The sequence below is a fragment of the Paenibacillus sp. SAFN-117 genome (assembly GCF_051966115.1).
Classification (GTDB): Bacteria; Bacillota; Bacilli; order Paenibacillales; family NBRC-103111; genus Paenibacillus_L; species Paenibacillus_L residui.
Genome location: NZ_JBQCLK010000030.1, coordinates 1 through 57671, shown reverse-complemented (window position 1 = coordinate 57671; position 57671 = coordinate 1). Strand labels below are relative to the sequence as shown.

At 50.9% G+C, this 57671-nt stretch carries 52 protein-coding genes (1 of these 52 running past the window's edge); 37 read left to right on the top strand and 15 right to left on the bottom strand.

Annotated elements, in window-relative coordinates:
• Window positions 1–3 carry the end of a DUF1499 domain-containing protein gene (locus ACTHRH_RS18635; RefSeq protein WP_144937657.1) on the top strand. Its footprint begins 384 nt before the window's first position, so the window shows 3 of its 387 coding nt (coding positions 385–387); its start codon lies off the left edge, out of view; the stop codon is at window positions 1–3.
• Between the two features lie 97 nt (window positions 4–100).
• Here ACTHRH_RS18635 and tpx read toward each other — a convergent pair whose 3' ends face one another.
• Window positions 101–619: a thiol peroxidase gene (tpx, locus tag ACTHRH_RS18630; protein ID WP_144937660.1), complete on the bottom strand. Its 519-nt coding sequence runs from the start codon at window positions 617–619 to the stop codon at window positions 101–103.
• A gap of 169 nt (window positions 620–788) precedes the next feature.
• Between tpx and ACTHRH_RS18625 the strand changes: the two genes are divergently transcribed.
• Window positions 789–1688, top strand: coding sequence for a LysR family transcriptional regulator (locus tag ACTHRH_RS18625; RefSeq protein WP_144937772.1), 900 nt, complete (start codon window positions 789–791; stop codon window positions 1686–1688).
• Between the two features lie 292 nt (window positions 1689–1980).
• Here the strand turns inward: ACTHRH_RS18625 and ACTHRH_RS18620 are convergent, their stop codons facing one another.
• The gene (locus ACTHRH_RS18620; protein ID WP_144937663.1) at window positions 1981–3015 is read right to left on the bottom strand and encodes a LacI family DNA-binding transcriptional regulator; all 1035 of its coding nucleotides are present in this window, start codon (window positions 3013–3015) and stop codon (window positions 1981–1983) included.
• A 442-nt stretch (window positions 3016–3457) separates the two neighbouring features.
• On the opposite strand from ACTHRH_RS18620, the gene ACTHRH_RS18615 reads away from it, so the two are divergent.
• From ACTHRH_RS18615 to ACTHRH_RS18595, 5 genes are all read left to right on the top strand, one after another.
• Window positions 3458–4786 (top strand): ABC transporter substrate-binding protein, encoded by a 1329-nt coding sequence (locus ACTHRH_RS18615; RefSeq protein WP_379288470.1) that lies wholly within the window; start codon window positions 3458–3460, stop codon window positions 4784–4786.
• 111 nt (window positions 4787–4897) lie between these two features.
• The gene (locus tag ACTHRH_RS18610; RefSeq protein WP_144937669.1) at window positions 4898–5887 is read left to right on the top strand and encodes a carbohydrate ABC transporter permease; all 990 of its coding nucleotides are present in this window, start codon (window positions 4898–4900) and stop codon (window positions 5885–5887) included.
• An 11-nt stretch (window positions 5888–5898) separates the two neighbouring features.
• A complete protein-coding gene (locus tag ACTHRH_RS18605) occupies window positions 5899–6777 on the top strand; it encodes a carbohydrate ABC transporter permease (protein ID WP_144937672.1) in 879 nt (292 codons plus the stop codon).
• 63 nt (window positions 6778–6840) lie between these two features.
• On the top strand, window positions 6841–7917 hold the full coding sequence (locus ACTHRH_RS18600) for a glycoside hydrolase family 130 protein (protein ID WP_144937775.1): 1077 nt from the start codon (window positions 6841–6843) through the stop codon (window positions 7915–7917).
• Window positions 7918–7943: 26 nt separating this feature from the next.
• Window positions 7944–8906 (top strand): MTP-1 family protein, encoded by a 963-nt coding sequence (locus tag ACTHRH_RS18595; RefSeq protein WP_144937675.1) that lies wholly within the window; start codon window positions 7944–7946, stop codon window positions 8904–8906.
• A 102-nt stretch (window positions 8907–9008) separates the two neighbouring features.
• Here the strand turns inward: ACTHRH_RS18595 and ACTHRH_RS18590 are convergent, their stop codons facing one another.
• From ACTHRH_RS18590 to ACTHRH_RS18580, 3 genes are all read right to left on the bottom strand, one after another.
• Window positions 9009–9698 (bottom strand): zinc metallopeptidase, encoded by a 690-nt coding sequence (locus tag ACTHRH_RS18590; protein ID WP_144937678.1) that lies wholly within the window; start codon window positions 9696–9698, stop codon window positions 9009–9011.
• A 117-nt stretch (window positions 9699–9815) separates the two neighbouring features.
• Window positions 9816–10277: a MerR family transcriptional regulator gene (locus ACTHRH_RS18585; RefSeq protein ID WP_379288704.1), complete on the bottom strand. Its 462-nt coding sequence runs from the start codon at window positions 10275–10277 to the stop codon at window positions 9816–9818.
• A gap of 129 nt (window positions 10278–10406) precedes the next feature.
• Window positions 10407–11699: an MFS transporter gene (locus ACTHRH_RS18580; protein WP_379288466.1), complete on the bottom strand. Its 1293-nt coding sequence runs from the start codon at window positions 11697–11699 to the stop codon at window positions 10407–10409.
• 172 nt (window positions 11700–11871) lie between these two features.
• On the opposite strand from ACTHRH_RS18580, the gene ACTHRH_RS18575 reads away from it, so the two are divergent.
• A complete protein-coding gene (locus tag ACTHRH_RS18575) occupies window positions 11872–12405 on the top strand; it encodes a TlpA family protein disulfide reductase (RefSeq protein WP_144937686.1) in 534 nt (177 codons plus the stop codon).
• A 187-nt stretch (window positions 12406–12592) separates the two neighbouring features.
• Here the strand turns inward: ACTHRH_RS18575 and cimA are convergent, their stop codons facing one another.
• Complete coding sequence (gene cimA / locus ACTHRH_RS18570; protein WP_144937689.1) at window positions 12593–14209, bottom strand: citramalate synthase; 1617 nt, start codon at window positions 14207–14209, stop codon at window positions 12593–12595.
• Window positions 14210–14540: 331 nt separating this feature from the next.
• Here cimA and queF point away from each other — a divergent pair, with 331 nt between their 5' ends.
• The 4 genes from queF to ACTHRH_RS18550 all read left to right on the top strand — a co-directional run bounded on the left by queF (window position 14541) and on the right by ACTHRH_RS18550 (window position 18364).
• Window positions 14541–14900: a preQ(1) synthase gene (queF, locus tag ACTHRH_RS18565; RefSeq protein ID WP_144937692.1), complete on the top strand. Its 360-nt coding sequence runs from the start codon at window positions 14541–14543 to the stop codon at window positions 14898–14900.
• On the top strand, window positions 14884–16173 hold the full coding sequence (locus ACTHRH_RS18560) for a DNA polymerase IV (RefSeq protein ID WP_144937695.1): 1290 nt from the start codon (window positions 14884–14886) through the stop codon (window positions 16171–16173). Before queF ends, ACTHRH_RS18560 begins: the two co-directional genes overlap by 17 nt.
• Window positions 16174–16400: 227 nt before the next feature.
• Window positions 16401–16637 (top strand): ferredoxin, encoded by a 237-nt coding sequence (locus ACTHRH_RS18555; protein ID WP_144937698.1) that lies wholly within the window; start codon window positions 16401–16403, stop codon window positions 16635–16637.
• A gap of 236 nt (window positions 16638–16873) precedes the next feature.
• A complete protein-coding gene (locus tag ACTHRH_RS18550; protein ID WP_379288463.1) occupies window positions 16874–18364 on the top strand; it encodes a L,D-transpeptidase in 1491 nt (496 codons plus the stop codon).
• Window positions 18365–18412: 48 nt separating this feature from the next.
• Here the strand turns inward: ACTHRH_RS18550 and ACTHRH_RS18545 are convergent, their stop codons facing one another.
• Window positions 18413–18547, bottom strand: coding sequence for a hypothetical protein (locus ACTHRH_RS18545; protein WP_260982093.1), 135 nt, complete (start codon window positions 18545–18547; stop codon window positions 18413–18415).
• A gap of 264 nt (window positions 18548–18811) precedes the next feature.
• Between ACTHRH_RS18545 and ACTHRH_RS18540 the strand changes: the two genes are divergently transcribed.
• The 3 genes from ACTHRH_RS18540 to ACTHRH_RS18530 all read left to right on the top strand — a co-directional run bounded on the left by ACTHRH_RS18540 (window position 18812) and on the right by ACTHRH_RS18530 (window position 21541).
• Window positions 18812–19909: a quinone-dependent dihydroorotate dehydrogenase gene (locus tag ACTHRH_RS18540; RefSeq protein WP_379288702.1), complete on the top strand. Its 1098-nt coding sequence runs from the start codon at window positions 18812–18814 to the stop codon at window positions 19907–19909.
• A 21-nt stretch (window positions 19910–19930) separates the two neighbouring features.
• Entirely contained in the window at window positions 19931–20737 is an 807-nt protein-coding gene (locus ACTHRH_RS18535) for a GTP pyrophosphokinase (RefSeq protein WP_144937704.1), read from the top strand.
• Between the two features lie 384 nt (window positions 20738–21121).
• On the top strand, window positions 21122–21541 hold the full coding sequence (locus ACTHRH_RS18530) for a DUF309 domain-containing protein (RefSeq protein ID WP_440416965.1): 420 nt from the start codon (window positions 21122–21124) through the stop codon (window positions 21539–21541).
• Between the two features lie 137 nt (window positions 21542–21678).
• Here ACTHRH_RS18530 and ACTHRH_RS18525 read toward each other — a convergent pair whose 3' ends face one another.
• Window positions 21679–22158, bottom strand: coding sequence for a thioredoxin family protein (locus ACTHRH_RS18525; RefSeq protein WP_144937710.1), 480 nt, complete (start codon window positions 22156–22158; stop codon window positions 21679–21681).
• Between the two features lie 109 nt (window positions 22159–22267).
• Here ACTHRH_RS18525 and ACTHRH_RS18520 point away from each other — a divergent pair, with 109 nt between their 5' ends.
• From ACTHRH_RS18520 to ACTHRH_RS18505, 4 genes are all read left to right on the top strand, one after another.
• Window positions 22268–23905 carry an RsmF rRNA methyltransferase first C-terminal domain-containing protein gene (locus tag ACTHRH_RS18520; RefSeq protein ID WP_379288459.1) on the top strand — a complete coding sequence of 546 codons (1638 nt, stop codon included), beginning with the start codon at window positions 22268–22270 and terminating at the stop codon, window positions 23903–23905.
• Window position 23906: 1 nt separating this feature from the next.
• A complete protein-coding gene (locus ACTHRH_RS18515; protein WP_440416962.1) occupies window positions 23907–24647 on the top strand; it encodes a pseudouridine synthase in 741 nt (246 codons plus the stop codon).
• Between the two features lie 55 nt (window positions 24648–24702).
• Window positions 24703–25491 carry a Cof-type HAD-IIB family hydrolase gene (locus tag ACTHRH_RS18510; RefSeq protein WP_379288455.1) on the top strand — a complete coding sequence of 263 codons (789 nt, stop codon included), beginning with the start codon at window positions 24703–24705 and terminating at the stop codon, window positions 25489–25491.
• Between the two features lie 130 nt (window positions 25492–25621).
• The gene (locus tag ACTHRH_RS18505; RefSeq protein WP_379288453.1) at window positions 25622–26629 is read left to right on the top strand and encodes a hypothetical protein; all 1008 of its coding nucleotides are present in this window, start codon (window positions 25622–25624) and stop codon (window positions 26627–26629) included.
• A 57-nt stretch (window positions 26630–26686) separates the two neighbouring features.
• On the opposite strand, the gene ACTHRH_RS18500 is transcribed toward ACTHRH_RS18505, so the two are convergent.
• On the bottom strand, window positions 26687–28009 hold the full coding sequence (locus ACTHRH_RS18500) for a hemolysin family protein (protein ID WP_379288700.1): 1323 nt from the start codon (window positions 28007–28009) through the stop codon (window positions 26687–26689).
• A gap of 355 nt (window positions 28010–28364) precedes the next feature.
• Window positions 28365–29177, bottom strand: coding sequence for an undecaprenyl-diphosphate phosphatase (locus ACTHRH_RS18495; protein WP_379288451.1), 813 nt, complete (start codon window positions 29175–29177; stop codon window positions 28365–28367).
• Between the two features lie 484 nt (window positions 29178–29661).
• On the opposite strand from ACTHRH_RS18495, the gene ACTHRH_RS18490 reads away from it, so the two are divergent.
• On the top strand, window positions 29662–30435 hold the full coding sequence (locus tag ACTHRH_RS18490; protein WP_440416959.1) for a DUF6081 family protein: 774 nt from the start codon (window positions 29662–29664) through the stop codon (window positions 30433–30435).
• A gap of 112 nt (window positions 30436–30547) precedes the next feature.
• Here ACTHRH_RS18490 and ACTHRH_RS18485 read toward each other — a convergent pair whose 3' ends face one another.
• On the bottom strand, window positions 30548–31123 hold the full coding sequence (locus ACTHRH_RS18485; RefSeq protein ID WP_440416957.1) for a DUF4269 domain-containing protein: 576 nt from the start codon (window positions 31121–31123) through the stop codon (window positions 30548–30550).
• Window positions 31124–31258: 135 nt separating this feature from the next.
• Entirely contained in the window at window positions 31259–32650 is a 1392-nt protein-coding gene (locus tag ACTHRH_RS18480; protein ID WP_440416955.1) for an RsmB/NOP family class I SAM-dependent RNA methyltransferase, read from the bottom strand.
• A 413-nt stretch (window positions 32651–33063) separates the two neighbouring features.
• Here ACTHRH_RS18480 and queD point away from each other — a divergent pair, with 413 nt between their 5' ends.
• The 4 genes from queD to ACTHRH_RS18460 all read left to right on the top strand — a co-directional run bounded on the left by queD (window position 33064) and on the right by ACTHRH_RS18460 (window position 35947).
• Window positions 33064–33537, top strand: coding sequence for a 6-carboxytetrahydropterin synthase QueD (queD, locus tag ACTHRH_RS18475; RefSeq protein ID WP_440416953.1), 474 nt, complete (start codon window positions 33064–33066; stop codon window positions 33535–33537).
• Window positions 33534–34217 (top strand): 7-carboxy-7-deazaguanine synthase QueE, encoded by a 684-nt coding sequence (locus ACTHRH_RS18470; protein WP_379288442.1) that lies wholly within the window; start codon window positions 33534–33536, stop codon window positions 34215–34217. The genes queD and ACTHRH_RS18470 overlap by 4 nt, the downstream gene beginning before the upstream one ends.
• A 110-nt stretch (window positions 34218–34327) precedes the next feature.
• Entirely contained in the window at window positions 34328–35074 is a 747-nt protein-coding gene (queC, locus tag ACTHRH_RS18465; RefSeq protein ID WP_440416950.1) for a 7-cyano-7-deazaguanine synthase QueC, read from the top strand.
• Between the two features lie 42 nt (window positions 35075–35116).
• A complete protein-coding gene (locus ACTHRH_RS18460) occupies window positions 35117–35947 on the top strand; it encodes a metallophosphoesterase (RefSeq protein WP_440416991.1) in 831 nt (276 codons plus the stop codon).
• A 124-nt stretch (window positions 35948–36071) separates the two neighbouring features.
• Here ACTHRH_RS18460 and ACTHRH_RS18455 read toward each other — a convergent pair whose 3' ends face one another.
• Both ACTHRH_RS18455 and ACTHRH_RS18450 read right to left on the bottom strand, forming a co-directional pair.
• A complete protein-coding gene (locus ACTHRH_RS18455; RefSeq protein ID WP_379288438.1) occupies window positions 36072–36740 on the bottom strand; it encodes a GNAT family N-acetyltransferase in 669 nt (222 codons plus the stop codon).
• Between the two features lie 36 nt (window positions 36741–36776).
• Entirely contained in the window at window positions 36777–37388 is a 612-nt protein-coding gene (locus ACTHRH_RS18450; RefSeq protein WP_440416948.1) for a 2'-5' RNA ligase family protein, read from the bottom strand.
• A 172-nt stretch (window positions 37389–37560) separates the two neighbouring features.
• Here ACTHRH_RS18450 and ACTHRH_RS18445 point away from each other — a divergent pair, with 172 nt between their 5' ends.
• The 5 genes from ACTHRH_RS18445 (at window position 37561) to ACTHRH_RS18425 (ending at window position 41419) form a co-directional block, all read left to right on the top strand.
• Window positions 37561–38007 carry a hypothetical protein gene (locus ACTHRH_RS18445; RefSeq protein WP_144937755.1) on the top strand — a complete coding sequence of 149 codons (447 nt, stop codon included), beginning with the start codon at window positions 37561–37563 and terminating at the stop codon, window positions 38005–38007.
• Window positions 38008–38024: 17 nt separating this feature from the next.
• Complete coding sequence (locus tag ACTHRH_RS18440; protein ID WP_379288435.1) at window positions 38025–38729, top strand: AIM24 family protein; 705 nt, start codon at window positions 38025–38027, stop codon at window positions 38727–38729.
• Between the two features lie 20 nt (window positions 38730–38749).
• A complete protein-coding gene (locus tag ACTHRH_RS18435) occupies window positions 38750–39307 on the top strand; it encodes an HAD-IIIA family hydrolase (protein ID WP_440416946.1) in 558 nt (185 codons plus the stop codon).
• Window positions 39308–40046: 739 nt separating this feature from the next.
• Complete coding sequence (locus ACTHRH_RS18430; RefSeq protein WP_144937763.1) at window positions 40047–40682, top strand: DUF4004 family protein; 636 nt, start codon at window positions 40047–40049, stop codon at window positions 40680–40682.
• A gap of 5 nt (window positions 40683–40687) precedes the next feature.
• Window positions 40688–41419, top strand: coding sequence for a hypothetical protein (locus ACTHRH_RS18425; RefSeq protein WP_379288430.1), 732 nt, complete (start codon window positions 40688–40690; stop codon window positions 41417–41419).
• Window positions 41420–42499: 1080 nt separating this feature from the next.
• Here the strand turns inward: ACTHRH_RS18425 and ACTHRH_RS18420 are convergent.
• A complete protein-coding gene (locus ACTHRH_RS18420) occupies window positions 42500–42952 on the bottom strand; it encodes a helix-turn-helix domain-containing protein (protein ID WP_440416943.1) in 453 nt (150 codons plus the stop codon).
• A 186-nt stretch (window positions 42953–43138) separates the two neighbouring features.
• On the opposite strand from ACTHRH_RS18420, the gene ACTHRH_RS18415 reads away from it, so the two are divergent.
• The 8 genes from ACTHRH_RS18415 to ACTHRH_RS18380 all read left to right on the top strand — a co-directional run bounded on the left by ACTHRH_RS18415 (window position 43139) and on the right by ACTHRH_RS18380 (window position 57411).
• The gene (locus ACTHRH_RS18415; protein ID WP_144935191.1) at window positions 43139–43345 is read left to right on the top strand and encodes a helix-turn-helix domain-containing protein; all 207 of its coding nucleotides are present in this window, start codon (window positions 43139–43141) and stop codon (window positions 43343–43345) included.
• A gap of 386 nt (window positions 43346–43731) precedes the next feature.
• Complete coding sequence (locus ACTHRH_RS18410; protein WP_440416941.1) at window positions 43732–50628, top strand: SpoIID/LytB domain-containing protein; 6897 nt, start codon at window positions 43732–43734, stop codon at window positions 50626–50628.
• Between the two features lie 331 nt (window positions 50629–50959).
• On the top strand, window positions 50960–51868 hold the full coding sequence (locus ACTHRH_RS18405) for a GMC family oxidoreductase N-terminal domain-containing protein (protein WP_440416939.1): 909 nt from the start codon (window positions 50960–50962) through the stop codon (window positions 51866–51868).
• A 20-nt stretch (window positions 51869–51888) separates the two neighbouring features.
• The gene (locus ACTHRH_RS18400; RefSeq protein ID WP_440416937.1) at window positions 51889–52641 is read left to right on the top strand and encodes a GMC family oxidoreductase; all 753 of its coding nucleotides are present in this window, start codon (window positions 51889–51891) and stop codon (window positions 52639–52641) included.
• An 11-nt stretch (window positions 52642–52652) separates the two neighbouring features.
• The gene (locus tag ACTHRH_RS18395) at window positions 52653–53375 is read left to right on the top strand and encodes a YheC/YheD family protein (RefSeq protein ID WP_144935197.1); all 723 of its coding nucleotides are present in this window, start codon (window positions 52653–52655) and stop codon (window positions 53373–53375) included.
• Window positions 53376–54261: 886 nt separating this feature from the next.
• Window positions 54262–55401, top strand: a complete 1140-nt coding sequence (locus ACTHRH_RS18390) for a glycosyltransferase family 4 protein (RefSeq protein WP_440416934.1) — start codon at window positions 54262–54264, stop codon at window positions 55399–55401.
• A gap of 215 nt (window positions 55402–55616) precedes the next feature.
• Window positions 55617–56312, top strand: coding sequence for a response regulator transcription factor (locus ACTHRH_RS18385; protein ID WP_144935202.1), 696 nt, complete (start codon window positions 55617–55619; stop codon window positions 56310–56312).
• Window positions 56302–57411 carry a sensor histidine kinase gene (locus tag ACTHRH_RS18380; RefSeq protein ID WP_144935204.1) on the top strand — a complete coding sequence of 370 codons (1110 nt, stop codon included), beginning with the start codon at window positions 56302–56304 and terminating at the stop codon, window positions 57409–57411. Before ACTHRH_RS18385 ends, ACTHRH_RS18380 begins: the two co-directional genes overlap by 11 nt.
• Window positions 57412–57671 lie beyond the last annotated feature (260 nt).

Genomic DNA, 57671 nt, shown 5'->3' with positions numbered 1-57671 from the left:
TGAGCCGGCCGCCGGCCGGCTGGACCCCAGCGGCATCTGAGTATACGAAAAGCGGGGGAAAATTCGTTTTCCCCCGCTTTTCGTATGGAATTTATCGCAATCAGACCAGTTTCTTGACGGCTTCGATAGCCGCTTCATAGTTAGGATGCTCGGTCATCTCACTCAGGTATTCAACATATTGGATCTTGTTGTCCGCATCGAGAACGAAGATAGAGCGCATCAATAATTGAAGCTCTTTGATCAGCACGCCGTAGGCTTCGCCAAATGAGCGTGTTTTATAGTCGGATAAGGTGACCACTTTATCCACACCGGCCGCGCCGCACCAACGGGCTTGAGCCATCGGCAGGTCTACGCTGACTGTAAGGATGACGACGTTGTCTCCCAATTTGCCGGCCTCTTCATTGAATCTGCGGGTTTGCGCATCACAGACGCCGGTGTCCAGAGAAGGAACGACACTGATCAGCTTGATTTTGCCCGCATAGTCGGACAAGGAAGCCGTATCAACAAGACTTTGGTTAAGAGTGAAATCAGGAGCCTGATCTCCCACCTTTAATTCGCTGCCGATCAGAGTAATCGGATTGCCTTTCAAAGTTGCGGCATTGGCGCGTTCTTGAGCCATAATGAACAATTCCTCCTTTAGGGAAACCTAAAATTTGGCTTTTGCTTCATCCTATTATAATATGAGTAATTGATACTTGTCCAATAACGAACATGTAAAGACGCTTAATAGCGGGCTTGTGCTGACGGCGGGAACGGCTGGGTCCGGGGAAAGGGTAGGGAATGGAAAAGTGGAGCTTAGACAATTGCATTATTTTGTTAAGGTAGCCAAGAAGCAGCATGTGACGCAGGCATCGGAAGAGCTGCATGTTGCGCAATCGGCAGTAAGCAGACAAATTCGTCAGCTGGAGCAGGAGCTGGGGGTCACTCTCTTTGTGCAAAAAGGGAGGAACCTGCAAATAACTCCGGTCGGCAAGCTGTTTCTGTCCCGGATTGAAGAAATATTAAACGAACTGGACCGGGCAGTGGTGGAGGTCAAGGAATTTCTGGATCCTACACGCGGCGAGATCAGAATCGGCTTCCCGCACAGCTTGGGTATAGCCTTGCTGCCAACCGTCATAGCCAAGTTCCGACAGCACTACCCTGATGTTAAATTCAAGCTGAGACAGGGAACTTTCTTCAGCCTCATTCGTGATGTGATCGAAGGCGAAATCGATCTTTCGTTCATCTCCCCGTTCCCCGAATCTCATAACTATGTATCGGGAGAAATTCTGCTGACGGAAGAATTGTTCGGAATTCTTCCGGATACCCATCCTCTGGCGGGGGAGGCTACGATCCGGCTGGATCAATTGAAGGACGAACCGTTCGTTATGTTCAGCGATGCCTACTCGCTTAGAACGATCGTTCTGCAAGCCTGCAAGAAGGCGGGCTTCGTCCCCCAAATCGGCTTCGAGGGGGAGGAGACGGATACGATTCGCGGGCTGGTCGCTGCCGGCCTGGGGGTCAGCTTGATGCCCGAGATGGCTCTGATGGAAACTTCCAAGCTGCAGCCGGCCAGGGTTCGTGTCATTGAGCCGACGGTTACCCGGACGATCGGCCTGATCCGCCGCAAAAGCGAGAAGCTGTCTCCCGTCGTGCAGGCCTTCCGAGAATTCTTGCTGGACTACTTCGGCCATGATCGGAACCAGTAAAGGACATGAGCACAGCGCTGTCCGTAAGTCATTGAAGATTATGGGACCGCCCTGTTTCGCCAATTGAAAAGCAAAAAAAAGCCGTCTCTTATGTAAATTGGAAGGATCACCAACCATTTACAAAAAAAGGAGACGGTTTCTTTGTATACACCATAATTTTTGCCAAATGATGAGCGTGAAGAGGACATTCCGGAGAATCACCTCATGCATGTGATTGAACGATACTGTAAATCGCTAGGAAGACCGAATAGCTATGTGGCGGCCTGTCCAGGCTCTCAGCAAACATAGAGCATTATTTCTTAAGCTGCATGACGCCGCTGCTGCGCTTCCCGGTAGATTTGCGGGTAATCAGGTGAGTAGGCAGCAATATTTCCACATGAACTTCTTCCGGATGCTGAATGCGCCACATCAACTGGGAGAAGGCTTTATGGGCAAAACGGCTGAGATCGATGTCGATCGTTGTAATCTTAGGAACGGACATTTGGGAGAAATCGCTGTTGTCGAAGCCGCAGACGGAAATGTCTTCGGGGATCCGGAAGCCTGCTTTTCCCAAGGAGGAGCAGACGAAGAAACCGTACCCATCGTTCAGACAAAACCAGGCGTTCGGCTGCCGATCGAGGGAGGTGACCAGTTCGTCAATAAGCTCCCCGTCCTCCTGCACATCGATAAACATGCGCTCCGCTTGGGGCTCGATGCCGTGCTCCCTCAGAGCCAGCATATATCCTTCCCACCGTTCCTGGTAACTGGGCGAAAAATTGACATTCCCGATGATGGCGATATCCTGATGGCCGAGGTCCAGGAGATGCTTGACAGCGGTGTAAGCGCCGAACCGGTTGTTAGTGAGAACCGCATCCGCTTGAATCAGCGGGTGATGATGATCGATGAGCACGGTCGGTATCCCCTGGTCGATCACCTTATTGATATAATCCGTACTAATATGCGACAGAATGAGGATGCCGTCCACATTATAGTTATCGATAAAGGAGGGCAGGACTAAGCTGTCCCTTGCAGCCGGTGTAATCGATTGGATCAACAGATTGATACCGTGTCGTTGTGCTTCGCTTTCGATGGCAAGGTAAATCTGTCCGAAGAAGTTTTGCATCGAAAATGCGAATTCCGAGGCAATAAGCCCGATAGTCTTAACCTGCTGTCGGTCTGACGGCCTCGTTTTTTTCTTATAGCGGTAACCCATTTCCTCGGCGGTTTTAATAATTTTCTGCCGTGTTTCCTCACTTACCCCGTCCTTGCCTGAGAGCGCTTGGGAGACCGAGTTTTTGGATATGTTCATGCGATCGGCAATATCCTGCATAACGACTTTTTTACGCATAATTAAAAACCTCTCTCTGCAACCTAACCCTTCATTTGCTTGTAACGTTACAAAATACACTATACAGGAGAATCGCTGTATTGTAAATCGAAAACGCTTTTTTGCAGAAAAAAGTACGGACAAATTTACAAAATATTAATTGACAGCGTTGCCAGTTAAGGTGATAATGATTTTGTAATGGACAAATCAACATTACAAACTGGATTACTATTTTACGTGTAATGTTGAGTTTCGATTCTTTGCCACTTAGCAGTGGGAAGTCGACTATCTTTAAAGAAGGTGGAGATGGCGGACAGATAACAATAGTCACGTAGAACATTGGAAGGAGCCTTGAATAAGCCGTCGTTGGTCTTATAAGGTTCAACAAGGCAGCCGGGTGGCTGTTTGGGATGATGTTTTTGAATGGCTGTTAGGTAAATTGATTTTACAGGGGGCGAGTCAATTGAAACCATTTTCCTTATTTAAGTCTGTTTGTGCAATTATTCTTACTCTCGCGATAACCGCATGTTCTTCCGGAAGCGGCAGCGGTAATGGAGACAGCGGCGGCGGAGGCCAATCGTCCGGAGAAGGTAGCGGCAAGGTTACAATCCGGCTGGCTACATGGGCGGGGGCGGATGAAGCTAAAGAACTGCAGCAGATACTCGACAAGCTGAACAATCAATCATCTACATATCAAATTATTCAAGATTCCAATCCTGCAGAATATGATACCCGTCTTCTGACCCAGCTTACTGGGCAATCCGGGCCCGATCTGTTCTGGATAAGCGCGCAGCGGGCCGCACAGTTCTCTTCTCAGAATGTGATGCTGGATATAACGGAGCGTCTTAAAGGGTCGGATCATCCCGCGGCCAATACAGAGGATTATTATGAAGCTTCACTGCAGCCTTTCACATATAAGGACAAGATCTACGGGCTTCCTTGGCTGCAGCAGCCTATTATGCTGTATGTGAACAAAGCTCTGTTCGATGAAGCGGGCATCGACTATCCCGACGAGTCTTGGAACTGGGATGACTTTATCCATGCAGCCAAAAAATTGACCAAGGATACAAGCGGAGCAACAGCGGATGATCCTGCGTTCAACGCTAATGCGGTAGCTCAATGGGGATTCACGGTCAATGGCTGGCCGCCGGTCCAAATGTTCATTTGGCAGAATGGCGGGGAGGTAATTACGGAGGATTTCCGGGAATCTCCGATCGATTCTCCCGAGTCGCTGGAAGCTTTCCGATTCTATGCTGATTTGATTAACGGCCCGCTGACTCCTTCCCAGCAGGTTATTCGCGACCGCGGTTTCGATCAGATGTTCAGAAGCGGTCAGGTAGCAATGTTTATGGGAGGTGCAGCCGACGATCTGGATTCAACGATAGATCATGTGCAGGCCTATCGGGTGCCGGCGGGGCCGGGAGGAATTAAAGCGACATTCGGCGATATTCTGGGCATGGGGATCAATGCCAAGACGAAAAATCCGGATGCAGCTTTCGAAGCCTTGGTCGATCTTACCGATGCGATTCATCATTGGAAAATCATGCCGCCGCGAACCTCGCTTGCCGATCTGAAGAAGCTGCAGGAAATGCATCCTAAGAAGTCTCACTCGTTAAAGGCGATAATTGCATCGATGGAGCATGCAAGGCCTTATCGGTACTTTGCGAATTATCCGGATTGGGACAATATATTCTGGAATCAGTTGATGGATCCGATAGTCAATGCGGGCACGGATCCGGAGGAGCTCATTCCGCAGGTGAAGAAGCTGCTGGATGGCGTGTTAAACAAATAGCCGAGGTTCATAAATGGAAAGGGTGGGAGGCAGTTATCGTTTCTGCCTCCTATTCTTGCTAGACAACAAATGGCCAACACATGACTTTGACGATCGAAAGGAGGCGGCGCTATGGAAAACTACACGGCAACGTTGATGCGCTGGCTGCTTGTTCCAGTGTGCTTGTTTGCTATTGCCGGCGCCCTCTATTTTATCTTTCTGAAGCTGGGCTGGAGGAAGCGGCAGGCTATGGGCGTAGCGCTCGTTTCCCCTTGGATGGTCGGCTTTCTGATTTTTACCGCCTATCCTTTGCTTAATTCCCTGTATTTAAGCTTTACCGACTCCAGCTTATTTGGGAAGGCCAATTGGGTAGGGCTGGATAATTATATTTACTTGTTCACGAAGGATATCGAGTTCTGGCCTTCGATCCGGATTACTTTGCTGTACGCCGCTTTATCGCTGCCGATCGGGGTAGTCGGTGCGCTGCTGGTAGCGATGCTGTTGAACAACAAGATCAAGGGGATCGGTACGTTCCGAACGATTTATTTCCTGCCGGCCGTCCTGCCCGAAGTGGCTGTCGCGCTGCTCTGGAGATGGATGTTTAACAGTGAATCGGGCATTATCAATTACTCCCTTTCGCCGTTCTTTGCGCTATTCGGGATGGACAAACCCAATTGGTTCGGGGACCCGAATTACGTTCTTGGCGCCTTCATCATTATGAGCGTGTGGGGGATTTTCGGGACGAATACCGTTGTCTTCCTGGCCGGTCTGCAGGGAGTTCCGAGATCCTTGTATGAGGCGGCGGAAATCGATGGAGCGAACGCGTTGGCGAAGTTCCGGCACATTACCGTTCCGCAAATTTCGCCTGTCATTTTGCTTCAGGTGGTTATGGGGATGATTGGCGCGCTGCAGATTTTCACGATTGCGATGTTTGTCCGGCCAACCTCGGCCGCAGGCAAATTCATGAACCAGCTTGTGTATGAGCGGGGCTTCGCTGCTCTGCACATGGGCGAAGCTTCAGCAATCGCCTGGGTGCTGTTCATTATCATCCTCGTGCTTACGCTTCTGGTCTTTCGCTCAACCCCGGCCTGGGTTCACTATGAATCCGATATGCGGAAATAGGAGGTGATGTCGTGTTGAATGGAGCTTATGCCGTAACCGGGTCCTTGTCCAGAAAAAGCCTAAACCGAATAAAACGGACGCTCATTTATGCAGTCGTTACCTTATTGGCAGCGGTCATTCTCGTTCCTTTCTTCTGGATGCTGTCCACCGCGCTGCAGGCAGATGGAGATATTTTCGCTTGGCCGCCGCAGTGGTTTCCCGATCCGCCGCAATGGCACAATTTTATTGATGCGTGGACTGCCATGCCGTTCAACCGTTACTTAGTGAATACGTTGTTTATCGTCACGCTTGGAATCATCGGGGAAATGGCGAGCGCCACTATCGTGGCTTACGGCTTTGCCCGGTTCCGTTTTCCGGGGAGCGACTTCATCTTTCTAGTGCTGCTTGCCACCATGATGCTTCCTTTTCACGTGACGCTCATTCCGACGTTTCTAATTTGGCAGAAGCTAGGGCTAACCGGACAGTTCGATCCTCTCGTACTGCGCTCCTGGACCGCTTGGGGTCCGTTCTATATCTTTCTCTTGCGGCAATTTTTTCTGACGCTGCCGCGCGAGCTTGATGATGCGGCGGAGATAGACGGAGCCAATACGTTCCAAACGTTTTATCACGTCATGCTGCCGCAGATCGTTCCCGCATTACTGGCTGTGGCGATCTTTGCTTTTCGCGGGTATTGGAACGACTTCCTCGGTCCGCTGATCTATTTAACCAATATGGAGCTCTACACTTTAAATGTCGGAATGTATTTCTTTATGGGCGGAGTCAATGAAGCGCCTCAGTGGAATTATTTGATGGCCATGTCGACGCTCGTGGCCCTGCCGGTTATTGTGCTGTTTTTTGCCGCTCAGCGTTATTTCATAGAAGGTATTACTTTTACCGGAATTAAAGATTAACACAATAGATAGAGAAACCCGATGATAAGGAGGATACTTGTGGTAGAACCATGCCAAACAACAATGCAGCGCTGTCGGCTCAATCCTTTGATTACTCCGGGCGATATTGTGCCTTCGTTTCCTGAATGGGAGGTGCTTGGCGCCTTTAATGCAGGAGTTGCGCAGATTAATGATGAAATCATTCTATTGCTGCGTGTAGCGGAATCCCCCCGGCAGATGGATCCGAATCACTTATTGGTTCCCGTGCTGGACACGGATGTCTGCGATGGCGGTAAGGGCACACGAATGAAGACGGTAAAGCTCGACAGAAACGATCCGAATCTCGACTTTAGCGATCCTCGCGTTGTTCGTGACCGGGACGGCCGCACCCTGTATTTGACGTCCATATCGCATCTGCGGGTTGCCCGCAGCCGCGACGGCGAGCGTTTTACGATAGAGGAAAGCCCTAGTATAATGCCGGAAGGCCGGGCAGAGTGCTGGGGTATCGAGGATCCGCGCATTACTTTCCTCGATAACCATTATTACATTACTTACAGCGCGGTATCCGATAAGGGCGTCGGCGTCGGGCTGCTATCCACCCGGGACTTCGTCCGATTCCAACGGGAAGGGCTGATTTTGGCGCCGACTAACAAAGACGCCGTCATCTTTCCCGAGCGGATTGAAGGGCGTTATTACATGCTGCACCGCCCGGTTCCGGAAGGAATCGGGGCGCCTGAAATGTGGCTTGCCACTTCTTCGGATCTGAAGCATTGGGGGGATCATCAGTTTTTAATGGGATTAAGGGACGGATTGTGGGACGATCAGCGCATCGGGGCAGGCTGTGTTCCTATCAAAACCGATGACGGCTGGCTTGTCCTCTATCACGGGGCCGACCGGGCTAACCGGTATTGCATGGGGGCCGCTCTGTTGGATCTTCGGCAGCCGGGCCGGGTCATCGCCCGTCTGAAAGAACCTGTTTTATTTCCCGAGGCACCATATGAAATCAGTGGTTTCTTTAACCAGGTCGTATTTGCGTGCGGTGCTGTGGTGCGTGATAATCGAGTTACGATGTACTATGGCGTTTGTGACGAATCGATGGCCAGTGTAACTTTTGAACTGCAGCCGTTAATAAACCGATTAAAGGATCAAAGCGATCAATAATAGACTTGAAAGGAAAATCGGAGACAATGGGTGAATTAAAAAACAGCGGATTAAAATCGTGTTCTGTTCTGCTTGAAGCCTTCAGAAAAGGGGAAAGCAAGCCCTATAACGCTGAAAAGCTGCTTTTTGGCGGGGTAGGCGACCGGGACGTCTACAATATATCCGCTCCTTTTGAGGACGATGGAGAAATGGTCATAGCGGGAAGGGTGGAAGAGCGGAATAGCGAGGCTTCCGAAATTTACTTTTTTGTAATGCGCGATGGCCGCTGGGTACCGCGGGAGGGGGCTCCCGGCTTTGAGCTCCAGGACCCGTTCTTCACAAAAATTTCCGGGGAGCTGATTTTCGGCGGTGTAGAGACGTTTCCACATCCGCAGCGTGAAGGGGAGTTAAGCTGGCGGACCGTATTTTACAGAGGGAAGAAAGTGGCCGATTTGAAGCCGTTCTTTAGCGGTCCCGACCAGATGAAAGATTTGCGCTTAGTGCAGCTGCAGGATGGTAAGATCGGTATCTTCACCCGCCCACAGGGAGACAAAGGAGGGAGAGGCAAAATAGGCTTCACGAAGATCAATTCCCTCGATGAGCTGTCTCAAGAAGTGGTTTTGCAGGCTCCTCTTCTGCAAGGGCAATTTTCTGATGAAGAATGGGGGGGAGGCAACGAGGTTCACCTGCTCTCCAACGGTTTATTAGGCATACTGGGCCATATTGCACAGTTTGACGAACGGGGGGACCGTCATTATTATCCGATGATATTCGTGTTTGACCCGCACACCGAAACACATTCCGATATGGAAATTATCGCAGAGCGTGCCAACTTCGTAGAGGGCCCTGCCAAGCGCCCCGACCTGGTCGATGTTGTTTTTAGCGGCGGGCTGATTCGTCATTCGGACGGCACAGCGGATTTATATGCAGGCATCAGTGACGCGGAAGCACAGAAGGTGACGATCAAGGATCCGTTTGCCGGATATGAACGCCAGACAAAGTCTAAATGACCTATGTTCAAATGATAAAAAAGAAAGAGCGAGAGTTAGTGGACAACCACTAGCCTCGCTCTTTATTATAGAATCTTTTAACCGCTATGCCGGTTAAGGCGGTTATTCATTGCGGCTGTTAAAAATGGCGATGTATTTAAGCAGCTCGAGGACGGAGATCAATGCGGCGGCGACGTAGGTCAGCGCAGCGGCATTCAGTACCTTGGCGACTCCCGTTTCTTCCTCGTTCGTGATGAACCCTTCGGCCACCATCAAGCTGCGTGCCCGGCTGCTGGCGTTGAATTCAACCGGCAGAGTAACAAGCTGGAACAGGACAGCTGCCGAGAAGAAAATAATCCCGACAAGCAGCAGGAAATTAAATTGTTGAAAGATTATTCCGGCAATGATCAACAGCGGTGCAATCCCGGAGCTAAAGTTGACGGCCGGGAACATCCGGTGGCGCGCTACCAGCATCGGGTATGCTTCTTTATGCTGGATAGCATGACCAACCTCGTGGCATGCGACCGAAACGGCGGATATGGAATTTTCGTAATAAACCGGTTCGGAAAGGCGAACCACACGATTAATCGGATCGTAATGGTCGGTTAATGCTCCACGAACGGGTTCGATCGGCACATCATGCAGCCCGTTGGCATCCAGCATTCTCCGGGCAGCCTCATAACCGGTCAGGCCATACGTTGTCGGTACTTCGGACCACTTCCTGAAGGTGCCCTTAACCCGGAAGGAAGCCCAGATGGACAGACCGAAGGCAGCCAAAATCAAAAGGTCCCATGGGTAGTAGAAGAAGAACATACACAATCCCCCTGTTTATAGGATATAACGAAAAAAGATGAACCGATAAGTTCATAACGTTCGAAAAAGCTTGGCCTGGCAGCTCATACTAAGGCTTCAGTATGTCTGGAACAGCCGTTATAGAAGAGGGCCTTTGCCGAGTAAGAGCAGGAGAGCTTCGATGACGGCGGCGCTCTGCGGAGTCAGAAGTTTGTACAAATTCTTGGCCTGGTTCGGCTTGAGCTGGTCAATCAGAGGACTGAGCTCCTTGACTTCCTTCTCCAATTGCTGCATCTGCAGCTGCAGAGCGGCCAGCCTGTCATTCACTTGCTCGTCATTGCTGACCTTATTGATCAAATCAAGACTGCTCTTGATCTCTTCCAAGGTGAATTTCTCTCTCTTCATACTTTCAATACGTTTCAAACGGTTTAAGGTTTCATAGCTGTAATAACGATAATTGCTGTTCGACCGCTTCTCCGGAGAGATGAGCCCAAGCTTGGTATAATAATCAATTGTTCTTTGGCTGACATTCGCCATTCTAGCGATTTCTCCTATGCGAAATAGCTTGTTATCCCCATCCGGTTTTCCCCCTTTTCTAATATCTTCTATGCTTCATGATACATGAATATGAACCATACAGTCAAACGTTATGCTTTTGAATAAAGTGTGAATTATTTGGGGGTATACCCGCCGTTTTCCGTATTATTTATCCTGGTGGGACTACGGCGGTTAGCTCACCTTGGCGTCGGGCTTGATCAGGAAGAAAACGAGCCCCAGCGCCACTAATGATAAGGCGGACACCGTAATAAATACAATGGAATGGGATTTCTCCATCATCCATCCAAACAGGGGGGGACCGAAGGCAACGCCTAGAAAGCGCAGGCTATTGTACATGGATGTGATCATTCCGCGTTCCGACTTGGATACGGCGCCAGTTATCATTGTATTCAGACAGGGAAGAAGCAGGCCTGTGCCGATGCTGCTTAATGTAAGCAATCCGATGAAAATGTAGATATTGTTAAACAGAAATATCGTGAGCGCCAATGAAACCGTCATTAAGACGAGTCCGATATTCATCAGCCATCTCATCAATATGCCGTTCTTCTTAATAACACTCCCGGTCGTATACGAGGTAATCACCATGCCTAACAGCGGAATGGCCAGCACGAGACCTTTCACCACCCCGTCGATGGAATAGGGGGGTTCTTCCAGTATGTTAGATAAATAAAACAGAACTCCGAACAGGATAAAAAGCGCCAGGGAGCCCGCGAAGAAGGCGGTGACCAGCCAACTGGCCTTTTCTTTCATAATGCCGCCTATTTTCTGCGCATAGGCTTTGAATTTTAACGGTTCCTTCTCCCTCGCCGGTTCCTTGATCAACCAGATGACCGAAACGAGGGAAATGAAACAGAACACCGGAAAGGCGAAGAAGGCGGCGTACCATATGATTAAGGCCAGAAGAGAACCGATGATTGGACTTACCACTTTGCCTATGCCGTTGGAAGCTTCCGTCAAGCCAAGTACCTTGCTCTCGGTTGCGCCGTCATAGAGGTCGCCGACCAACGCCATTGCAATGGAGGCGGTGCCCGCTGCGCCGATTCCCTGCAGTGCCCGGGAAACGATAATAACCCAATAGGATTCCCAGACTGCTCCGAAGCCTGCGAGAATCCCCGCAGCTCCGTACAAGGTCAAGGAGGGGATAATTACGGCTTTGCGGCTGAAGCGGTCCGATAAATAACCGGAGAAGGGAATGACCAGACCGGCCGAAACGGAGAACAACGTAATGACCAAGCTGCTTTGGAACTGCGATATCCCAAGCTCCCGCTCCATATCGGGCAGGATGGGAACAAGCATGGAATTTCCCAGAACCAAGACAAGGGGGATGGAAGCAATGGCGAAAAATTCCCAAAAGCTCCCTTTGGATTTGCCGCCGTTCTTTTTACGTTTTTTGGGACGGGAAACAGGTTCTTCTATGTCGCTTTCGAAGGTGATATCCAAAGTGTTCGGCTTAGTTTTTTCCATCTTGGGGCTCCTCTACAGTGTTGTAATGATTTTACTTTTCCCGCCATGGACCTGATTCATTCCGGAGGCCGGAAGCCAAAAAGTTCAAACATTTGTACCGCTTTATGAATGGAAAAGAAGGCAATTTGGGATATTATTAGGTATACCCTAGTTTAGAAATGGATTTGAGATAATGAAAAGAAATTGGATTGTGTTGATCGGAATTGTTATCTTATCCGGGTTGGCCATTTATCAGAATCTTGCGGCGAAGGATAAGGAAGTGATTTTGCCGACGGAAACCGCTCCGAAGCCGGAGTTTCTGGCGCCGTCTTTCAGCCTCCAGGGATTGGACGGACAGACATATAATGTGGGCGGGGCGAGGGATAAGCCGTTGTTCCTGAATTTCTGGGCCTCCTGGTGCGGACCCTGCGAGATGGAAGCGCCCGACTTGAAGAGGTTATACGACAAGTATTCAGATCAATTGGATATGTACGCAGTCAACATTACAAGAAACGATAAGCTGGAGAATGCCAAGAAGTTCGTGGAACGGCATGAATTTACTTTTCCGGTTCTGCTGGACGAAGAGGGCAAGGCAAGCGAGCTCTATCAGTTTTATTTCATTCCGACAAGCTTCCTGATCGACCGGAACGGAGTCATCGCTGAGGTGATTAATTTGGTCGAGCCCAAGGAGCTGGAGCGCAAAATTAAAAAGCTGATCGATCGCTGAACAGACTTATGAACACCTATAGCAGCACGAAAAAAGCTGTCTGCCGGGAAGAGGTAATCTTCGCGGCGGACAGCTTTATTTAAATATAAGAAGGTATAAGTTAGTTACACCTTATACCTGTTCTTATGTTTCATCGGTAAACGCGCCTGTCCAAAGGACGACGATAACCGTTTAACCTTGGGGTAGTTTAGTGGTTAACGAGACCGAGCCGTGTCGGCGGTTGGGAATTCGCAGGCTCCAGCGGTTGTTTGCCGATCAGTGCGTAGCGCATACTATCGACAAGAGCATCCCAGCTCGCTTCGATGACGTTCTCGGAGACGCCGATTGTGCTCCACTTGGTGTTGGCGTCGGAAGATTCAATAAGCACCCGGACCTTGCTTGCGGTCGCATCCTTCTCGTTGATGACCCGGACTTTGTAGTCGGACAGGTGCATGTTCCGGATTTCCGGATAGAACTGCTCCAGAGCTTTGCGCAATGCGTTATCCAGTGCGTTCACCGGGCCGTTGCCTTCGGCGGCCATATAGACGGTGTTGCCGTGCATATTCAGCTTGACGATCGCTTCCGATGCCACCTTGTGATTGGCATTCTTCTCGACCAGGATCTTGAAGGAATCCAACGTGAAAATTTCCTCCAATTCACCGAATTCTTGACGGAGCAGCAGCTCCAGAGAAGCATCCGCTCCCTCGAATTGATAGCCTTGGTGCTCCAGCTGTTTAACCCTTTCAATCGCAAGCTTGGTCTTCTCGGGATCTTGGTCGATGTCCAGGTGAAGCTCCTGGGCTTTAAACAGCAAATTGCTCTGACCGGCCAGCTCGGATACGAGCACGCGCTGCTTGTTTCCGACCAGCTCAGGCTCAATATGCTCGTAAGTCTTCGGGTCCTTCAGAATGGCCGAGACGTGAATTCCGCCTTTATGTGCGAAAGCGGCAGTTCCCACATACGGTTGGTTAACGGGCATGTTCACGTTGGCGATTTCGCTCACGTAACGAGCCACACTGGTTAGCTGCTGAAGCTGGTTATCCGAAATACAGCGGTAGTTCAGCTTCAACTGAAGGTTCGGGATGATGGAGCACAGGTTCGCATTGCCGCACCGTTCCCCGTAGCCGTTAATCGTTCCCTGAACCTGAACCGCCCCAGCCTGTACGGCTGCGAGAGTATTGGCTGCAGCCAGCTCACAATCGTTATGGGTATGAATGCCGAGCGGGGTCTTCATCCGGCTCTTCACATTGGATACGATTTCGAAAATTTCCCCGGGCAGTGTACCCCCATTCGTATCACACATGACCAGCCAGTCCGCTCCCGCTTCCTGTGCTTTCTCCAGTACGGCTATGGCGTACTCCGGGTTATGCTTGTAACCGTCGAAGAAATGCTCTGCGTCGAAGGAAACCTCCAGGCCCTTCTGCTTCAGATAGGATATCGAATCGAATACCATCGCCAGATTTTCTTCCAGAGTCGTCTGCAAGGCCGTTGTTACATGAAAATCCCATGCCTTGCCCACAAGAGAAGAGACCCGGACTCCGGAATCGACGATCCGGTTCAGGCTCGCATCATGTTCGGCTACCGAATGCTTCCGGCGGGTGCTGCCGAAGGCTACGATCTTCGCATTGAAGTTATGCTGCTTGACCCTCTGGAAAAACTCGATGTCCTTGCTGTTGCTGCCGGGATTGCCTCCCTCAATATAATGAACGCCCAAAGCGTTAAGACGCAGCGCGATCTTGAATTTATCCTCAGCCGATAGACTGATTCCTTCTCCCTGGGTTCCATCCCGCAATGTTGTATCGAAGACAAAAATTTGATTAGACATGTCCGCCCCCTCAGAATTTCCGATTCCAGTCGAATCTTTTATCACTTAATTATAACATCTAGTCCCGTATGAAAACAGTGGCTTTCTCTTTATAATTCAGAAACAAAGTTTGGGCTCGGCAGAAGCAGTGATGATGTGATGATCGGAAATTCGAACCTCTGCAGACAACCTCCTCTCAGCCGGTCATCCTGTGGAGGTACGCACAGGGATTTTTCTCCTCTTTAAGCAATAACAAGAAGGATTGCAGCGGCATCGGGACCGGAAGCTTGACCGCCGAACCGACTGGTTGTATGCTGATAATGGTTAAAATAAATTAGGGAGGTGCTGCACCATGTCTACAAGACCGACGAGAACTTTAGAACCGGTTCCCAATCCACATCCTGACCGCGAATACGAGGTTGAGATCGAATGCCCGGAATTTACGGCATTATGTCCCGTTACCGGCCAGCCGGATTTTGCGACCATTACTTTTAAATATATTCCCGGTCCTTATATCGTTGAATTGAAGTCATTGAAGCTGTATTTATGGAGCTTCCGTGACGAGGGGCATTTTCATGAGGATGTCACGAATGCAATACTGAAAGACTTCGTGGATTTTATTAAGCCGCGCAAGCTTCAGGTTACCGGCAAATTCAATGTGCGGGGCGGAATATATACCACGGTTCGCGCCGAGTATGAAGAAGGCCAGTGACTATTATCCGCGCAATGGAAGGGTCATTCTGCATATTGATATGAATGCCTTCTATTGCTCCGTTCACGAAGCGTCAGAGCCCGACCTCTATGCCGGCAAGCCGATCGCGGTAGCCGGCAGCGTCGAGCTGCGCAAAGGCATCATCGTCACGTCCTCTTACGCAGCCAGAGCACGAGGAATCCGCACCGGGATGCTGGTTGGCCAGGCTCTCAGGCTGTGCCCGGACCTTCTTCTTATCCGTCCGGACTTCGAGCTGTACAGGGATTTTTCCCGGAAGTTCATCCAGTTGGTGTACCAATATTCTCCGTTAGTCGAAACGATGTCTATTGACGAATGCTTCGTAGATATTACCGGTTCGAGCCAGTTCGGCACGCCGCTGGAAATCGCCCGGGAGATTCAGCAGAGAATCCGTATGGAGCTGTCGCTCCCTTGCTCTATCGGTGTAGCTCCCAATAAGCTGTTGGCCAAGATGGCTTCGGATATGAAGAAGCCTAACGGGATATCGGTGCTCCGCTTGAGAGATGTGCCTAAGCTGCTTTGGAGCAGGCCCTGCAAAGAGCTGTACGGGATCGGCTCCAAAACGGCTTCCAAGCTTCTTAAGCTGAATATCCGCACGATCGGTGAGCTTGCCGCCGCCGACGAACAGATTCTGGTCAGGCAGTTCGGAGTCTACGGCCAATGGCTCAAGCAGTCAGCCAACGGCTTGGATGACTCGCCGGTCAAGGCGGAGAAAGAACCGAACAAATCGATCGGACATACGACCACACTGCCGTATAACTTTACCGATCCGGAGGATATCCGTCGCGTATTCCTCAATCTGGCCGATCAGACCGCCAGAAGAATGCGGAGGCAGAAGCTGGTCTGCACTACCGTCCAGATTACGATTCGCGACCCGGACATGAAGACGATAACGCGATCGACGACCTTAAATCAGCCTACGGAGCATACGGACCTTATTTACAAGGAAGCCTGCCGGTTATTTCAGCTCAATTGGGAAACGGGCAAGCCCGTCCGCTTATTGGGCATTACGCTGCAGAACCTGCAGCCCAAAGCGGAGGCGGCGATCCAGCTTGATCTGTTCGAATTGGAGCAATCGTGTAAGAAGGACAAGCTGAACGAAGCGATGGACCAAATCCGGGATAAATTCGGGGAAAGCTCCCTGCTGACGGCAGGAATGATTGGAGAGGATCCGTCTTCGCTGATACGCAATCATAAAATTCGGGGGACTTCTCTGCAAACCGATTTTTTGCGCAGCGCAGATGACGAAGGATGACACTAATCCGTACTTCAATGAAGATAGCGGAGAACATTCAATCAGTTTAGCTTTAATAGTATAGTGATTTGAGCGGGAAGAAGACCGGGAACCCGACAGCGGCGGGTATTGAGAATAGCGGCCCGGACATTAGTCCGTACCCGGAAAGAAGCGTACAACCATTTCATCGAATAACTAACCAAGATCAAGAAATATTCGGATTGAGTCCTAAGGAGGAATCACTGGCAATGGGTAAGTACAGTTGGGTGGACAAAGAAACATGCATTGCATGCGGTGCATGTGGAGCGACTGCCCCAGACATCTATGATTACGATGACGAGGGACTTGCCGAAGTCATCTATGATGATGATCAGAACAGAGGGATTAAAGAAATCCCCGAGCACCTGTTCGATGATCTTCAGGATGCTCAGGACGGCTGTCCGACCGATTCGATTAAAGTTGCGGATGAGCCCTTTGATATGTAATTTGCCTCTTGGCTTTCTTGGCCGCCTCTAAAATGGGGCGGCTTTTTATTTCTATAATGCTTCAAGAGTATCAATTATCGGTTTATTGTAATTTACATTGCGGCACAGATTTGCCGATATAACGGGTAGAGGATTTTGCGACAGTCCGCTCGCTGGCCATCATTTATAACATGACGGCTGGGAAGGCCTTGCAACCGGATTGTTGAGAAACACATTGGCAAAGGAGGCTTAATGTTATGAAGAACGGTGCCGATGGATACAAGCCCGGCCGGCCCCATCGACCAGCACAACCTGCGGAGAAGGCGTCCGGGCAGCCCCCGGAAGGCGAGGATGGCAAGGGTCCTTCGGATTATGTGGATGAGGACACTCCCCAATATCTTAAACAATACATAACGCAGCATCCATCGAGCAAAATGGCATGGTATTTGCTCGGCAAAGAATACGAGAGTCAAGGCAAGGCGGCCAAAGCCCGCTATTGCTATTTCAGAGCGGAGGAAATCTACGAGGCCTTCGAAAAGAAAGCCATCCAATCCCATGCCACGGATGAGGTGCAGAATGAAGGAGATCAAGCCAACAGGAAGCTTAAGCGCATTACGGCAGGGCTTCTGCTGTTGCTGCTGCTTCTTCTGCTGCCCTCTTCTCTGGATGGGGATTTGTTCGTCCAGGAGAAGCAGGGGGAGACGGAAGGTGCTGAGGCGAAAGCCGCAGATTTGAATTCGGAAGGAGATAAGCCGGAAGAGGAGGATGAAGCGGACCGGCTTCCACGGGTAATTCTGCAGGCGGATGAAGAGCTTGGGAAGTCTGAATCCGGTCGGGAGAACGGCCGGCTTCCTATCCGGATTTATAATCAGGAAACCGTATGGGGGGAGCTGGGCAGGGCAGGCCCGTGGACATTGTGGGGAGAGGAAGCCAGAGTGATTGCGGGGGTGCGTCCGTCCGGAACCGCCGGCAAATACGAGCTGGAAGTGTATGATCCAGAGCTATGTCAATGCGAGCCGGTCGAATCCGCAGCCGCGCATAGCCAATTGCTGCGTTGGATGAAAGAGAGAGAGGAAATGCTGGTGCTGCAATCTGCAATCGTCGCTTATCAGTCTCTTTATGGCAAGCCGCCGGAAGAAGCGGCCGATCTGACCGGGGATTATCCCGCCAATTTATTATCCAATATGAGTAAGAGAATGGAGGCGGCTTTTGCAGAATACAGGGACAAGCTGTTTCCGTCCGGAAATGCCCCCCTTACTTCCGGTGAATCCGGTGAAAATGACGTAGAAGAGGGAGTATCGCCGCAGGCTCCTTTGGAAATTATTGTAGATAAGAGCAATCATCGTTTGGCTCTGGTGAGTGGAAACACTATCATTCGCAATTATCCGGTAGGTCTTGGCGGTGACCGCACTCCGGAAGGTGAATTTTATATCAGTGAGAAAGTGGTGGACCCCAAGGGTAAGAAGAACGGTGAATTCGGGAGCAGGGGAATGACCTTGTCCGATACGCTATATGCAATCCACGGCACTAATCAGCCGTCCAGTATTGGTGAAGACCGCTCGCTCGGCTGTGTGCGGATGCTGGATGAGGATGTGAAGGAATTGTACGGGATGGTGCCGATGGGAACGAAGGTATCCATCGTGTCGGAAGGGCTTCCTGAGCAAGTTGTCAGAGGGGCTGTCAAGATGGAACTGCCGGTAGGGGACAATGAAACCAATCCCGGCAAAGTCTACGAATGGTTGAACTAGCCGTTGGTCTGTCCCCTCTACAATGAAATAGAAAAATACCGGGCTTCTCTAGCTGTTTACGATCAGCAGCACAGCCATCAAAATAACGATCGCGGCAAAAATACCGCCTGCCCAAATAATCGCCTTTTTGTTAACTTCTTCTTTCGTTTTGCGCTGCGAGTAAGGCATTGGCTTTCTTTTCATCGCTTCCCAGCAACCTTTCTTTCTATACTGCCTATATTCTATCACAATCTTTCCGGTTTGACAGCGTCCTCATATGCATTTGAGAGAGAAGAGAATTCCCCCGGCCCGCGAATGCCGCATGTATTGGCTATTTCGCGGCATCTTGCGGCGCCGGATGGGGATGGTCCGCTTCCTTGCGGAGGATCGGGTCAAGTTGCATCTTTCTTTTTTTTTCGCAAGGAGGTAAACTGTTCGTTGGGACTATTAGCGAACGGAGTTGTTGATATGCTGTACCGATCTATAGGCAAACCGATCTTTTTCCGGATGGATGCGGAGAAGGCTCACCATCTTGTTGTTAACGGACTGGACAAGGTTTCGCGTATCCCGGGAATGACTTCCTGGATGAAGACGATATATGGAACCCCTCCCTCACCTAAGCTGAATGTCAAGCTATGGGATCTGGAGTTCCCTAATCCGGTCGGACTAGCCGCCGGATTGGATAAGAACGGGCAGGCCGTTCCCGGTTTCTCATCGATCGGCTTCGGATTTATGGAGGTTGGTACGGTAACTCCGAAGCCTCAGCCGGGGAATGACCGTCCGCGGTTGTTCCGGCTTCCGGAGGACCTTGCATTGATTAATCGAATGGGGTTTAATAATGTTGGAGCCGATCAGATGGCGGAGAATTTGCGCCGAACCGGCCAACGAACCATTCCGGTGGCGGTGAATATCGGCAAGAACAAAATAACCCCCAATGAAGAGGCGGAACGGGACTATCGCGAATGTTTGCGCAAGCTCTACCCCTACGGGGATTTTTTTGTGGTTAATATCAGTTCGCCTAACACGCCCGATCTGCGAAAGCTGCAGCATGGCGACGATTTACGAAAGCTTTTGGAAGCGGTAATGGAAGAACGGGATCAGCAAACTCAATCCGGTGCTCAGAAGAAGCCGGTGCTTGTAAAAATCGCTCCGGACATTTCCGGGGAAGATTTGGAGTATATTATGGATACGATCCTGGCCAGCCCGGTATCCGGAATTATTGCCACGAACACGACGATTCGCAGGGATGGTCTGGTTCATCGGAATGCTTCCGAAACCGGAGGATTAAGCGGCAAGCCGCTGACGGATCGTTCCACCGAGGTCATTCGCGGCATTTACCGCCTGACCCGCGGCCGCATCCCGATTATCGGATGCGGAGGTATTTTCACAGCGCAGGACGCTTATGACAAAATCCGCGCAGGGGCTAATCTGGTCGAAGTGTATACCGCCTTAATCTACGAAGGCCCCGCACTGATCAAACGATTAAATGCCGGTTTGTTGGAGCTGCTGGAAAGAGACGGATGGTCCCATATATCCGAAGCTGTCGGTGCGGACGTACCGGAATAGACGGCGAGAGGAGGGAATGCAATGGATGGAAGAGATTGGAGTAAGTTTCTTCTTCCTTACGAACAAGCCGTTGAAGAGCTGAAAGTGAAATTTAAGACGCTTCGTTCGGAATTGAAAAGTCGCGAAGAATATTCCCCCATTGAATTTGTTACTGGAAGGGTTAAACGAATCTCCAGTATATTGGAGAAAGCGAAAAAGCTGAATGTCTCCATGGACGATATCGAAACAGGGATCGAAGACATAGCAGGCATTCGAATAATGTGCCAGTTTGTGGAAGACATTCAGAGACTGACGGAATTGATCCGTCAGCGTCAGGATATGAAGGTTGTCTACTGCAAGGATTATATCACCTACAAAAAAGCCAGCGGCTACCGGAGCTATCATATTATCGTGGAATATCCTGTACAGTCCGCACTGGGGATGAAAATCGTTCTGGCAGAAATTCAGATTCGAACCCTAGCCATGAATTTCTGGGCCACAATAGAACATTCATTGAATTATAAATATAAAGGGGCGCTGCCGGAGGATGTGACCCGCCGTTTGAGCAAGGCGGCGGAGGCGGCCTACCTGTTGGATCAGGAAATGTCCAGCATTCGCGACGAAATTATGGAATCGCAGATGCTGTTCGAAGATAAGTCGGTACTGGTTTCCAAGGTGTTGAACGATATTCAGCAGCTGTATTTTTACCGGAGGGTCCGCGAAGCGGTCCAATTCCAGCTCAAGTTCAACGAACTATGGGAAGCGGAAGATATATGGAGCTTGAAAAAGCTATCCTTATCCATAGAGGAAGCGATTGCAAGGGCTAAAAAAGAGCTTGATCGCAAATAAGTCATTTACCCCCTGTTATCTGTCTGTTGGCGCCGGATTACAGGGGGTTCTTTTTCCAGGTAGTTTGGTTGGTTTTTGCAAATCGTTTGAATTTACCTGTACAAAATCCATTTAGACGCGCCATTCCGTTTGCACAGCTCCAGCAGAAAATGGGAAACAGACGGATTTTCAAGGTAGATCGTCGGCAATAGAAGAGGCAAGCGGTCATTAGCCAAACGTCTGCAGGATAAGGCAATATAAATTCCGGGCTCGAAGGGTTAATAGTGTGCCGGATAGAATTTTATAAGTTCCGGGGCTCCCCGCAAAATATCTACGAAGGTTATGTTTCACTTTGTGGGGATTTTAGCAGGGCTCCCCGCAAAGTACTCGAAAAAAGGAGGGGAAATGATGGAGTACAGTCCGCTATATTTGGCCTACCTGCACTATTTCAATACGGAAAGAGATTATTTCGAATGCCACGAAGTGCTTGAGGAGCTCTGGCTGGAAGAAGGCAGAAACCTTATGTACCAAGGTCTGCTTCAGGTGGCCGTCGCCTTGTATCATTTTCGCAACGGCAATAAGAACGGAGCCCGCAAAATGTTTGCTCAGGCCATCGATAAGCTGCGCAAGTATCCGCCGGATTCGTTGGGAATTGATTTGGGACAGCTGTTGAGCGAGAGTGAAAAGTATCGGGAGAAGCTGGAGAATATAGATCGGGAGCCATTCGAATTCTACGATCTGACGATTCGTATCGTGGATCCTGCGCTCAAGGAGAAGGTCGCGGAATGGGCGGTCAATCCCCAACCTCTGCACGAGGAAGATTAACCGGCGGACCAATAGACGGGCAAATAAAAAAAGCAGCCCAAGGCTGCCAAATTTATTAATATATAAGTTCCAAAGTACCCGGAATACATTCCGAAGGTTATGCGCCACTTTGCAATGTTGTTTTACTGGTCCAAAATTTACTGTTTATATTTTTCAAAAAATTGCTTATATTCATTTTGGGGTACTTCACCTACGATGCGATCTACCTCAACGCCCTCTTTAAAGTAGGCAAGCACTGGCCAGGACTGGATATTATAAGTGCTTAAGTAATTTCTGAACTCCAGGATGTTGAACTGCTTTAATTCGATTCCCATATCCTGAGACATTGGATAAACGATCGGCGTTACCCGCTGGCAAAAATGGCAGTCCGGGGAGAAGAAATAGACGAACATCGATTCCTTGTTGTTTACGCTTTTCGCCAGATCTTCAGGCAGAACGATGCTCTGATAATTGGGATCCTCCAGCTGCTTAACCGTATCGGGATGCAGCTTGCTGGCCGAAACTCCATACAGTTCCTTGGCTTTGCTGTCCTTGGAGCTAACGGTGGCCTTGTTAATCACAAATAGAAGAACGAACACCGCAACAATGATCGAAAGATAAATCGCTAATTTTTTCATAGTTCCCACCTTTCCGTAACCATTATAGCATGATTGATTTCTGTTTTTCACGATTTATTGTTATATTTTTCTCTGAAACTAGCAAATTGTTGACGAAAGAGTGAACACCATGACGATAGAGCTTCCAGAAGCTTTTATAAGAAAAATGAAGAGCCTGCTCAAGGACGAATTCCAGGATTTCTACAGCTCCTACAATGACCCGCGCCATTATGGGGTGCGGATCAATACGTTGAAAGTGGCGGCACAACAGTTCGCCACAATATCTCCCTTCGCCCTGGAGAGAGTGCCGTGGTGTCCGACGGGCTTCTATTATCCGGAAGGAGAGCGGCCGGGGAAGCATCCCTATTATCATGCCGGCCTGTACTATATTCAGGAGCCGAGCGCGATGCTTCCCGTAGAGCTGCTAGAGATTCGTCCCGGCGACCGCGTGCTCGATCTGTGCGCGGCTCCCGGAGGGAAAACGACCCAAATCGCCGCCAAGCTGCAGGGAACAGGGCTTGTCGTGGCTAACGATAATCAGGCCGAACGAGTCAAAGCGCTGGTGAAAAATGTGGAAATGGCCGGTATCCGCAACGCCATTGTACTTAATGAGCTTCCGGAAAAAATGATTACCCACTTTGCCGATTATTTCGATAAGATTTTAATCGATGCACCCTGCTCGGGAGAAGGAATGTTCCGGAAGGAGCCGGAAATGGCCGCTCAATGGGAGAAGCATTCTGTGGAGCGCTGCTCGGCGTTGCAGAAGGACATACTGGAGAGTGCGGCCATGATGCTGACTGAGGGAGGCAGAATCGTCTACTCCACCTGCACCTTCTCCCCGGAGGAGAACGAAGCCATGATCGTCTCCTTCCTGAAGAGACATCCGGAATTTCGGCTTGTTCCCGTGCAGGCGGAAGGATGCTCGGCCGGCAGAGCGGACTGGAGCGGGCCGACCTCATGGAAGAATGATGACGGAAGGGAAGGAAGCGGCATTCCCGGTCCGGCGCCACTGCCTGGAACCGTCCGGCTGTGGCCGCATCTGGTGCGGGGGGAGGGGCATTTTGCAGCGGTGCTTGAGAAGGCCCATGCGGCTCATGCAGCTTCGGCGGATGAAGCGGAGGAACGTGACGTTCAAGCATCAGTCTACATCCGTTCGGCCGATGAGCACACCCTGTCGGTCAGTCACGCAGGCCAAATTAAGGTGAATGCCGCCGCAGGCAGGCTGGCAAGGAAGGCCGCAGGGCCCGGCAAGAGGGGGCATAAGGAGGCCGAGGCAGGACGCAGTAGACGGGACAAGAACGGCAAGGGTAAACCGAAAGAGACTTTCATGGCGGCGACAGCGGCATGGGAAGCCTTCATTAAGGAACATCTGACCGTTCATCCGCCCGGCGAGCTCGTAGTGTACGGGGACCGTCTGTATCTGACACCGGCTTACCCACCGGCTCTCGATGGACTTAAAGTGTCGAGACCCGGTTGGTACGTCGGTACGATCCGCCACAACCGGTTCATACCATCACACGCCCTGGCCATGGGATTGAAAGCGGAGGAAGCGGTCCGCCGGGTGAATTTATCCTCGCAATCCATGGAGGCGGTCAATTATTTAAGAGGCGATACACTTCCGGTTGCGGAGGTTGATATACTTAGAGCGGGCCAATGTCCTGCCAAAGGCTGGTGTCTGGTATGTATAGACGGCTATGCTGCCGGCTGGGGAAAATGGCAGGACGGAATACTGAAGAACGAATACCCGCCGGGATGGAGGATGACTTGATATGAAAGCGACCCAGCGTCTGGATAAGCTGCTGGCACATACGGGCTGGGGTACACGCAGCGAAATCAAAAAGCTGGTCAAACGGGGAGCCGTTCTCGTTAACGGAACCGTAGTGAAAGACAGCGGTTTGCAAATCGATCCGCAAAAGGATAAGATTCGGGTAGATGGAGAACCCGTTGAGTATAAGGAATTCATTTATATTATGATGAACAAGCCGCAGGGGGTTATTTCGGCCACCGAAGACGTCAGGGAACGGACGGTGCTCGATTTGCTCGGTCCGGAGGTCGGTCATTTCCGCGTGTTTCCTGCCGGTCGGCTGGATAAGGATACGGAGGGTCTGCTTCTGTTGACCAATGACGGCAAGATGGCCCACAATTTGCTCTCCCCCAGAAAGCATGTCCCCAAAACCTATTACGCGGAAGTGGAGGGGAAAGTCACGGAGGAGGACGTTGAAGCATTCAAGCGGGGAGTCCGGCTGGATGACGGCTATGTGACTCTTCCCGGCGAGCTCGTTATATTGGATGTCAAGGATGGAGAGCGTCCGCTTTCCAAAATTGAGCTTACGATCCGAGAAGGCAAGTTTCATCAGGTCAAAAGAATGTTTCAAGCAGTAGACAAGCTGGTAGTCTATTTGCAGCGAATTTCAATGGGAACCCTTCGCCTCGATCATCATCTGCCGCTCGGTGGCTATAGGGAATTGACAGAGGACGAGCTGAAGGGATTGAAAGACGGAACGCTATAGAAGAAAGAGAATCAGACCAGAGATTGACAAGACGCTAAGGGAGGGGCACGAAACCATGAACTATAAGCTTATTGCACTGGATGTAGATGGAACCCTGCTGAATGACCGCCATGAACTGACGCCGCGGACAGCCGATTTATTAAGGGAAATTCATCACGCGGGCGCGGAGATCGTGCTCTGTACGGGAAGAAGTCCGACTAACGCGGTTCCTTATCTTAGGGAAATGGGCCTGGAAGGCATTATGATTACCCATAACGGTGCCGCAACCGTGGCTTCCAAGGAAATGGCCGTTCTTCATCAGCATTCCTTTACTATAGAAGAGGTAGTGCCTTTTATTCATTTTTGCCGGGAAAATAACCTTCATTTCGATCTTTGCACGCCGTTCGAATTGTACTTGGAGCATGTGACCGAATGGGAACAGAAGATGTATGAAAGCTTCAAAATGACCCCGATCGTCTATAAAGATCTGCTGCAATTCAAGGAGCCGATCGTCAAGTTCACAATTTACAGTGAGAAAGAGAAGGTGGATCAGGCGGAACAAGAATGGGGAGTATGGAAAACCCCGCTGCGCATGATCCGCAGTCACTTGAATTTTATCGACTGGATGCATCCGGAGGCCAGCAAAGGGAATGCATTGCAGCAGTTGGCCCGAATCCGCGGGATTTCCCGGGAAGAAATAATCGCTATCGGTAATTATTACAATGATATGGATATGATCGAATACGCCGGCCTGGGAATTGCCATGGATAATTCGCCCCAGGAGGTTAAGCAAGCAGCCGACGAAGTTACTGCGTCCAACAATGAGGATGGAGTCTACCTTGCGCTTCGCAAATATTTTGAATAAATACTTTACTCATCCTTCGCAATAAGGACAAATTTCTAATCCGTTTTCTGCCGCCGGTCATGGTTATCCTTGCCTTAATTCGGACAAGCTATCAAGGAAACCGATTCAATGATTAGAGGAGGGTAACCCGATGGCAAAGCTGATCATCAGGCCTGATCTTAAGACCGCCGGCGGAGAAACCGGGGATATTTTGTTGAATGGACGTTTTATAGGCAGTTTCACTTTAGTGTACCGGGAAAATGACAGGGTGTCCGGTGCGGTCCAACTGGAGAAGAAATCATTGCCCGCTTCGGTTAAAGAGGAAGTGGAGCCATTTCTCATCAATTATATTCAATCGTTCACCGATGCCGTCAATGCTGCCGAATGCAGCGTAATAGTGACTTATAGCCCATATGAGCACATAGTGAATGCCGAAGAGGTGGAGATGGCTGACGAAACGGATGAGGCGGAGGAATGGGATGCGCCGGATTCGGATCATACGGCGGAAGCGGAGCTCGAAGCGGAAGACAGGGCTGCTGAGGGCTACTATGAGCTGGTCGCGGTGAAGGAATCGGAAGAATTCGTCCATTATCACGTTTATAATGAAGAGGAAGAATGGCTGGTTGAGGCGTTCCTGGATGTAGGCCAGAACATTGTTGATGGAGAAATTCATTGGGTCGCCCCTCCATCGGAGGACGAGATCGATGATATTACGGAATTGATTGTGTCCGACTTCGATGAAAATTTAATCGATCATTTCTCTCTGAGGCATTATTATGATAAGGGGCTTCTGACGACGATGGAATTGGATCACGAGTCGCTTCTCCCGGACGATGAACAAGAGATGGAAAATAGCCTGAATGATGATTATTCCGTCTTTCTCGTCAGGGATGACGGGGATACGCTCACTTATGAAATTTACCAGAAGTCCCACGGGGGACTGCCCATCGGAACCGCGACAGTCGACTTGGGCAGCCGGCAATTAACCGGGTTTATCGATTTTCGGGAACCGGATCTTGCCAAAGATTCCGAGGAAATCGCCGCTCTTCTTCTAAATGAATTGGATAAGGAGCAGGATTATGATTCCTTGAGCCTGACGATGCTGTCCAAGAACAAGACAATCGAAGAAATGTTCATTGAATCCACACCCGTTCACTAATTGCTGGCTAGAGATAAAATGGGTGAGCCCGGCTGGTTATCAGCCGGGCTCCTTTGGTTAAGCTATGCTTTCTTGACTGTCTTCCATTCGTTCGGACAAGGGAAGAGCAAAGATATCGACGCGATGAATTCGAAAATGCTCCACGTCTGTAATTTGAAACTGTACATCTTCATAGAAAACCGTCTGTCCGATTTGGGGCTGGCCGTTGATTTGGCTGTAAATCCAACCGCCGATCGTATCGACTTCCTCATCGGAGATATCCAGTCCGAACATTTCGTTAACCTTCTCGATCAGCAGCCTTCCATCCACAGAAGTACGGTCATTCAGAATCTCCACCTGGGCTCTTTCGATTTTGAGCTCGTCTTGAATGTCTCCGACGATCTCTTCAATAATATCTTCCATGGTGATGATCCCCGCCGTGCCGCCGTATTCATCCACGACAACGACGATTTGCACCTTCTCCTTCTGCATAACACGAAGCACCTGACTGATTTCCATCGCTTCAGGAATATGAATGACCGGGCGAATCATGGACTCAAGCTGCAAGTTCTCCTTGCCTTTCTTAAGAACCGCATTATAAATATCTATAGAATGAACAATACCCACTATTCGGTCTTTATCCTCTTGAGCTATCGGATATCTGGAATGTTTGCTTTGGATAACGGTTTCCAAATTCTCTTCGAATGAAGCATTTGTATATAAGCATTCCATCATGGTTCGCGGGATCATAACCTCCCGGGCTACACGCTCCGAGAAGTTGAAGATGTTCTCGACCAGAGTAAGCTCTTCCTGATCGATATGTCCGCTTTTTTGGCTTTCTTTCATGAGAATGCGGATTTCTTCTTCTGTATGACCGGCATCATGCTCGGAGGCCGGATGAATTCCAATGCAGCGAAGCAGCAGAATGGAGGTTCCATTCAGCAGCCAGATGGCCGGATACGCAATCCGGTAGAACAGCATTAAAGGGCCGCTCAGCCATAGAGCTGTCTGTTCCGCTTTGACAATGGCTATAGTTTTGGGAGCAAGCTCTCCCAAGACAATATGGAGTATGGTTATAGTACCGAAGGCAACTCCGAAGGAAACCGGTGTGATTAAATATTCGGGTGCATTCAGGTATGCTAAAATCGGCTGAACGATCAAATGAGAAATAGCGGGTTCACCGACCCATCCCAAACCTAGCGATGCCAGTGTAATACCAAGCTGACAAGCTGATAAGTAAGCGTCCAACCGTGAGGTTACGTGCTGTGCAATTTTGGCTCTGGCGTTGCCTTCATTCACCAACTGTGCGATCCGGCTGCCCCGGACCTTAACCAGCGCAAATTCCGATGCGACAAAAAAACCGTTTAACAATACTAAAAACATTACCAATAATAAATTCATTAATATCGGTATGCCATCTTCCAACAAGGATCCTCCCCCAGCCGGGTTTGGATATTCACCTCCGCATAATTAAGAATAGAAACTACGGTACGGAAAAAACTGTGAAATTAAGCGTCAACTTTCCATCCGATCACCCCATTTAGCATTATTATAATCGAAATGAGAAAAATATGTAAGCTAACTTTCTTTCTTGATAAAGGAATAAGCAGTTCTATGAAATCAAAGAAAACCGTCCGGCTTGGGGGCCAACGGTTTTCATGAGGATGATAGTTTATTAGAGCGACCGGAAAGAGGGTCACTGAAGCGCTAAAAGTGTTTGAGTTCCTGGTTTGCATGAAACTTTTAAGCAGCCGGATTACAGAAATAGAAGGACGGCCAGACCGGCTATGACACAATAAATGGAGAAGTACAACAGATTGCCCTTCTTCATGATGTTCATAAACCATTTAAGGGAGAAATAGGACGCCACAAGGGCGACCAGGAACGCCGCTCCGTAGGGCAGCAGCAGCCGATCCAAATCAGGGTCGCTGGCGATATGCTTGGCTTCCAGAACCATCCCCCCGAGACTGACGGGAATGTACAGGAAGAAAGAGAAGCGAAGAGCCGTCTCTTGTTTCATTCCAAGAGCCATGGCAGCGACGATCGTGGCTCCGGAGCGGCTGATTCCCGGAATTAACGCAACGGATTGCGCTAATCCGATAATAATGGAATCCTTTAACGTTAGCTGCTGATCCCCCTTGCGTCCGCGAAGATTCCGGATAAGAAACAGCGCAACCGCTGTAACGAGCAGGGTGATTCCGATAACGTTGAGGCCCTTGAGCCGATCGGAGATGAAGTCGTTGAACAGGACTCCAATGACACCGGCAGGAATCGTCGCAATGATTAAATAAATAATGAACATAAAATCACCGCGGCAGTTCTCGTCCCGTTTGGTCAAATATTTGAATCCATTGACCGTGAGCCGAATGAGATCTTGCCGGTAAATAAGCAATACCGCGAGCAGCGAAGCGAAATTGACCAGCACCTCAAAGCTCAGCCCTTCGATTTCCAATCCGAACAGCCGCTGCGCGATGACCAGATGCCCGCTGGACGAAATCGGAATAGGTTCAGTGAAGCCCTGGATCAGTCCTAGAATGGCGTATTTTAGTGTTTCCCATAAGCTTTCCAATGTTAGTTCCTCCAAATAAAGTAGATTAATAGAGTGTTGAGAACCTCTAGAGAAGAATTCGACAACCTCTCCGATAAACCTTCATATTAGCTTTTTATACGATGCAGGCATTTGAGAAAGACATCGAAGGACAAGCAGCGCCGAATCGCATAAAAAGCTTCCGCTAAAGAAGAATTCGACAACCTCTCCGATAAACTTCCATATTAGCTTTTTATATAATAATAGAATTAAGTGCATTTTCAAAGCCAAGCTGATAAAGTAAACGAAAATTTAAGAATCTTTGTCGAAAAAAGTAGAGGGTGTATGAAATCAGTCCTATGGAGAATATTACCTGGGAAGCAGCTGCAGTCCGGGTTTAGAGGTGCGGCACCCCATATGTTACAATGGGAGCAGAAGCATTTAAACCGTCTCATGAGATAAAAGCGGCCGGACACCGATCATAATGGGTGGCCCGGATTCCAGCATACAGATAGGAGAATGACCGATGAGGAAAGAGATACAGTTAGGAGATTTCCATACGATTCTTTCGGAAGGGGAGGTTTGGACGATTGGCGGGTTCCGGCTGCCGGACGGCTCGTTCTGGAGTTACCGTGAGCCTGAAGCGGTCGTTATTGTTCGCAACGGAATTCTTTACGTACGGGCGCCCCTTAGCAGAAGTCATGATAAAATCCAAATTTTGGATAATGCGAAGCATATGTATTATTCCGCCAAACCGGTGGAAGTGCCGGAGAACGGAAAAATCAGCTTCGAGCTGCAGATCCGCGCACGGACACAGAATACGGTCCCCGATGATTTATATGACGGGTACGTTTCCCTCAACCTGCTGGACTTTACGACCGGCGGCGCCCTTGATTTCTTCGTGAGCAACGATCAGTATGCCAGTGTTTACGCGGTTCTGCCATTTCCGGGCGTGCAGGTTCCGGAATCGGACAAGACGAAATATTTCTGTATTTTTAAAGAGGAGAAGGATCATTTCAAGCCTCGCGAATTCAACACCTACAAAATCATCTATGATCGTTCCGTCAATGAAGCAGTATTCTATATTAACGGACATGAAGTCCGCCGCGAGAGGAACATTCCGCTCAAGTTCAATCAATTTACCGTTGCGCTCGGCATCATGACCGAGAAGGACCTGACTCCGGAAGGCAGCGTATCGGTGCATGGACAGACCGTGATCGGGGAATGGTCGCCGGTTAACATTACGATAGAAGAGAGCGGGGAGAAGCAAGAGAACGGGAATCCAGTGGAACAGGATTGAAGATCCGCCCTCGTTTGGTGATGATTGACATGAATGATTCTGGCTGTTGAGTAAGCATCTACGTTGTCTTTACAGGTGTCTGCATTAATGCGCATAGGGTGCAATTTGCCGTTCACAGCTCGAATATAACACGGAGCTCCTCGTCGGAGCAGCGGGCCAGGACGAGCAGAGCCTCATAAGGATCGCCTTTGATGCGAAAGAAGCGGGCAAAAGCAGGCTCGGTCTTGCAGCCTTCTCTTTTGAATTGCATGATGGCCTGTTTGGCCGCCGGCCCGGCGAGGCACAGCAGGCGATGCTCGATATCCATATGAATTAACGCGTTCTGCTCGGCGACCGGGATCGGCTGACCGAATATTTCAATCGGCCATCCCTCGAATTGGAAGCGGCAGACGAGAGCGGGAATGCCCTGCTTGATTGTTTCGTGCAGTGTAAAGCCGGGAAGTGAGGAGTAGTGGGAGCTTAGGGCGTCGGCCAGAAGCGACGGTACTGCATTGCAGATGATATCCAGATCGCTGACCTCGGTATCGATCCCCAGAGGAATGGTCCCGGCCAATACCGGATCGAACGGCTGCAGCCGTTCATTGATTTGCAGACCGGCAAGCGCTTCATAAGCCCGCTGCTGCCTCGGGGTACCCCGGCGTAAATATTCCGTGCTTTTCCACCGGTTATATGGCTGGGTGCTGTCCATGGTCAACAATCCTCCTGATTACATATCCGCCTTATTTGCGTTGCGCTTAAAATCATTCGGCCTAGAGTGTGCTTGCTTACCTGGCGGGAGACTGGCCGTTGAACTACGCCAGGCCAAGCTTGGGCTTTGCAATGCTTAACGGGGCAAGCGCAGGCCTTTCGGATAATGGTTCTTCAACTGTTCCCCGCTTACCTTGCCCCAGCCTAACGGCTGGCCGTCAATGGTTACGAGAGCCCATCCTTCCCGGCCGCTTTTTGCCGTCAAGGTTTCTCCACGGAGATAAGCAGCGGCTTCCTGAGAATCTGCGGCTAACGTTAGAGGGTGGCGGGACATGTCCTCCCGCAAAGTGAGAGCCAAAGCGTGAGCCGGCTCCAGGCGGTTCTTCTTGACGGTGCCGAGATGCAGTCCGGGCCGGACCGTCTTCAATCCGTCCAGCGAGGACGCCGACCACAGGCCCTCGGTGTCATGGGGCAGCCAGTAAAGCTGCTCCCCGAACAGGATGGCCTCTCCCGGAGGAAGCTCCAGCTGCCTGGACAAATAGGCTTCTGCAAAGCCGGAGAACAGCTTCCAGGCGTCCGCAATAGCCTTAGTCTGCATCCGATGCTTGGCGGAGCCTTTCACGCGCGTGGAAGGCGGCTTCATTGAACGGCCGGACGCAAGCTGCTCCTCCCCCTCCTCCCTCTTCTCCAGCAAAGCGACGAAATGGCCCTCCCCCTTATGCAGGTGAGGCCAAATCCGCTCGGTTCGCAGCACCTCCATGTAGGGGAACTGCTCCGTAATCCGGGCGATCACCTCTTCGTTCTCTTCTATGGAAAAGGTACATGTAGAGTAGGCCAGCTTTCCGCCCGGCTTCAGCATCGGAATGGCGTGCCGGAGGATGTCCATCTGTCTGGCGGCGCACATGGCGACATGCTCGGGCGACCATTCGCCGACGGCATCCGGGTCCTTGCGGAACATTCCTTCGCCGGAGCAAGGCGCGTCCAGCATGATCCGGTCGAAGCCGGATGCGAACCGGCCAGCCAGCACGTCCGGCGCCGCATTCGTCACTACCGCATTGCGGATTCCCATCCGCTCGATATTTTCGGCCAATATTTTAGCCCGGGCAGGGTGGATCTCATTGGCCACCAGCAATCCTTTGCCTTTCATTTTGCCGGCGATTTGCGTTGATTTCCCCCCGGGTGCGGCGGCCAAATCAAGAATCGTTTCTCCCGGCTGCGGGTCGAGAATTTCCACTGCGGACATGGCGGAAGGCTCCTGGATGTAATACAGGCCAGCGGCATGATACGGATGCTTGCCGGGCCGGTGCGGCTCCTCGTAGTAATAGCCGGTCGGGCACCATGGAACAGGGACAAGCTTGAACAGCTCCTGCAGCCGTTTCGCCCATGGACTGTCCGGCTCCACTTTGAGAGGATTCAGGCGCAGACCGTGTGTCCGGGCTTCGCTGTAGCTCAGGAAGAAAGCTTCGGCATCTTCTTTCAATTGACGTTGTATTTTATCTATATATGCTTGGGGTAATGTTGTACTCAAAGCGAGGAACTCCTTTTAGCGGGATAGATGATGCATTTATTTTTTTCATGATAACGATTTTTCGGCTTAAATTCCAGCAGGGAAAATGATAAAAAAGCTGCTGTTTTTTTGCTTCGCAAGGAAGGATGCATTAGGAAGCCGGGCCGTTACTTTACAGCCTCCTGCTCTGTTTCCTCTTCTTTTCTAAGCAAGGCCCGCATGGTATAATAATATAATGTTTATTTGAAGACTGATGAGTTAAGGGGCGATCGTCTCTTGCGTTTGTCATGACTCCTCTTGTTTGTTTCATAGAGAAGGTAATGAAAGATTGGAGCGGCCGCCGGCTCTGTTATAGATATGCGCGGCTATTCGATTGCCTTAATTTGGCGTAGCATTTAATTCAACAGTCTTTTAGTTATGTGAAGGTGGTGGCCATGAGTTATAACGTTCCGACCAAGGTTCAAATTCTGGGGAAGGATATCCAGCCCGACCAGTTGAAATACCATCATAAAGAGGTGCTTGTCTCTAAGGAATTCACATTTGACAGCGCCCATCATTTGCATTGCTATGAAGGCAAATGCAAAAATTTGCACGGCCATACGTATAAACTGCAGGTTGTCATGAGAGGCCGGTTAGATGAACGGGGAATCGTGATTGACTTCGGCGATATCAAAAGGATTGCCAAAGAAAGAGTTATTGACCGCCTGGACCATCAGTATTTGAACGAAGTGCTCCCTCCGATGAATACGACCGCGGAGAATATGATCGTCTGGATGTACGAGCAGATTAACGAGGGTCTCGTCCAGGAAGGGCTCTACCCCGCCGTCAAGCTGGAGGAGCTGCGGTTATGGGAAACCCCGACAAGCTACGCGGCCGTAACCCGTTCCATGATGGAGGAAGCTGAATGATGAAAGACGTCAAGCTGCCTATGGTAGAAATATTTGAGACGGTTGAGGGGGAAGGCACGCGGGCAGGATTCCCCACCGTCTTCGTCCGCTTGTTCGGCTGCAATCTCCGCTGCGTCTGGTGCGATACGACATACAGTTACCCTCCGGATAAAGCGGATAAAGTGATGACGATCGAAGAAATCGTCCGGGAGGTGGGCCGGTACTCTTCCCGGCATCTGTGTCTGACGGGCGGAGAGCCCCTCCTGTACGGCGAACATTCCCTTGCATTAATCGAAGCCTTATCCTCGTTGGAGCAAATTGTCGATGTGCATATCGAGACGAACGGAGCGATAGATCTTGCCCCGTTCCTAAGCAAGGTCACTTCCTCCAAGGTCAGATATATTATGGATTACAAGCTTCCCGGGTCCGGCGAGACGGAGCAGATGATTCACGGCAATTTTGCCCTGCTCAGGAAGCAGGACGAAGTCAAGTTCGTTATTGCGGACGAGGCCGATTTTCATTTCGCCCGCGAAGTGCTGGCCCAATATCCGACCGAAGCTCTGGCGCTCTTCAGTCCGGTATGGGAAACGATGCCTCCGGCCAGGCTCGTTGAATTGATGCTTAAGCATGCACTTGTTAACGTTAAGCTGAATATGCAGCTCCATAAAGTCATTTGGGACCCGGCCGCCAGAGGGGTCTAGTGGGGACTAATCGAATGGATCGGCTCGCTGTGTCGGGCCGATTCCCATGTGATGCCAACAGAATTCAGCACGTATGCACAAAGAAAACGGTTAAGTAAGGATGGTTGATAATGGCTAGCAACAAAGCGGTGAAAAAAGCGGTTGTCATTCTGAGCGGAGGTCTGGACAGCACGACCTGTATGGGGATAGCCCAAGAAGAAGGCTATGAAATCTATCCGATCACTTTCGATTATGGACAAAGGCACAGCATGGAAATAGAAAATGCCAAACGGGTGGCCGAATTTTACGGTGCCGCTTCGCGCCATAAAATCATTTCACTCGGCTTCCTCAAGGAGTTCGGCGGCAGCGCCCTGACCGACGAAACGATTGATGTTCCGGATGTAAGCCAACCAGCCGGCGATTCGAATGCATCGGACGGGACACCCCGCAGCGGTGAGGAGGACATTCCAGTGACGTATGTTCCCGGCAGAAACCTGCTGTTCCTCTCTATCGCCACCTCGTTCGCAGAGGTTTCCGGCGCGGAAGCGATCTATATCGGGGTCAATGCTCTCGATTATAGCGGCTATCCGGATTGCCGCCCCGAGTTTATCCGCAAGGTCGAAGAAGTGATCGAGCTTGCTACCAAGGCCGGTGCCGAGGGTCAAGCCATTCGCATCGCGACTCCGCTCCTTCATTGGAGCAAGGCGGAAATCATCCGGCAAGGGACGCGTCTCGGTGTCCCCTATCATCTGACAACCTCGTGCTATAACGGCAGTGAAGAAGCTTGCGGAACCTGTGATAGCTGCCGTCTGCGGTTAAAAGGGTTCGCGGAGGCCGGTCTAGAGGACCCGATTCCTTACAAGGCTGCAAGGTCTTAAGCCCGAACAACGAAAATTCCGGAAGACGGTGATCCATTGGCTATGGCGATTGGAATGGCGGCGGTATTGCTCCTTCTTCTCCTGCTTTATGTTTATCATACTTGGTGGATAGATATCTCCGAGTATCGAATACAAAGCGATGTGGTGAAAGCCCCTTTTACCTTCGTTCACCTGTCGGATATTCACGGATTGACCGCAGGGGTCAACGGACGGCTAAGCCGTCTGGTGTCCGAGTCCGTCCCGGATTTCATCCTGATCACCGGTGATTTGGCGACGAACAGGGGGCAGCTTCCCCGGGTACTCCGGGAGATCGGGCGCTTTCCGCGCGAGACGGCCGTTTATTTTGTACCGGGCAATTACGAACGGGAAGAGTCTATTCTGTTCCGCAAAAGACCGATTGACGACCCCGGGTACTTGTCCCGCTTACAATCCTGCATGAACGTGCTGGAAAATGACTCCGTATCGTTCCGCTGCAAGGGAAGCCTTGTCCACCTCTATGGGTTGGATAATTCGGTGTACGGGAACGAACGGATCCCTTCCGCCCCGAACGCAGGTGCTCCGGATCCTGCGACTGCTCCCTTCTCCATAGTCATGGCTCACTGCCCCAGTATAATCCGGTACCTGCAGGAGCAATCTTTCGGTTTCCACCTGCTGTTAGCGGGGCATACCCACGGCGGACAAATCCGGTGCTTCGGCCGGACCTGGGGAGCTTATCGCGACTATCCCATCGGGCTGAGCCGTCTGGGACATGGCCGTTATTTCGGAATCAGCCGCGGTCTCGGGACCGTCAAGCTGCCAGTCCGCTTGAACTGCCGGCCGGAAATTGCGGTGTACCGGATCGAGCCGGCCGAAACTTCCGGGTCCAGTCTATGAAATGACCCGGACCGGAGCTTGGCCTGCCGTGCTATGTTATGGACCGCAAACTTACTTATACAAGCTATTGATAGAATCATATTCAAGCCTGCAGGAAAATATGATGGTTGTTTTCTACTTTTTCTTACGAGAATTCTATGCCTCGTATCTTGGAGAAGACCATCGTATCCCGCAGCTGCGGACAGGCGGCCTGTGCTTGATGCGGCACGCTGTCAGACACCCCGGAAGTCTGGCGGTCGGAAGGAACCTCTTCCGCCGGGGAATGTACGGCGGCATCTTCTCTTCTAAGAATGCCCTCCAGAGTAAATCCGCAGCGTTCCGCGACCCGGCGGCTCCGTTCATTGCGGGAGTCGCAGCGGATCTCGATCCGGTTAGCCTGCAATTGCCGGGCGGCAAAACGGGTGATGCCGTGTACCGCCTCGGTCATCCAGCCGCGGCCCGTCTGCGAGGTGCGCAGCCAGTAACCGATTTCGAAGCTGCGAATCTTCCAGTTTATCCGATGCAGGCCGCTGCATCCTATCAATTCTCCACTATCCTTGTCATAGAGATGAAGACGCATATCCGTCCGTTCCAGAAACTGCAGCCTGGCCCTGCGAATGTTGGCTTCGGTCTCCTCTACCGTAGGCGTTGTCAAGGCCCAGGGCATCCACTGACGAAGCTCGTTTATACTTTCCCTTATCGCTTCATTGACGGCGGCGCCGTCTCCCCATTGCGGGGCACGGATAATAAGCCGTTCGGTTTCGAATTGTTCCGGAAATTCCAGCAGCAGAAGCTCGTTGGTTGATTCACACATCTCTTGGACTTCCTCCTTATCCATCGATTGATTACTTCATGCATCGGTCAGAGGCAGGGTGAAGATGGTCCGGCTGCGGATGCATAATTGTTCCTCGTTGAAGGTTAGCTGAACCAACCCGATTTGCTGCAGGCCGGCTTGGAAAGGGCTGAACCGGTCGAGGATGTAATGGAAGGCTTCCTTAAGCTGTACGGAGGATAAATTGACGGCTAATGTGCAGTGCGGATTCCAGCTCCCGGGCAAATAATATGGAGCCGCCTTCGGGCGAAGCTTATGGAAGCGGCTGTGAAACCGTTGATGCAGCTGCATCAGACCCGCCGTGACAGCGGGAGAGAGGAACAGCGTTCCCGAGGCCGGAAAGCAGGCAAGGCTGTCGAAGCGTACCGGCAGCGAAGGAGCCCCCTGCATAAAAAAGGCTATCTCCTCCTCGAACTCCCCGGCTTCCAAATCATCATAAACGGCCACGGTGAGATGAGGCTGGATATCGGCAATCGACATCATACTGTCTGTTATCCCGTTCTGTTCCAACTCCCGCCAGAGCCCGCGAATATATTGCTCCGTACGCTCGTCAAAAAAAAGCTCAACCGCATACTTGGTCATGCATTCCCCGCCTTCCTCATTTTTCTTACTCTGTCTACCTGTCGTCATTTCTCGAAAGACATCCATGAAGGTTATTCTGTATTATAACGGTCGAAGGTGATTCGTAGTATAGCAACTGAGAATATTTTATCTTATTTCGGGATACCCCTTTTATTTTGGAAACGATTGGGTTTATGATTACGTATAAGAGATAGATAAGAGAATAGAAAGGGGTGGGGCGGTGAACAGGCTAGAATGGAGTAGGTTCCGGCTCCCGATTCTCGCATTATGGGGAGCGCTGCTTTGGTTGTCCGCTCATCCTCCGGCTTATGCAGGTTTTCTGGGGACGATGAAAGGCATTATGGAGCTGCCGGAAGAAGTCGACCGGCTTAAGGAAGATTATGAGCAGGTACGCCAAAATTATGACACCGCTCTAAACCGTCTGCAGAATGCGGAAGAGGCTGTCCAGAGCTACGAGAAGAGGCAGCAGGCGCTTCTGGAGGATAATAAGAAGCTTCAGGAGCAGAACAGGGAGTTATTGCAAATGGTCCTCGAGCTGCAGCAATCCGAGCAGGAGAGACGGCAGCATTCAGCGCGGATTCGCACGCTGGTTCTGACGGCCGCCGGACTCGTCATCGGCTATTTTGTCCTGACGCGGGGAATGCGGGTGCTCTTGAGAAGCAAGTAGAAGGCAAGGGGAACGCTATGGACATTATATATAATATTCATCCCGGCAACGGACAAAGCTTGGGCATGGAAGTACGGCTTGAGGATCACGAGAAGCTGTATATGCTTCATTCGGAAATGATCATCGCTTTCCAGGGGGCGTCCCATCAGCGGGAAGACCGGATTATGGACTTGAAAGGAATGGTTCGCAAGAAGAAGTGGCTCCGGTCGGATCTGTCCGGACCCTGCCGGTTCGTTCTGTCGCTTCCCGCCGGGTATAGCGTAAGAAGTATTCCGGTCAAGGACCAGGAGGATTTTCTGTTCGATGTGCGCCATGTCCTGTTCTACACATCCGGTGTCCAAATGAAAAGCGTCATACAGCGAATGAAAAATGTGGTTGTCACCAGGGATTGGGTGAGGATGAAGTTTTTCGGGGAAGGCGAGATCGGGATTTTATCCCAAGGGCCGCTGGTCGAGATGAAGCTGTCCGAAGATGAGCCGATTTATATCGATGCGGGTTGTTTGGTCGCTTATCCGCAGAATGCCAAGCTGGATCTATGCGTATACGGAAATCAACTGGCCGGGCAGCACATGAATTACCATTGGAAAATTACCGGGCAAGGATACGTGCTGATGCAGACGGGTAAACCGGGACTGCGGCTTGAGGAGCATTTGCAGGATGATGGCCTGATCAAACGGCTGCTGCGGGAAATCATTCCTTTCGGCGGAGTATTCATAAAGTAAATCAACAAGGGGGCTTTACAATGAGTAACGGGACTCTTGAAGCGGTGTTTATCGATCGCGACGGTACGCTAGGCGGAACCGGGCATTTTATTCATCCCCGGGATTTTGAGCTGTATCCGGGGGTGGAGCAGGCTCTGGCGCAGCTTAAAGAAGCCGGCTTGAAGCTCTTTGCCTTTACGAATCAGCACCGCATCTCCCGCGGCCAAGCGACAGAGGGGGAGTTCAGCAGGCAGTTCGCCGGGTACGGCTTCGATCAGGCTTACATTTGTCCGCATTCTTCGGAGGAGCCCTGTCTTTGCCGCAAGCCGGGAACCGCCATGCTGGAACAGGCGGCCGACGAACACGGGTTGGACCTCAGGCGCTGCGCCGTGATCGGCGATGTCGGTTCCACAGATATGCTGGCTGCCGCCAAGGTGGGAGCAGTTAAGGTGTTGGTGCGTACAGGCTGGGGGGAGCAGTCTCTAGGAGAGTATCGGCATACTTGGGCGGAGACGGAGCCGGATTATGTGGCGCAGGATTTGCCCAAGGCGGCAAGCTGGCTTCTTCGGCATTATCAAACGGGGCGTGGATTGGAATAAAGCGGGGCTGTCCCTGGGAAGAGGACCGCTCACGAATGTTATAGCGGTTGGCCTAATTGTTTTGTGGGCCGACCGTTTTTTTGTAGAATTTACAACGGACTTTCCCAGCTTGAAATTGCTCAATAACCCTTGACGTTATTAGGAAATTTGTCTGTTTAATTCCGGCCCTTATGCTGACTCTTTTCCGACTAGGGCGTCTACCTTGATAATCCGTCTATTTTCATTTTCTGCCGGTGCTGTGCAAACGGAATGGTGCGTCTAACTGGAACTCATCTATTTCCACTTTCTGCCGGTCCATGCAATCAGTCTACTTACAGAATGGTGCATCTAACTTGATAATCCGTCTATTTTCATTTTCTGCAGGTGCCTTCTCAAGCGACATGGCATATCTAACTGGATTTTATACAGCTAGTTTGCTCCTCTGGAGCAAAAGACGGAAACTAAGTGGAAAAACTACAGCTAGTTTGTGCAAAAAAGTGATTTTAGCAAAAAGTCTTGATTCTAAATGTAGTTTTTCCATTTACTCAATCACTTTTTACCATTAGTTGGGAATCTACCTACATAAAATACAGTTAATCGCTACCGCCGAACGAGCGATGGTTTGATATTTATGCATTATTCTAGCTGCAATCTATGTCCAACCTTATATGAGTTTGAAAAAAAAGGCTTGTTAATGTAACAATGTTTTGTTACAATGCGAATGTAACAATGTTACACAAAGGGATTGAAGGGATGGCCGATGGATACTTTGGGATATATTTCTAAGAAAGAGCTGCTGAAGACGACCGGTATCTCTTATGGTCAGCTTTATCGCTGGAAGAGGCAGAATTTGATTCCGGAAGCCTGGTTTATCAAACAATCTTCTTTCACCGGTCAGGAGACGTTCTTTCCCAGGGAGCAAATTCTTAAACGGATTGATGAGATACAGCGACTTAAGGATCGGTACACCCTGGATGAGCTGAGCGAATTGTTCTCGCCGGAGACGGGAAGCCGGACCTACGAAGCTTCCGAGGTTCGCCGTCTGCCCGGAATTCACCAGGAGGCGGTACGGTGGTTTGAGCATTATCTGCTGAAGGACCGGTTTAGCTTCATGGAGGTACTGTTTATCCACTTGACCGGGTCCCTGATCAAGAAATGCCCCTTAAGCGACAAGGAAGCCGAGAGGTTCGTTATGTGCGCCAAGGAATGGCTTCCCCGGATCAAGGGAACGAATGTCTCGGTCTATGTGGTCAGCAAGGACGGGACGCTGCTGTTTCTGCTTGCCGAGCAGGAAGGAAGGCTGCTGATCGATCCGGCTGCGGTGCTGGTCGATAAGGTGGATTTGGAAGACCTGTCGAAAGATTTAAATTTGATGCTAAATCAACCTGTGAGGTGAGCGTTTTGACAGCAACGACGGATTTACAAGATATTAAGATTTCGGGAAGCGGCAAGCTATTGGGCGGCCGGTACAATCAAGTTAAAATTTCGGGCTCCGGCAAGATCGGCGGAGAAATAGAGGCGAACCGGGTCAAAATTTCCGGTTCCGGCAGCGTAGAGGGCAAGGCGGTCATCAAGGAGCTTAATGTTAGCGGAAGCTGCAGCTTCCATGACCATCTGGGTGGAGAATCCTGTGAGGTAAGCGGGTCTATCCGCGCGAAGGGTAATGTTCATATGGAGAGGCTTAAAGTAAGCGGCGCCTTTACCTGTTCCCAATCGGTGAGAAGCGAAGATATTCACATACGTGGAAGCATCAAAGCCGACAAAATCGAGACCGAGGAGTTCCGGCTGGAGGGCAGCATGAACATTCGCAAGGAGCTGAACGCGAATGTCGCGGACATTATCCTGTACGGGCCTTGCAGGGCCAATGAGATAGGCGGAGAGACGATATCCGTTTATTCGCACCATTCCCAGCCCGGCTTGATCCGGGCCCTGCTGTCCTTGTTCCAAGGGCAGCATATGCTGACCTCCGATTTAATTGAAGGAACGAATGTTTATCTGGAGAACACCAGAGCGAAAATCGTTCGTGGAGGGCAGGTCAAAATTGGCCCCGGCTGTCAAATTGAACGGGTGGAATATATGGACTCGCTGGACGTTTCCCCGGAAGCCCGGGTTGGCGATGCTGTTCAAATCTAAATAGGTCATTAATGGCGAGAACCCATAGATTCCGCCGTTGCAACCCCTTCTCCTCCGGGAGAGGGGGTTTTTCTTATCAATTCTTTTAGCGATAAAAAATGGAACAACTTTCGGATTCGCAAAAAAGCTTCCGATGAAACCCGATTTTCACCTGTACTCACAGGGCTGGCCCTATATCCAGTTTGCGATTTTTCAGCACCGGGGACTTACGTTTTATGTGAACTCTTTTCGGGACAGCCTCGGTCGTCTGCCGGAGTGAGTTAAAGACGATCAAAACTGCAGGTCTTTTTCGGAAAAAGCTTCGCGGCGGGCTCATTCAAAAGCAATTGCGCAGGTTTTTTTCGGAAAAAATGCCTCGCGGTGGCTCATTCGAAAGCAATTGCGCAGGTCTTTTTCGGAAAAACCTCGCGGTGGCTCATTCAAAAGCAATAGTGCAGGTCTTTTCCGGAAAAAGCTTCGCGGCGGCTCATTCAAAAGCAATAGTGCAGGTCTTTTTCCGAAAAAACGGCGTCATGCCTAATCCTAGAGCAATAATACAGGTCTTTGGGGCGATTTTTTGCGAAATGGCTCCATTTTGGCAAAAAGACGTGCACATTTGAGCGTCTTTCGCCTTCTTTTTGGAAAAAGGCTGGATTTTAATGCACTTTTGCTCGTCTTTGCGACGTCTTTACCGACCCGGATGCAGCGCGCCACCCCTTCTCTTGCTCAACATTTGCTCCAATGGGCAGCGATGAAAGAGAAGAGCGAATGTGACTGAAAAATTGAACACTAGACTCGCTTTTTTTCGAAGCTTTCACGGTTCTGTCGGTTCAGGCCGGTTCTCACATATAGTTCTTTACTACGGCATTCCCCACAACATGAAGAGCGACCGCTTTTAGAGGGAGGGTTAGACGTCGACTCCATTGGAGTGCGGACGGAATACGCCTCGAAGGCATTCGTCCCTTTGTGGGGGATTACAGGGCTCCCCGCAAAGTACCCGGAATAAGCTTCAAAGGCTGCTCGTCAGTTTGCGGGATATAATTTTGAGGGGAGCCTCCACCCTCTGTTGCCTGAGCGGGGAATTACCTGTCGATGGGGGAATCATTCGGACGTTCCGTCAGGGACCCCGCCTCGGTCCTGTACATGCTTCCCGGCGTCCGCGGAGGCTGCTTGCTCCTGCTCCGCCCGTGCTCTCTTTTCCTTCCAGAACAGGGCGCTTAGTATTCGTTCGATCCATTCTTTATCCTCCGGGGAAAGCAGTATTCCGTCGAATTCGAGCTCGTTCTCCCGTATAAAGCGGCGTAAATTAACCGGTGCCTGGGGTGGCGGGACGAGCTCGGTTTCGGGCTGCAGGTAGCCCGCTTCTTGCATGAGAACGGCATAGGAGGTATTGAGTCCGGCGGACAATTTCAGCAATATTTCCGGAGAAGGAATTCCCCGCTGTCCATTCTCGATTTGGGATATATAGGAAGGGGATACTCCTGAACGGTCAGCGACTTCACGAATAGTAAAACCTTTCCTTTTACGCATTTGGCGAAGTTTATCATAGAACATGTTCTTCCATTTCTCCTTGATAGAAATAGGTTCCGTTAGTTAACAATAATAACATAAAAGTTTACAATTGTGTAATCAATCTGACAAATTGCGAAAATTTATTACACTAGTAAACTAAAATGATTGCAAAAGTAAATATAATCCAGTATAATAGGAACAAAAATGGGAACAGTTGGAGGAGATTGCTTGAAAATCATTGCCAGACCTAATCTGTTTGCCAGAACCCGAATCATGAAGGGAATGTCTCAGCGTGAATTGGCCAGGCGCTCCGGCCTGAGTCACACCTATATCAGTATGCTGGAGCGATCGAAGAAGTCGGTCGGACCAGCCGCCGCCAAGAAGCTGAGCGATGTACTGGAAATACCGATGGATGAGTTGTTTATTATTAAGTAATTCATTGCCGCCATGAATTTCTTCCCCTCTATCTTTCCTCGCTAGTAACATGGGATCCTTTGTTGCTTTCTACCGGCTTTCCGCGTGGGATAACGAGCTCTTAGCAATCATGCAATCGGTGGTCCGACATCTGAGCTCATCTCTCCATTATCTAATTTTATTTCAAATTGTAAAATTATTGTTGAAATATAGTTTCTTTAGAAATACAATAGTATTGGGACATATTGTAAGCGGTATCAAGGATTTGCAGTTCATCATTAAAACATTTTCGTGAAGCGGGAGGTGAAATTGGAGCCGTTTCGAGTTTCGCCGTCTTTTATTGTGACTGATATGCTGATCATCATGTGAGGAGATTGAAGCAGAACAAAATATGGAGGAGTGAGATCATGTATGATCGTCAATCCAGGTTCGCAAAACAATCTTTGATGGTCTTATTATCGTTGGTACTTGCTGTAGGAGGCCTGCTGGCCGGTTTTCCTCAAGGTCGATCTTATGCGCAAACGCCTGATTTTCATCCGGTCCGTCAGGATGAATTTCCGGTAGCTCCGGGTGCTTATCATAAGGAAATGACATTGGAGGGGGGAATTTATGTCGAGGAGGTTAAGGTGATGGAGATTGATCCGTCCCAACCCTTCCTTGAATTGGCGGTGACTTCTCCCAAAGGGAAGGTAGTCTCCCTGGATACGGTGCGCAATCAGGCGAAGCTGGCGGAAAGCGAGGGCCGCAGGGCGGTTGCGGCTTTCAACATGGATTTCTACAATACGGATCCGAATTTCGCCGGTATACCGACGGGTCACCAGATCAGCGCGGGAGAAGTTATTACGGCCCCTTCCACTCGGCGCAACGTGCTGGCTCAGATGAAGGACGGCACAGTGCGGATCGAGACCGAGGTCGAGCTTGCCGCTTCTGTCAAGGCGGAGGACGGGGAGACGGCGGTCATCTCCGGAGTGAACCGTGCGGTGACGGCAGCCTTGTCTAATCATCTCTTCGTATTCACGGACCGGTTCAGTTCCACGACCAAATCGGTTGGCGAACAGATCGTGGAGGTGATTATCGCTCCCGATCCGGCCGGGTCCGTGCTGCAGCCCGGCATTCCACTCTCGGGAACGGTTGAAGCTGTTGTAGAGGGGGGGAATCAGCCGATTCCGGGCGGCAAGCTGGTCGTCACCGCAACCGGCAGCAAGGCGGAGTGGGCCCGCCGCAAGCTGACACCCGGCAGCCGGGTAGAGCTGGATGTTCAATTTACCAAAGGAATGAACGAAGCCCTGCAACTGGTTTCCGGCAGTGTATTATTGGTCAGGAACGGACAAGCCACCCCCGAGGCGCTTGCGGATAAAGACCGCCACCCGCGCACTTTCGTCGCGGTCAAGCAGGGGAAGCTGTACGTGTACACGTTCGATGGCCGCCAGCCCGGGTATTCAGACGGGGTTACGCTTGCGGAAGGAGCGCTGTTTCTGCAGGAGGAAGGGATGGAATTCGCTCTGAATGTGGACGGCGGAGGCTCGACCACCTATGCGGCCCGTCTGCCGGGGGATCAGAGCTTGTCTGTTCTGAATCGCCCGTCCGACGGCTACGAGCGTTCCAATTCCAATTCCCTGGTTGTTTTGTCCACGGCCCCCGTTAAGGAACTGTCCACTTTGCTTCCTGCCCCCAAAGGGCCGGTCAAGGTGATCGCGGGAGGCAGCATTTCATTTACTTCCAAGGGACAGGATGAGTTTTACAACGGCATACCCGTCGATTCTTCGCAGCTGACATGGGAAGCGGATGCCGCCATTGGGACGATAGATTCGCTGGGAAGATTTACTGCGGCGGCAACGCCCGCGGAAGGACAGGTAACTGTCCGCTTAGGAGAAATATCAGCACAAGTAAATATACAGGTGGTTACGCAAGTGGAACGAATAGAGCTTATACCATCCATCGCGGTGATCAATCCTGGGGATAAGCAATCGTTCCGCGTGCGCGGTTACGATGCGAATGGCCAGGAAGTGATTTTATCGCCGGATCGGTTGAATTGGAGCATGGAAGGCAATCTTGGCACATTATCTCCGTCGGGAGAATTGACGGCCGGTAACGAATCTGCTTCCGGCAAAGTAATAGTATCCATTGGCCAGGCTTCGGCCGAGGCGGTGGTTCATATTGGCAAGCCCCCCGTCTTGGTGGAGGATTTCGAAGCGTTGGACGATTTAGTCCCGTCGCTTGTTAACGCGGTTCCGGGATCGGTGAAGCTGGAGCTGTCCAGCCGCCCCAATCCGGTACGGGTAGGCGCTCATGCGGTCAAGCTGACCTATGATTTTACAGGGACGAGCGGGACCTCCGCCGCGTACATCAATTTCCGGGAGAACGGAGCGGCAGGAAGGACGCTGGAGGATTATCCGATCAAGCTGGGGTTGTGGGTATATGGAGACGGCAACAAGCATTGGCTGAGAGGCCAAATTCAGGATGGCAACGGAACGAAGAAGCCGATAGATTTTACAGGCTCGGGTCAGTTGAATTGGGTCGGCTGGAAATATGTGACTGCGGACATCCCCGCGGGAATGCCGCTGCCCCTCAAGCTTACCCAGATTTATGTCGTGGAAACAAGCAATGCCAATAAAAACGCGGGCGCCATTTATTTCGATCATTTGCGCTCCATCTACAGCGAGACCGGAGAAGACCTGGAAGGTCCCGTGTTCAGTGACCGGACTCCGGAGCCCGGCAGTCAGATCTCCACGGGAACGCCGATCATTGCGGCTACGGTCAAGGACGCTGGAACGGGAGTCGATCGCGGCTCGATCGTCTTGCGGCTCGATGGGACGGTCGTCGCCCATGAGTTCGATGAAGCCGGCGGACGGGTAAGCTATACCCCCGTAGAGGCGTTGAAGGACGGCGAGCATCGCGTAGTCATCGAAGCGGCGGATCTGGCCGGAAATCCGGCGGTGCCGAATGCGGATTGGACCTTCAGCATCGACACGGCCCCCGACAGGGAAGCACCGACCGTCAGCGTCATCAGTCCGATGGACGGCATCCGTACCCGCACCGATCAGCCGAGAATCGCCGTCAAGCTGACGGATGACAAGTCGGGGATCGATTCCGGCAGCATCACGCTGGAGCTGGACGGAACGGCCGTCCCCCATCGATATGATGAAGCGAGCAGCACGGTATATTATACGGTTCCGGACAAGCTGCAGCAGGGAACGACGCACAGGGTCAGGCTGTCGGCCGCGGATATGAGCGGCAATCGGGCGGAACAGGAGTGGTCGTTCACCATCGGCCGGCTTCCCGGACAACCGAATGATCCGAACCGGTTCCAGATTAGCGTCATCGGAGATGGAGGGTATTATACGGCCGGGCAAGGGGAGACCGCTGCGGATATTCTTCTGCGGGAGCAAATTGCCCGGATTAACCGGGAGGATTCCGAGCTGGTTGGCTACACAGGAGATATTGTGGAGAACGACACCCCGGAGAATTACGCTATCGCAATCGAAAATATGAATCTGTTCCGGATGCCTTATCTGGTCAGCATCGGCAATCATGAAATATCCGGAACCGGGTCCAGAGTGAATTATCAGAGTACATTCGGCGATACGACCTACCTGTATGATTTCGGCAATACGAGAATCATCGGACTGGATACGGCCTCCGGCATGATTTCCAATTCGGACGCTTCTCAGTGGCCGTGGCTGGAGGAAACGCTGGCGGACACGGAGCAGAACAACATCATAATTATCATGCATGTCCCGCCCGATGAAATTACCGCGGACGGTGAAAACCTCAACACAGGGCACGGTTTTCAAAACAGTGAGGAAGCCGGCCGATTGTATGATCTACTGGGAACGTATAAGGCCGCGCACCCGAGCAAGAACCTAATTGTGTTCAGCGGAGATTTGCATGCATACCTCCACAAGCAGGTTCAGGGAGTGCACTATATCGTCTCGGGAGGGGGCGGCAAGTATACCCATATCTCCCCCGACAAGGGCGGGTTCTATCATTACTTGAATGTTCACGTCGAAGACGATTCGCTGAGCTGGGATGTCATCCCGCTTCTCGAACGCATCGATTTCGTTCAGGCGCCGGATACGATCCAGCGAGGCGAGACGGTAACCCTGCGGGCGGACGGACATTTCATGACCAGCACCAATCAGCCGATCACGATGCCGGTTCAATCTCCTTTTAAAGTTGAATGGGAGACTAGCGATCCGCAGGTAGCTTCGGTAGATTCGGAAGGCAGAGTCACCGGCCATTCAACCGGCGAGGCGGTCATCACCGTTAAATCCGGGTGGGCGAAAGCGGAGAAGACCCTGCGTGTCAGCGGAGGAGAGCCGATAGGCCTCGAGCTGACGGGTCTCGAGCCTCTCGAGGCGGGAGATACGGCGCAGGCAGAGGTCTGGCAGTTATTGAGCGACGGCAGCCGGGTGAAGCTGTCCGGGGATGTCCGCTTCCACAGCAGCAACGACCTGGTGGCCGAAGTGTCCGATGACGGACTGGTCAGCGCCTGGCAGGCGGGGGAAGCCGTTATTACGGCGGAATACGGGACATGGAGCGCGACTTATACGCTCATCGTCTCCCCTTATACCGGCGTTCCTCTGCAGGAGAAGGTGATGGCTGTAGATGCTGCCGCCGGAGCGATAGAATTAGAGTTTGCGGGGGCAATGCCTCTTACCGAAACTTTCAAAGTATTCCAAACCGGGCAAGGACAGCCGGCGGAGAGGACGTTAAACGATGTAAGAGTCGGAGCGGAGAATGTTACTGCGTTCATTAACCGCTCGGGGGCGGTTTACAAGCTCCTGATCGAAGGGGAGACCCCGCCGGGCCGCATGCGGGTAGGCATCCGCACGGATATCGGTAATATTGCCGACCTGACGACCCTTAACCACAGCCGCATTGAGCTTGTGGCCAAGGAAGGCTTCCGGCTGGAGGACAAAATAGCGGGCGTAACGTTCGATATTGCCGCGAACAGCCCGGCCGCACTCACGGTAAGCGGCGGTCAGACCGTTGTTCACTATGGAGGAGCGGAGCTCTACCGAACGGCGAACCGGCTGTATGCCCATCCGGCCGGGGAGGATTCGCGGATTCAGGTAAGCAGCATCCGCCGCTCGCAGGGGCAGCCGCAGTACCGGGGAACCCTGGAAATGACATTGACCCCTGCCAAAGATGCTTTAAGATTAATTAACGATATCGACTTGGAGCGGTATTTGTATCAGGTCGTTCCGAGCGAGATGCCGGCTTCCTTCGGGCTCGAAGCGCTGAAGGCCCAGGCCGTAGCGGCCCGGACCTATGCGCTGACCGATTATTACAACAGCCGGTTTGCCGATCGCGGCTTCCATATCGACGACAGCACGCTAAGCCAGGTGTATAACAACAGTGCGGAGAATGGTTTGACGACCCAGGCGGTTAACGAAACCGCCGGGATAGTGATGAAGAGCGGCAACGAGCTTGTGGATGCCCGGTTCTACTCCACATCGGGAGGATACGGGGCCTCCAGGCATGAGGTGTGGGCGGATGCGCCTCCCTCCAATGCATTCCCGGGCACGCCGGCCCCTTATTTGACCGCTCAGAGCTATACGTATGATCCGTCCGACCCCGGGGAAATGCTGAGGATCGATACGGCCAACGAGCGGCAAATCAACGAGTTTTATAAAACGTTGTCGCATACCGGATACGATTCGGATTCCCTCTATTTCCGCTGGAAGGTCGGCTTGACCAGGCAGGAGCTGGAGAATACGATCAACCGGAATTTGCCCGACCGGTACGCGGCGGACCCGCTGTTTATCTTAACCATGCAGCCGGACGGAAGCTTCGCCAGCCAGCCGATTCCGCCAGGAGGCATCGGAAGCCTCCGCAATATGTACGTGGCCAAGCGGGGGGCGGGCGGTAATATTATGGAGCTTGTCGTGGAAGGCAGCAGCGGAACCTATAAAATTGTCAAGGAATTTAACATCCGCTTTACCATTCGCCCAAGTCAAGCGTACACGGGCGGCGGCGATATTTTCGCTTACCGGGCCAAGGGAGGATCAGCCGACTACGATCCGGCGGCAACGTTACGAAATCCGAGCATCCTGTATTCCGCCTTCTTCACTTTCGATCTGGAGAGGGACGGGCAGGGAGACATCGTGCGCATTACATTCTACGGGGGAGGCAACGGTCACGGTGTGGGCATGAGCCAGTACGGCGCCTCGTTATTAGGCGGCAGAGGCTGGAGCTATGACCGGATTCTGACCACGTATTATCCGAATATGAATCTGGTCCCCATTTACGGTCCCTCCAGGCAGCTGGAATCGATTGAACTGTCCGGTCCCGATTCGCTGGTTGCGGGAGAGACAGGCCAGACCGAGGTGACAGCCTACTATTCGGACGGCACGATGGAAGTAATAACGGAAGGCGTTAACTACGCCAGCAGCCATCCGGAGGTGGCTGCCGTCGACGAGTCGGGTCTGGTGACGGCTCTCCGTCCGGGACAGACGGTGATAGCTGCCGAATATGAGGGGCAGACGGCCAGCTACCGCTTGACGGTTACACCATCCCTGAACAAGCTGGAGATAAGCGGACTCGGTCCGATGCGGCCGGGAGAGCAGAGCCAGACCGTCGTCATGGCCGTCTATGGAGATGGGTCGCGGCATCCCGTTATGACGGGAGTCACCTTCTCCAGCAGCCGTCCGGAGGTGGCCTCCATCAACGAGACGGGTCTGGTGACGGCTCTCCGTCCGGGACAGACGGTCATATCCGCCGTATATGCCGGGCAGACAGCAGGCTACAACCTGACGGTGATCTCCCCGGAGCCGGAGACCCGCCTCGAAATCATAGGTCTGTCGGCGATGAATGCGGGCGAGAAGCGCCAGATTGAAGCGAAATTGATTCATGCTGACGGCTCCTCGGAGACGGTATCGAAGGGTGTGCAATGGACAAGCAGCGATCCTCAAATAGCCAAGATCGATTCCAAAGGCAGGATCACTGCACTTAAACCGGGAGTTGCTACGATCCGGGCGCAATATCGGGAGTGGGTTGCGGAAGCAGAGCTTGTAGTGCGGGTTCAATTGCAGAAGCTGGATATAGGCAAGCTGAAGCCGATGAAGGAAGGTGAGACATTCCAGATCGTGGTTACGGCTATCTACAGCGACGGGACCCGGGAGACGGTTACTGCCGATTCGGCTTTCACGAGCAGCGACCCCGATACAGCCACGGTGGATAACGGAGGTTTAATCCGCGCCCTGCACAAAGGAAAGACGACGATTACGGTCGAATATGGCGGCCTGCAGGTCACAGAGAAGCTTAATGTCACCAAGGCGCCCCCTGGCCGCAACAAATAATCCTCTCTGCCGCTGAAGTTGCGGAGAGGACCTGTTTCGCCGATAGCAATCTCGTTATAGCGGTCTTGGAAGAGGACTTCGATGGAAGTCCTCTTCTTTATGGAGATTTTTAGTCGCGATCAATCGGGCCAAACATCATCCGGCATGGCGATCAAAGCAATGTTCTTGCTTGAGCTGTCCATCGTGTTAATAGCCGCTTAATCAAGCTCCTCGTTAACGGCCAAACAAGCTTTTATCAATTCTTTTCCTTCCATCCCTAGGACTGGGCAACATTCACTCCGATGATGAATAATGTGAATCATTGAAAATGAAAAAACGGGGTGTATAACCTATGGGAATTCGACCGCCTTCTGACAATACTTTCGATTATATTGTGATTGGAGCGGGGACGGCCGGAGGGGTAATCGCTAAAAAGTTAACGGACGATAAGAAGACCTCCGTGCTCGTTCTGGAAGCGGGAACTAATATGCCGAACAATAGCCCTTCGCTTGAAACAGCAAGTATTGTGGCAAACGACAACATTCTTTCTTTTAACGCTTTCTCGGCCATCGAAGAAAATATCGGCCGCCAGCTTAAATTGGCGAGCGGAAGAGTCATTGGAGGAAGCTCCCAACATAATTTTATGTATGCGGTACGCGGGAGCCGCAACCTCTACGATGAGTGGGCGAATCTTTTCGGAAACCAATGGAGTTACGAGAAAGTGCGCACTTTATTTAAACAAAACGAAACTTATACGGGAGAAACCCAAAATCCGAGCGAACGGGGGACGGATGGTCCGATTTTCATCAGGCAGCAGAGGATTCCTAATCGGGGGATCGTCTATTCATTGGCCCAGGCCGCTTCAGACGTATTGAATATCCCGATTGTTGAGGATTATAATACGGGCATCAGAGATTGTACTTTTTTCAAATCACAATTTATCCAACGGGAAGTTAACGGAAGGTTTGCCCGTTCATCAACGACAACCGGATATTTAAATCGTAAAATTGTCACGCAAGGAAATGAATTCGAATCGGATGAGGTTGGTGTTGGACAGAGGAAACTGCTCAATTTTGCAAAAACAACCGTAAATAAAATCTTGTTTAGGCGTAAGAAGAGGACCAATATTGCGGTTGGAGTTGAATTTGTCAGGGACGGATCATCACAAAGAGCCTTTGCCAGAAAAGGAATTGTCGTATCGGCGGGGATATTTTCATCCACCATTTTGCAGCGTCGGGCATTGGCAGAACGGAGGAACTAAGCAAGGCGGGTATATCAACCTTGGTAGAGAGCCCGTATGTCGGTCACAATCTTAGAACCCACTATGCTATCGCAATGGGGGTTGAAGTTGAAACAAGCCGGCTAACGAAAGTATTGTCCGCCGACCCTGATCAGCCGGTAGCGCTTGGCGCTTTCAAAAAGGATAGAGGACCTGGGCGACGTCTTCAAATTATTGGCCTTCCACTGCCGATTTTTATCCCGGCTCAAGATATATTCGTGAATCAATGGCAATTTAACCCCGCAAAACGGAGCAATATCATGAGTCTTGCGATCTTGGATGTTAATCCTCAGAGCACAGGCTCGATTACCATTGCACACAGTGATCCGGAGGCTTATCCGTTGATTCGCTTTAATCCGTTAGAAGATCCTGACGATTTAGATTTTGCAGTGGATCAATTGATAGAAACGTTCGAAATTATGCGAAGAGCTCGGGCAATTGATCCGGGCGGCATTTATAAGGTCGTATACCCTCCCGAAAATATATTCCATTTAGCAAATGAAAATGAAAAACGCAACCTTCTCGCGAACTATGTGAAGGCTTCTTATGTCAATTTCACTCATTTTGGGGGCACATGCCGGATGGGCAGAAATATTCGAGAAGGAGTTGTCGATGGGTTTCTAAATGTATTCGGTACGAAAAATCTTAAGGTTGCCGACCTATCAATCACGCCTTTTCTACCGGACGGCAATCCATCCGCTGCTGCCCAAATGATCGGGTTGAATGCGGTACGCTTTATTCGCGCCAATAAGTGAAAGCGCAGCAGGTGGTAGCCATTCGAAAGAGAAAGACTAAGACAAAAATGGTTGCTCAACACAAATGGGCTAAATTCCGAGTTTTAAAAGAAATGAATGAACTCGAGCCTTTTTTACCGGCAACGCAAAAATTTAGAAAACGAGTTTTATGGGACTTTATCGACAAATACGGAAAAGTTATGCTTAAGCCTTACCTCGGACATTCCGGCCGCGGCGTAATTCAAGTATCGCGGTTGGAAGAAAATCGGTTTGCAATTCATATTGAAAACAAGAAAATAATTGTGGACGGAAAGCGATCTGTTTCCGATCAGCTTGAGAAATTGACGAATGCCCGGAGATATATTGTACAGCGCCGAATATCATTAGCTGAAATTAACAAAAGGCCGTTCGATATAAGAGTTATGGTAAAAAGGAAAAAACAATCTCCCTGGAAAGTAACGGGGATGTTCGCCAAGGTAGCCGAGAGAGATTATGTCGTTTCCAACGTGTCCGGAACCCTGCTTCCGGTTGAAGCCGCGATTGAACAATCGCTTATGAAACCCGTTCCAACTGAAAAATTATTAAAGCGAATCAAGAAAGTCTGTTTGACCGCGTCAAAGCAACTGGGCAATGTTTATGCTGCGCAGAATATTATAGGCTTCGATATCGGCTTGGATCATGATGCTAACGTCTGGATTATAGAAGCCAATTTTAAGCCGAGCCTGCGGCCGCTTATATTATTGAAGGGTACCTGAAAAGGTGCCCTTCTGGCCTTGTAACGGCCCTCCGCCGTTTCATTATTCTGGTCGGATTAAACGCCCTGTGCTTATAATTTCCACCGGAAAAACCGCCCAAAGACTTTCAGTCTATTCGATTTTTTATCCTGGGTATCTCCTTATGTCGGGCTATAAACGGTCCATACGAACGGGAGAGCGTTTGGAAAGAGGGCAAACGGCCAAGGAGCAAACGCATACACTAATATTGGAAGCTATTTTTTGAACGAGGGCTTGGCTTACCAAATCGGACTGACTCCGGATGGGGTTCCGGGCAGTCATTTGGCTGGAGAGCCGACTTTCCAATCCTGTCCCGGAAGAGTACAATAGATATGATAAGAAGCGAACGTTTGTTTTTTGCCTTTAAGCGAAGTTATCGGGCGAAGTCTTTCCGGTGTGGCGCTCGAAGGTCAGACATAGGATCGAAGTACAGTCATATCACCAAACCTTATTGAAGCATCGTTAAGAACCGGCAAAAATGCAGGTCTTTGGAAGAAATTCGGTTGAAATCGGCCAAAGACATGCGAAAGTGCAGTTGAATTCGGCATTTAACTGATTTTGGTCTTTTCCGGGGATTTACCTGCAGGTTTGCTCGTCTTCGGCAATGTTTGGCGATATCACGCTGATTGACATGCATTTTTGCTTGTCATTTGAAGCCATCCTTCGGCTGTTCAGTTGATAGGAAGGAAGCCCAAACATGCCTTGATGTGCTGAACATCACCATACATCGCGCAGATAAAAGAGACAGGAAGCCAAACTTGTCTCTAAGGGCCGAGCATCGCCTTACATTGTGCAGACAAGTTAGCTTCGCGGTCCGAACTTGGCGTAAAGTGTTCTAATCATTCACCAGACTTTTAGGAGGATTCTCATGAACGTACTGCAAGCATTATTTTTCCCGCCGGAGCAGCCCGGGGGAGTATCTTCGATGATTCCGTTTATGAAGGAGCGTTTTGTCAGAAACAGCTGGGGAATGGAACTGTTCTACCTGCCGAGGAGACTTAGGGGGAAAGGAAACGAGCCGGTGGAGTTCGCCACCTTCGATTGGAAGGCTTACGGGGGCCATCCCGTTGTTGATAAATATATTCAAACCTATAAAGATTACGTTTGGTGGACAAGGCTGCGCATCCGTCAGCGCTATGACCTCATCCACGCCCATCATCCGATTGCCGCGTTGGCTATGCGCCAGCTTTTTCCGGAGACCCCGGTTCTGTTGACCATCCATTCCAGCTACGAGAGAGAGCTGGTGCTGAACGGGCATATCGAGGCGGACGGGCCGGAGCATCGTTTCCTGACTTCGCTGTATCATGAGCTGGAAGTGAAGCTGGAGCAAATATTAACGGTATCGGAATCGTTTAAAAGCTACCTGTCCCATTATGTGCAGGAGCCGGACAAAATCAGAGTCGTTCCGAACGGTTTCGATGAAAGAAGATTTCGTCCCATGCCGCATGAGAATGAAGTTCCTCAATTGATTACGGTCTGCCGTCTGGTTCCGGCCAAAGGATTGGACATATTGCTGGCAGCCTGTTCGGAATTGAAGAAGCGCGGTCATTCCTTCGTGCTGCATATTATTGGAGACGGACCATACCGGCCGGAGCTGGAGCGGATGGCTGTTGATCTTGATGTGTATGAGGAAACTATATTCTACGGCTATATGCTTCATCCGGAACAGTTTATGCCGTTCTTTGATATTTTCGTGCTGCCTTCCCGTGCCGAGGCCTTCGGCTCCGTCTTCGCGGAAGCGGCTCTCTGCCGGCTTGCGCTGGTCGGAACGAATGTCGGGGGAATCTCCGAGCAGATCGAGCATGGACGGAACGGGTTTCTAGTCCCGCCCGAGGATGCCGAAGCTCTGGCGGAGGCGCTCGCCAAGCTGATGGAGGAGCCCGATCTGCGCTCCCGGATGGCGGGCCTGGCGGAGAAGAAGGCCAAGTCAAATTACTCACTGCAGCGGGTCATTCGCCAATTGGCCAAGGTATACGAAGAATACCGGCGTCCCGAGGCCCGGGGGTAATAGTTGTCTACGCCGTGCCGAAGCGGCGGAAGCGGCTAGACAGCAGGTTCTTGCCGCCTTTAGGCTGGCAGAGCGACCGGTAGTCACGCATAGTTTTCCTTTTTTTTCATTGCAAGAACTTGGACCGTACGATGTGTTAAAATAGGACAATGATGGAAAAAACAAACCGATGATGAGGCTACGAACATAGGGATTGGAAAGGGTAGAAGGTACAGATGAACAAACAAGTTCTTATCGTGGATGACGATAAAGAAATTGCCAAGCTTATAGAAATCTATTTGGTGAATGAAGGGTATAAAGTCATCAAGGCGCATAACGGTCGGGAGGCGCTGAAAGTCATTTCTACGGAAAGTATTCAACTGGTCATTCTCGATGTTATGATGCCGGGGCTCGACGGATTGGAGGTTTGCCGGCAAATTCGGGAGAAGGATAATATTCCGATTCTGATGCTGAGCGCCAAGGGAGAGGATATAGACAAAATACTCGGGCTCACGACCGGAGCCGACGATTATATGGTCAAACCGTTCAACCCTCTGGAATTGCTTGCGCGGGTCAAGTCGCTCTTCCGCAGAACTTTTGACCTCAATCCGCAGCTTCAGGCTTCAGGCGACGGGACAATTACGATTCATTCTCTGCAAATTAACAAATCGACTCACACCGTTACGGTAGAGGGACATAGGGTCAATTTAACCTCGTTGGAGTTTGATATTCTTTATTTGCTGGCCAGTCATCCGGGGAGGGTGTTCAGCGCCGAGGAAATTTTCGAAAGAGTGTGGAAAGAGAAGTATTACCAATCCCATAACACGGTTATGGTTCATATCAGCAAGCTGCGGGATAAATTGGAAAGCGAGCCGGGAGGAACGAAGCTGATCCAAACGGTATGGGGAGTCGGGTATAAAATTGATCACTAATTTATTTTACAGACTTCGTTGGAAGCTGCTTCTGCTTTTTGTCATTTCGCTTGTATTTTCTTTGCTGGGGGTGCTGTTTCTGTTCGTTACCGCCCAACTGCTGGTGGCGGCTGGGCCCAATATTATCAGCCAATTCTTTAGAAGCTTGTACTACACGGTCGGGCCTGTGTCGGTATCGCTTGTAACGGGGGTGGTTTTGTTCATTGGCTTTGTTGTCCTGCTCAGCCATCGAAGTATCCGATATCTTGGTCAAATCACGAAAGCGGTACAGCAAATCTCCTCCGGCGATTTCGATGTGCGTATCCCCGTCCGTTCCCGGGACGAGCTGGGGGAACTCGGAGAGAACATCAACCGGATGGCGGAACAGCTCAAGGTGTCTATTGAAGAAGAGCGGAGAGCGGAGCGGACGAAGAATGAGCTGATTACCAGCGTTTCGCATGATTTGCGGACGCCGCTGACATCGATTAACGGCTATCTGGGGCTGATCGAGCAGGACCGTTACCGGGACGAGGTAGAACTCCGTTATTATGTCAACATTGCCTACGACAAAGCCCAGCGGCTAACGGGGCTGATCAACGATTTGTTCGAATATGCAAGAGCAAGCGGAGGAGGCATGAAATTGAAGCCCTCCCCCATTAATCTCGTCGAGATGCTCGGGCAGCTTGCGGCCCAATTTCGTTTGCAGCTGGAACGGACGGGCATGGAGTGCCGGTTATTTTTTCCGGAAGAAAAAATTATCATTACGGCCGATGGAGACAAGCTGGTCCGTGTGTTTGAAAATTTGCTGATCAACGCCATGAATTACGGCAAGGACGGAAAATATATCGATTTAAGAGTGACACGGGAAAACGGCGATGCGGTTGTGCATGTGGTCAACTACGGGGAGCCTATTCCGAACACGGATCTTCCTCATATTTTTGACCGGTTCTATCGTGTGGAGAAATCGAGGGCCGAGGAAACGGGTGGCTCGGGTCTCGGGCTGGCGATTGCCAAGACGATTGTCGATCTCCATGGCGGTACGATCTCGGCCGATAGCGATCAATTAAGAACGCTGTTTGAAATCAGACTCCCGATAACAAATCCCGCGGCTCAGGCATAGTTCCTTTCGCATGGCGAGCCGTCTGCCGATACAAGGCTTCTTTGCAAGGTCTTTTCGAAAAGGCTTCGCATAGAAGCTTTTTTTATTTTCGGGTAATCGGAAAATTGTGTGGTTCTTCAGCAACACTTCAACTTTCATCCATATCCGGCAATTTCTCAAAGAAGGTTTCATAGGTTGTTTTGTTAACTGGACAGTGAAAAGTTCTTGTCGAAAAATTCATGGGAATAAAGGTTAAAGGTGCATACAGGAAAAGTAACCCA

Excerpts from the sequence above, each read along its gene's own strand:
- tpx (WP_144937660.1), bottom strand. The coding sequence starts at position 619 with ATGGCTCAAGAACGCGCCAATGCCGCAACTTTGAAAGGCAATCCGATT.
- ACTHRH_RS18620 (WP_144937663.1), bottom strand. The coding sequence starts at position 3,015 with ATGCGTAAAAAAGTCGTTATGCAGGATATTGCCGATCGCATGAACATA.
- ACTHRH_RS18610 (WP_144937669.1), top strand. The coding sequence starts at position 4,898 with ATGGAAAACTACACGGCAACGTTGATGCGCTGGCTGCTTGTTCCAGTG.
- ACTHRH_RS18600 (WP_144937775.1), top strand. The coding sequence starts at position 6,841 with ATGCAGCGCTGTCGGCTCAATCCTTTGATTACTCCGGGCGATATTGTG.
- ACTHRH_RS18595 (WP_144937675.1), top strand. The coding sequence starts at position 7,944 with ATGGGTGAATTAAAAAACAGCGGATTAAAATCGTGTTCTGTTCTGCTT.
- ACTHRH_RS18590 (WP_144937678.1), bottom strand. The coding sequence starts at position 9,698 with ATGTTCTTCTTCTACTACCCATGGGACCTTTTGATTTTGGCTGCCTTC.
- ACTHRH_RS18580 (WP_379288466.1), bottom strand. The coding sequence starts at position 11,699 with ATGGAAAAAACTAAGCCGAACACTTTGGATATCACCTTCGAAAGCGAC.
- ACTHRH_RS18575 (WP_144937686.1), top strand. The coding sequence starts at position 11,872 with ATGAAAAGAAATTGGATTGTGTTGATCGGAATTGTTATCTTATCCGGG.
- cimA (WP_144937689.1), bottom strand. The coding sequence starts at position 14,209 with ATGTCTAATCAAATTTTTGTCTTCGATACAACATTGCGGGATGGAACC.
- queF (WP_144937692.1), top strand. The coding sequence starts at position 14,541 with ATGTCTACAAGACCGACGAGAACTTTAGAACCGGTTCCCAATCCACAT.
- ACTHRH_RS18560 (WP_144937695.1), top strand. The coding sequence starts at position 14,884 with ATGAAGAAGGCCAGTGACTATTATCCGCGCAATGGAAGGGTCATTCTG.
- ACTHRH_RS18555 (WP_144937698.1), top strand. The coding sequence starts at position 16,401 with ATGGGTAAGTACAGTTGGGTGGACAAAGAAACATGCATTGCATGCGGT.
- ACTHRH_RS18550 (WP_379288463.1), top strand. The coding sequence starts at position 16,874 with ATGAAGAACGGTGCCGATGGATACAAGCCCGGCCGGCCCCATCGACCA.
- ACTHRH_RS18545 (WP_260982093.1), bottom strand. The coding sequence starts at position 18,547 with ATGAAAAGAAAGCCAATGCCTTACTCGCAGCGCAAAACGAAAGAAGAA.
- ACTHRH_RS18540 (WP_379288702.1), top strand. The coding sequence starts at position 18,812 with ATGCTGTACCGATCTATAGGCAAACCGATCTTTTTCCGGATGGATGCG.
- ACTHRH_RS18535 (WP_144937704.1), top strand. The coding sequence starts at position 19,931 with ATGGATGGAAGAGATTGGAGTAAGTTTCTTCTTCCTTACGAACAAGCC.
- ACTHRH_RS18530 (WP_440416965.1), top strand. The coding sequence starts at position 21,122 with ATGATGGAGTACAGTCCGCTATATTTGGCCTACCTGCACTATTTCAAT.
- ACTHRH_RS18525 (WP_144937710.1), bottom strand. The coding sequence starts at position 22,158 with ATGAAAAAATTAGCGATTTATCTTTCGATCATTGTTGCGGTGTTCGTT.
- ACTHRH_RS18520 (WP_379288459.1), top strand. The coding sequence starts at position 22,268 with ATGACGATAGAGCTTCCAGAAGCTTTTATAAGAAAAATGAAGAGCCTG.
- ACTHRH_RS18515 (WP_440416962.1), top strand. The coding sequence starts at position 23,907 with ATGAAAGCGACCCAGCGTCTGGATAAGCTGCTGGCACATACGGGCTGG.
- ACTHRH_RS18510 (WP_379288455.1), top strand. The coding sequence starts at position 24,703 with ATGAACTATAAGCTTATTGCACTGGATGTAGATGGAACCCTGCTGAAT.
- ACTHRH_RS18505 (WP_379288453.1), top strand. The coding sequence starts at position 25,622 with ATGGCAAAGCTGATCATCAGGCCTGATCTTAAGACCGCCGGCGGAGAA.
- ACTHRH_RS18500 (WP_379288700.1), bottom strand. The coding sequence starts at position 28,009 with ATGAATTTATTATTGGTAATGTTTTTAGTATTGTTAAACGGTTTTTTT.
- ACTHRH_RS18490 (WP_440416959.1), top strand. The coding sequence starts at position 29,662 with ATGAGGAAAGAGATACAGTTAGGAGATTTCCATACGATTCTTTCGGAA.
- ACTHRH_RS18485 (WP_440416957.1), bottom strand. The coding sequence starts at position 31,123 with ATGGACAGCACCCAGCCATATAACCGGTGGAAAAGCACGGAATATTTA.
- queD (WP_440416953.1), top strand. The coding sequence starts at position 33,064 with ATGAGTTATAACGTTCCGACCAAGGTTCAAATTCTGGGGAAGGATATC.
- ACTHRH_RS18470 (WP_379288442.1), top strand. The coding sequence starts at position 33,534 with ATGATGAAAGACGTCAAGCTGCCTATGGTAGAAATATTTGAGACGGTT.
- queC (WP_440416950.1), top strand. The coding sequence starts at position 34,328 with ATGGCTAGCAACAAAGCGGTGAAAAAAGCGGTTGTCATTCTGAGCGGA.
- ACTHRH_RS18460 (WP_440416991.1), top strand. The coding sequence starts at position 35,117 with ATGGCGATTGGAATGGCGGCGGTATTGCTCCTTCTTCTCCTGCTTTAT.
- ACTHRH_RS18455 (WP_379288438.1), bottom strand. The coding sequence starts at position 36,740 with ATGTGTGAATCAACCAACGAGCTTCTGCTGCTGGAATTTCCGGAACAA.
- ACTHRH_RS18450 (WP_440416948.1), bottom strand. The coding sequence starts at position 37,388 with ATGACGACAGGTAGACAGAGTAAGAAAAATGAGGAAGGCGGGGAATGC.
- ACTHRH_RS18440 (WP_379288435.1), top strand. The coding sequence starts at position 38,025 with ATGGACATTATATATAATATTCATCCCGGCAACGGACAAAGCTTGGGC.
- ACTHRH_RS18435 (WP_440416946.1), top strand. The coding sequence starts at position 38,750 with ATGAGTAACGGGACTCTTGAAGCGGTGTTTATCGATCGCGACGGTACG.
- ACTHRH_RS18430 (WP_144937763.1), top strand. The coding sequence starts at position 40,047 with ATGGATACTTTGGGATATATTTCTAAGAAAGAGCTGCTGAAGACGACC.
- ACTHRH_RS18420 (WP_440416943.1), bottom strand. The coding sequence starts at position 42,952 with ATGTTCTATGATAAACTTCGCCAAATGCGTAAAAGGAAAGGTTTTACT.
- ACTHRH_RS18410 (WP_440416941.1), top strand. The coding sequence starts at position 43,732 with ATGTATGATCGTCAATCCAGGTTCGCAAAACAATCTTTGATGGTCTTA.
- ACTHRH_RS18405 (WP_440416939.1), top strand. The coding sequence starts at position 50,960 with ATGGGAATTCGACCGCCTTCTGACAATACTTTCGATTATATTGTGATT.
- ACTHRH_RS18390 (WP_440416934.1), top strand. The coding sequence starts at position 54,262 with ATGAACGTACTGCAAGCATTATTTTTCCCGCCGGAGCAGCCCGGGGGA.
- ACTHRH_RS18385 (WP_144935202.1), top strand. The coding sequence starts at position 55,617 with ATGAACAAACAAGTTCTTATCGTGGATGACGATAAAGAAATTGCCAAG.